The following is a 49,736-nucleotide window of genomic DNA, read 5'->3' as shown; positions in this document are numbered from 1 at the left end:
GGGGCCGGGGCCGGCCGCCCGCCCCGCGGCAAGGACGCGCAGGTGGCCTATGCCGACGTGCCCGCGTGGCGCGCGCGCACGCTGTCCTATGTGCCCGGACGCAATGCGCGCCTGCTGCTGGCGCCGGGCGCGGAACTGCCGCGCGCGCCGGGCTGCGCAGCCCGCTGAGACCGCCGCCCCGCGACAGCGGCGCTGACCGGTCAATTCGGTTGCAGGCCGATCTGCCGCACCACCTTGCCCAGCGCGTCCAGGTCCGCCCGCGCCCGTTCGCGCGCCTCCTCGGGCGTGCCCACCACCGGCACCCAGCCCGCATCGGTCAGGCGCTTGCGCGCCGCGGGTTCGCCCAGCCCCGCCACCAGCGCGGCGTTCAGCCGCTGGATGACCGCGTCGGGCGTGCCGCGCGGCGCGGCCAGGCCGAACCAGCCCACGGCCGAGAATCCGGGCAGGCCGGCCTCCTCGGCCGTGGGCACGTCCGGATAGGCGGCCACGCGGTACTTGCTGGTGACGAACAGGCCACGGACCTTGCCCGCCTGGATGTAGCCGGCCTGCGCGGCGGCGTTGTCGATCATCGAGTCCAGGTGTCCGCCCATCAGATCGTTGACGGCGGGCGCGCCGCCCTTGTAGGCGATCACGTTCAGATCGATGCCGGCGGCGTTCAGGAACAGCATCTGCGTCAGGTGCGCCTGCGTGCCGATGCCCGCGTTGGCCGAGGTCACGCCGCCAGGCGTGGCGCGGGCCTTGCGGATGAAGCTTTGCAGGTCGCGCTCGGGCGCATCGGCGCGGGTGACGAAGACAAAGGGAATCTCGACCAGCGTGGTGATGGGCGCGAGGTCTTCCGTGGGCTTGAAGCGCAGCTTGTAAAGATGCGGGCTCACCGCCATCGCGCCGCTGGCGGTGAAGGCCAGCGTGTGACCATCGGGCTGGGCGCGGGACACGTACTCGAGCGCGATGGTGCCGCCCGCGCCGGGCTTGTTCTCGACGATCACCGGCTGGCCCAGCGCCTTCTGCAATACCTCCCCGACCACGCGGCTGAGCGTGTCCGAGGCCGAACCGGGCGCGTAGGGATAGACGATGGTGATGGGTTTGGACGGATACCGCGCCTCGGCCTGCGCGCCGGCGGGCGACAGCCCGGCCAGCAAAAACGCGGCCAGCGCTCGCTTGATGTTCATGGTGTTTCCCCTGTGGTCGTGTGGTCATGTGATCGGTCCAGATGGATCTGCTGCAGCAGCGGCACCGCCATCGCGCCGTAGACGCGCAGGACGGGCAGCATGTCCTCGCCATACCAGCCCGCCTCGTGCAGCAGGTTCAGCGAGCCCAGCGTGCGCCCGTTCCAGCGCACCGGCACATTGACGGCCGATTCGCAGCCCAGCGACAGGATCAGCTCGTGGTCGGGAAAGGCGGCGCGGATGGCGTCGGCGTCGGCGCAGAAGCGCGGCTCGCCCGCCTCGATGACGCGGGCATGGAACTCGCCACCGGGCACGATGGGCTTGGCGCCGCCCGGCGGATAGGCCAGCGGCGCGCTGCTGTAGTGGCGCACGCTCAGGCCGCGCGCCCAGTCCAGCGCCAGCACGGTGAACAGGCGATGGCCCAGGTCCCGCGCCAGCGCCGCGTCCAGCTGCCGCAGGCCGGCCTGCGGCTGTGAGCCGCCGGCCAGCACCCGCGCCAAGGCCGGCGCGCACGTCAGTTCAAAGGACCGTGGCATAGTCGAGCGTCTTGGGCGTGGCGGTCAGGGTGCGCGGCTCGCGGCCCACGACCACGGTATCGTCGATGCGAAAACCGCCGATGCCGTAGACGTACAGGCCGGGCTCCACGGAATACACCTCGTTGTCTTCCAGCGGCCGATGGCAGAACGCCATGTTCTCCGGGTATTCGTGATGGATGATGCCGATGGCATGGCCGGTGCGGTGCCGGATGTGGGCGGCGTAGCCCGCGCGCTCGATCACCGCCTGCGCGGCGGCGTCGATGCCGCTGACGGGCTGGCCGCTGACCGCGGCCTCGATGCCGGCCAGGTTGGCGTCGCGCGCCGCCGTCCACAAGGCCGCCTGCTCGGCGCTGGGCCGGCCGCAGAACCAGGTGCGCTCGTTCTCGATGGCCAGCCCGTTCAGGCGTGGAATCAGGATGTTCACCAACACGTCGCCTTCGCGGATGCGCGCGCCGCAGGACGCGCCATCGCCATGCGGCGACGCGGACGCCGGGCCGCTCAGCGTCCAGGCCCGGATCACCTCGAACTGCTCGCCCGGAAAGCGCTCGGCGGCTTCCTGCACCCATAGCGCGGCCATCGCGCAATCCAGCTCCTGCACCAGCCGCCCCGGACGGATGTTCTCGCGGTAGCGTTCCTGCAACCAGTCGGCCAGCGAGCCGATCGCCGCCATCACCGCGAGTTCTTCCTCGTGCTTGCGCCAGCGCAGCGCGCGGCATTCGCGGGTGCAGGGCAGCAGGCGCAGGTCGGGCAGCTGCGCGGCCGCGGCGGTCAGCGCCAGACTGCCGCCCTCCACCCCGACGCGCGCCCGCGCCAGGCCCGCCCGCGCCAGGCGCTGCGCCAGCAGTTCGGGCAGCTCCGACGGCAGCGGCAGGCGCTCGACCACGCGCGGATGCTCGGCGTAGAAGCTGACGTCGGTGATCCAGACCTTGCCCTGTTCGCGCGAGAAGCGCATGTGGTTGGTCGAGAGCTCGTTCATCACCAGGAAACCATCGCCGTCGCGCGGCACCACGGCGTATATGGGCCGCTCCCAGGGCAGCACGTCGGTATGGAAATTGGTGGCGAACTGGAAGAAGTCGGCCGAGGTGAACACCAGCGCGTCCAGGCGCAGCGCGTCCATCAGGTCATTCATCTGCTGGCGGCGGTGCCGCCAGACGGCAGTAGTCAGTCTGGGCATGTCGGATACCGGAAGTGGTGGGGGCTACGGGTATTCTGGTATCGCCAACCATGGCCGACAAATGAATAATCCTGAGCTTTCCATTAGCGTTTACTCATACCTGGCGGAGCCACAGCATGGACTGGAACCTGGACCACATCGCCTGGGCGCGCCGCCTGAAGCTGCGGCACCTGGAGATTTTCCTGACGCTGGCGTCGGCCGGCAGCGTCACCGCCGCGGCCCGCCTGATGCACATGACGCAGCCGGCGGTATCGCACTGGCTGAGCGACATCGAAGACCTGGTCGGCACGCCGCTGTTCCTGCGCAACCGGGGACTGTGTTTGACCGAGGCCGGAGAAGTCCTGGCGCGGCATGCGCGCCGCATGCTGGGCGATCTGCGGCGCACCAGCGAGGAAATCGAGTCCGTGAAATCCGGCATCGCCGGCCGGCTGCACGTGGGCACCGTGCTGTCGGCCTCGCCGGTGCTGCTGCCGCGCGCCATCGCGGCCTTGCAGCGCGAGTTCCCCGGCATCTACGTGGAAGTGGTTGAGGGATTGGTCACGCCCCTGATCGAGCGCTTGCAGCGCCATGAACTCGACCTGATCGTCGGGCCGCTGGATGTGCGCGGCCATCAGGCCGGGCTGCGCATGGAACCGTTGATGCGCGACACCTTCAGCATCGTGACGCGCCCCGGCCATCCGCTGGCCCGGCTGCGGCGGCCCGGCTGGAAGGAGGCCGCCGCGCATCCGTGGATCATGCCGCCGGCGGGCACGGTATCGCGCGGCAGGCTGGAAGAGGCCTTCGCCCAGGCCGGCGTGGCCACGCCCTCGCCGCGCATCGAGACCGCCTCGCTGGTGGCGCTGCAGGCGCTGCTGCACGAAACCGGCTATGTGTCGACGCTGGCCAGTTCGGTGGCGCAGCTGTACAAGCGCCTGAAACTGGTGGACATCGTCAGGCTGCCCGAGCCGCTGGCCTTTGGCGCGGTGGGTATGATGTGGAGCGCCGACGCGCCCAGCCGCGTGCTGGCGCAGCTGCAGGACAGTCTGCGCGCCACCGCCGGCATGCAGCAGACGGCCGGCTGAACCGGCGCGCCCATTCACGAAGAGAGAGCCCGTGCAGATCGTTTCCGTACGCGACGAACCCGCCATCCGCCTGGATGCCATCCGCTACTTCCAGCAGCAATGGGCCAGCGCGAACACCATGATGATGTACGACGATGCCATCACCCGCTGCATCGGCGCCGAGAACCCCTTGCCGCAATGGTATGTGCTGCGCGACGGCGCGCGCCTCATCGGCTGCGCCGGCCTCATCACAAACGACTTCATCAGCCGCGGCGAGCTGTATCCGTGGCTGTGCGCGCTGCATGTGGAGCAAGATCTGCGCGGCTATTACGAGAAGTTCGGCTTCCAGCCCGACGGCGTCGGCTATCACCCGTGGGGCGAGACGGCCCAGGTGTACAGCCTGAGGCTGTAACGCTGGGCATCCGGCCTCAGGGCGCCGGGTTCGGATGACGCGCGTGGATCTGCGCGATGCCGTCCAGCGCTTCCTGCGGCAGCGTGACCTCCACGCTGTCGATGTTCTCCTTGAGCTGCGCCAGCGTGGTCGCGCCGATCAGGTTGCTGGTCACGAAGGGCTGCTGGTTGATGAAGGCCAGCGCCAGATGCGTCGGCGACAGGCCCAGCCGGCGCGCCAGGGCCACGTACTCGGCGGTGGCGGCCTCGGCCTGCGGATTGCTGTAGCGCGTGAAGCGCTCGTAGCGCGTCAGGCGCGCGCCCTCGGGCCGGGCGCCGTCCAGGTACTTGCCACAGAGCATGCCCATGGCCAGCGGCGAATAGGCCAGCAGGCCCACGTCTTCGTGGCGCGAGAATTCCGACAGGCCGCTCTCGAACACGCGGTTGAGCAGGCTGTAGGCATTCTGGATGGACACGATGCGCGGCAGCCCCTGGTTCTCGGCGTGCTTGAGGAACTGCGCCACGCCCCAGGGCGTTTCGTTGGACACGCCCACATGGCGCACCTTGCCCTCGCGCACGAAGTCCTGCAGCACGGACAGCGTTTCCTCGATGGCCACGGTCTGCTCGCCCTCGGTCCAGGGATAGGCCAGCTTGCCGAAGGTCGCCGTGGTCCGGTCCGGCCAGTGCAGCTGATACAGGTCCAGGTAGTCCGTCCGCAGGCGCTTCAGACTGGCATCCAGCGCGGCGGTGAGGTTCTTGCGGTCCAGGAAGGTCTTGCCGTCGCGGATGTGGCCGGGACGCTTGGGGTCGCGCACCGGGCCGGCGACCTTGCTGGCCAGCACCACGTCCTGGCGGCGCTTGCGGCTGGCCAGCCAGGTGCCGATATAGGTCTCGGTCAGGCCCTGGGTCTGCGCCAGCGGCGGCACCGGATACATCTCGGCCGTGTCGATCAGGTTGATGCCGCGCGCCAGCGCGTAGTCGAGCTGCTCGTGCGCCTCTGCCTCGGTGTTCTGCTCGCCCCAGGTCATGGTGCCCAGGCCGATCAGGCTGACGTCCAGGCCGCTGCGGCCGAGTTTGCGGTATTTCAAGTTCTGCTCCCTGCGGATGGATGGGGCCGGGCCTGGGACAGGCGCGCGGGTCCCGGAAAGGCGACACCATACCGCAGGTCGCTTGGCAATCCGCTGACGGGCTGCCCCCCCTGTCCGGCCCGCGATCCCTGGCCGGCCAGGCGCCAGGCCGATCCGCGCCCGGGCAAGGCGATACACTGCGTCATCGTCCCGCGCTTCACGCCATAAGCTCATGAAAAACAAATCCATAGGCGGCCTGGTCTATTCCACCGACGGCGGCCGCATGTGCCCCGCCTGCCGCCGCCCCGTCGCCGACTGCGCCTGCCAGGCCGCCGCGCCGGCCCCCGCCGGCGACGGCGTGGCCCGCATCTGGCGCGAGAGCAAGGGCCGCGGCGGCAAGAGCGTGACGCTGGTGCGCGGCCTGCCGATGGCCGGCCCGGCGCTGGAGCAGCTGGGCAAGCAGCTGCGCACGGCCTGCGGCAGCGGCGGCACCGTCAAGGACGGCGTGATCGAGATCCAGGGAGACCACCGCGAACGCGTCGCGCAGGCGCTGGCAAAGCTGGGCCATCGCGCCAAGCTGGCCGGCGGCTGAGACGCGCCCCCTACACCGCCGGCCGCGAGCGGCTGGCCCAGCCAGGCAAGAACATGAGCACGACTGATATCGACTTCGAGCCCGCCGCCGTGAGCGGCTGGCACGCCCACGTGTATTTCGACGCGGCCAGCCGGGACGCGGCCCACGCGTTGCGCGAACGCGTCATCGCGCGCTTCGGCGACAGGATGGAGATGGGCCGCTTCCACGAGAAGCTGGTGGGGCCGCACCCGTGCTGGAGCTACCAGATCGCTTTCCCGCCGGCGGAGTTCGCCGAGATCATGACCTGGCTGGCGCTGAACCATGGCGCGCTGGACGTGTTCGCGCATCCCAACACCGGCGACTCGCTGCGCGACCACCGCGACTGCGCGGTCTGGCTGGGCCGCAGCCATACGCTCAACCTGCGGGCGCTGGGCGGCTGACCTCCAACCAGCACGGCGCCGCCTTCAGGCGTGCATGTAGGCCGCGTAGATCTGCGCCAGCCGCGCCGCATCGATGCCCTGACGCTGTTCCCGCGCCAGCGGATGATCGGTGTGTTCCAGCTCGATGTAGGGCCGCACGCCGTCGTCGCGCAGATGGACGTGGGTCTTCAGGCTGCCTTCCGTTTCCGGATAGACCTTGAAGCTGGCGGACAGCCAGCCGAAGAACGGCCCCAGGTGCGCGCGCCGGGGTTCGTCGTAGCTGTCCAGGTACTGGCTGAAGCTGGCTTCGCTCAGCGACACCCAGACGCCCCAGACGAAGGGCTCGTCCGCCCCATGCACGGGGATTTCGATGCAGCCGCGCACGAAGAAATACTTGCCGTCGACGACGCAGACGTCGGACGACAGCTCGCAGCGCGCGGCGCGTTCATGCTCGGGAATCAGGTAGTAGAACAGCGGCGCTTCGGCGTCGAAGGCCGGCATGCCTTCATGCCATTGGCCACAGGCCTTGCATTCGAAACGGAACATGGCGGTTTGGGCCGGCGGGCGCCGGCGCGGCGTGGAAACGCCCTATTGTGCCGCAAGCCGGCGCGGCGGGACGTTCCGCCGCGCCGCCCGATCCCTCAGGCGTGGCTCAGGGCCAGCGCCGGCCCCGCCTGCCGCAGATCGCCGCGCAGCTTGAAGCGCGCCACGGTGCCGGCCAGAGCGCGCGCCTGGTCGTTCAGCAACGCGGCCGCGGCGGCCGACTGCTCGACCAGCGCGGCGTTCTGCTGCGTGGCCTGATCCATGTCGGACACGCTGCGGTCGATCTGGCTGATGCCCACGCTCTGCTCGGTCATGGCGCCGTGGATCTCGGTGACCAGCCGCTGCACGCGGTCGATGCCCTGCACGATCTCGGTCATGGTGACGCCGGCCGCCTGCACCCGCTCGGTGCCGCTCTTGACGTTCTGCACCGATGCCTCGATCAGGGCCTTGATCTCCTGCGCCGAGGCGGCGCTGCGCTGGGCCAGCGTGCGCACCTCGCCGGCCACCACCGCGAAGCCACGGCCCTGCTCGCCGGCGCGCGCGGCTTCCACGGCCGCGTTCAGCGCCAGGATGTTGGTCTGGAAAGCGATGCCGTCGATCACGCTGATGATCTCGGTGATGCGCTCGGACGACTGCGAGATCGCGCCCATGGTGTGGACCGCGTCGGACACCACCTGGCCGCCGCGCTCGGCGGCGGCGCTGGCCTCGGTGGCCAGGCGCGTGGCCTGCTCGGCGGTCTCGGCGGTCTGCTTCACGCTGGAGGTCAGCTGGGTCAGGGCCGCCGAGGTTTCCTCCAGCGAGCCGGCCGAGGTCTCGGTGCGCTGCGACAGGTCGCGGTTGCCCATGTCGATCTCGCTGGTCGCGGTGCTCATGGAGCCCACGCCGGCGCGCACGTCCAGCATCACGGTGCTGATCTTGTCGACGAAGGCGTTGAAGGACTTGGAGATCTGCGCCACTTCATCGTGGCCCACCACGTCCAGCCGGTGCGTCATGTCGCCATCGCCCGAGCCAATCGTGTCCATCGCGTCGCGCACGGCGGACAGGCGCTTGAAGGCGCGCGAGGTGATCAGGCTGGCGATGGCCAGCGCGGCCAGCGTCAGCACCACCAGCGCGATCAGCGTGGCGTTGAACACCTGCGTCAGTCCCACCGTGGCCTCGGCCTTGTCCAGCGCCACCACCAGATACCAGTCGGTGCCGGGAATGCGCTTGGCCTTGACCAGCTTCTCGGCGCCGGCCAGCGTGATCACCGCCGGCTCGCCGCCGTCGCGCGCCAGGCCCTTGAGCGCCTCGGGCTTGAGTTCGGGCGCCACCTCGGTGGCGGGCTTGAGCGCGAACTTGTCGTCCACGTGGGAGATCACCTGACCGTCGCTGCCCAGCACGAAGGCCAGGCTGGACGGCGTGGGATGGATGGCCTGGATGATGGCCTTGACGCCGTCCAGCGCGACCGCGCCGCTCAGCGCGCCGATGGTCTTGCCCTCGCGCACGATGGGCGTGGTGAAGGCCACGTAGGGCTTGCCCGTGCCGGAATCGCCGTAGGGCTTGGTCACGGTCAGCTTGCCCGATTCCACCGCGCTCTTGTACCAGGGGCGCGAGGTCGGATCGTAGTCGGCGGGCGTGTTGGCCGTGGAAAAGAAGGTCTTGTCCGACCAGCCGACGCTGGTGATGGGGAAATCGTTGGTCTGACCCATCAGGCGCGTCAATCCGCGCGGGTCCCCCTTTTCCACCACGGCGGCGGTGGCCGAGACCGCCTGGGCCTTGTCCGCCGACCAGCGCTCGATGGCGCTGGCGTTGCCGTTGGCCACCGCGTCCAGCGTGCCGGCGATGGCCGACATCATGTTGTCGCGCACGATCTTGTAGGTCGTAACGCCGGAAAGGGCCAGCGCCCCCACCACGGTCAGCCCCGTGATCAACAGGATCCGGTTGCGCAGCGAAGTAATTTTCATGCTCTCATCTCAATGCATCGGCCCGGGCCGGGCCCGGCCGGCGATGCCGGTTCCATCCGGAACGCCACATCGCCTCACCGAACTTACGGCAGCGGGGGCCGCGACTTTAGCCGCGCAACGGGATTAAATTGTCGACACGCCGGGCGGCAGGCTCGTCCCGCAGCGTGAACACCGCCATCATGCGGTTCATCGCCGCCGCCTGCGACAGCAGGTTTTCCGACGCGGCGGCCGCCTCTTCCACCAACGCGGCATTCTGCTGCGTGATGTCGTCCATCTGCGCGATGGCCTGGTTCACCTGCTCGATGCCCGCCGTCTGCTGGGCCACCGCCGCGCCAATGCCGCCGACGAGGCCCGAGACCTCGCGGATCTCGGTCACCAGGCCCTGGATCACGGCGCCCGCGCGCGAAACCTTGGCCGCGCCGCCCTCGATCTGCTCGACGGACAGCTGGATCAGGTCCTTGATCTCGCGCGCCGCCGTGGCGGACTTCTGCGCCAGGCTGCGGACCTCGCTGGCGACCACGGCGAAACCCTTGCCCTGCTCGCCCGCGCGCGCGGCCTCGACCGCCGCGTTCAGCGCCAGGATGTTGGTCTGGAAGGCGATGCCCTCGATCACGCCGATGATCTCCGAGATGCGGGCCGCGCTGCCCTGGACCGCGCCGATCGCCGCATTGGCCTCGCGCGCCGCCGCCCCGCCCTGGTCGGCCAGATCGGCCGCGCCCCGGGCGCGCTCGCCGGCGGCCAGCGCCTCGGCCGCGTTCTGGCGCGCCGTGGCCGTGAACTGCTCCATCGAGGCCGCGGTTTCCTCCAGGCTGGCTGCCTGTTCCTCGGTGCGACGCGACAGATCATGGTTGCCGGCGGCGATCTCGCCCGCCGCGCCTTCGATCGCGGCGGCCCCGGCTTGCACCTGACGCACCGTGCCGCTCAGTCCTTCGCTCATCCGGTTCAGCGACGCCAGCAGCCGGGCCGTCTCGTCGCGCCCCTGCGGCGCGGCGCGCGCGCTCAGGTCCGACTCGGCCACGCGCCGCGCCAGCGCCGCCGCCTCGACCAGCGGCCCGGCGATCGAGCGCGCGATCAGCACGCCCAGCGCGAGCGCGGCCAGCGCCAGGACAACCAGCACGCTCCACAGCGCGATCTGCTCGCGCCCGATCCGAGCCACCTCGCGCTCCAGCAGCCCGGTCGCCAGCGCCGTGGCGCCGTCGATCTCGCGGTACAGCGCCTCCAGCTGCGCGGTGGCCTTGCCGAAATAGCCGCGCCGCTCCTCGTCCGCCAGGCTCGCGGCGCGCGCCAGCGAAGCGCGCGTCAGTTCATCCATGCCGTCCAGCGCCTGCCGCACCCGCCCGGCGGCGGCATCGATCTGCGCCGCCAGCGCCGGCGCGCCGGTTCGCGCGCGTTCCAGGTTGCGCGCGATGTTCGCGCCCATGTCGCGCGCGCGCGCCAGCCCGGTGTCCACCGCCAGGCGCTGGGCCGCGCCCGGCTCGCTGGCCGCCAGCGCCGCCGCCGCGCGGGCGCGCACCTGGCCCAGCGTCTCGGCCGCCACGGGCAGGTCCTGATAGGCCGCCGCGATCAGCGCGGACGCGCCCAGGTCCGCATCGAGACTGAGCTTGAAATCATCCAGCAGCGTGTTCTTGAACAGCAGCAGCCGCGCGACCAGCGCGGTATGGCGCTCGAAGCTCGCTGGCGCGGCGATATCCGCGTCATCCACCTGCTTGCGCAGCGCGCGCCATTCCTGGGCCAGCGCATCGAGCGTGGCAAGCGCCGAGGCGGGCGCGGCCGCCTCGCGCAGCCGCGTGTCCAGCTCGCGCCATTGCGCATCGACGCCGGGCGCCAGCCGGCGTCGTTCCTCGCCCGCCTCGCGGCCCCCGTTCAGATGCAGGTTGGACAGCCCGCGATGCGCCTGCACCAGGCGCACGGCCTGCAGCAACGTGGCGACCGGGCGCGCGCCCGCGGCCTCCAGGCGCTTCTGCGCCGCGGTCTCCCACGACGCCTTGACGTACAGCAGCAACGGGACGGCGAACAGGATCAGGCTCAACCCACCCAGCAGCAGGAATTTCCGCTGTAGCGACAACATGCCGAGCAGACGTTTCATATTCGTACTTCCCTATAGTCTGGCCGGGCTTTCCACCATGTCTGGCGTGTCGTGACCGGCAAAACTCCTTCAACCCGCTTACGGCAGAGGGGTTGCAAACTATAGAGCTGCTTCATGGTCGGTTTGCCTTAAGTCAAACCGGCGCCGAATTTTCCGCGCCGCGCGGCCGGCGCGCGGGCGCGCCTGAGCTAAGCCTGCGCGCCGCCGAACACCATGCAGACCGGGCTGCCCGTGCGCGTTTCTCCCGGCATGCGCGCCAGCGCGCCGCTCGCGGCGTCGACACGGAAGGCGACGATGCTGTCGCTTTCCTCGTTCAAGGCATACAGCCAATCGCCGCCCGGCATCAGCGCCATGCTGCGCGGCGTGCGTCCGCCGGACGCCACGGCGCCGATCCAGGACAGGCGGCCGCTGGCCGCGTCGACCCGGAACGCGGCGATGCTGTCGTGCCCGCGATTCGACACATACACGCGTTCGCCCCGGGCATCGACCAGAATGGCGGCGGCGCGGTTGTTGCCCGTGTGCGTATCCGGCACGCTGGGCAGGATCTGCATGGGTTCGAGCGCGCCGCTGGCCGCGTCATACCGATAGACCGTCACGGTCGAATCCAGCTCATTGACGCAATAGGCGTGGGACGCCGCCGGGTGGAAGGCCAGATGCCTGGGCCCCGCGCCTTCGCGCGCCACGGCGACCGGCGACGCGGCGGCGGTCAACAAGCCATCCGTCCAGCGGAACGAGAAGATCCGGTCCAACCCCTTGTCCGGCACGATCACGTGGCGGCCATCGGGCGCGAAAGGATTGGCGTGCGGCTTGGCCTGCTTCTGCTCGATCCGATGCGGCCCCGGCGTCCCTTCCAGCGGCAGCAGCTGGCTGGCCGGCCCCAGCTCGCCATCGGCGCCGATCGGCAGCACGGCGACGCTGGCGCCGATATGGTTGGACACGATCACGTGCCGTCCCGTCGGATCGATGGCCAGATGCACGGGATTCAGGCCGCCCGTTTCCTGTCGATTCAGCGGGCGGATCCGCCCGTCGCCCTGATCGACCACGTAGGCGCTGATGCCGGTGGTGTCGCCGTGCACGGCATACAGCCGGTCGCCGCGCGCGTTCAGCGCCAGGTAGGAGGGGTTCACCAGCCCTTCCAGCACCTGCGCGAGTTCCAGCCGGGCGCTGGCCGGATCCACCTTGAACACCGAGATGCCCGCGCCGCGCGCATTGCGCTCGCGCGTGGTGCGACAGCCTAGGTATGCGTACATGTGCTCTCCCAGTCCTGGGCGACGTGGCCCGCCGGATCCGTGTTCATGGCCACTTCCTCACTTGTCCGCCGTGATGTCGGCGCGCTCGACGATGGCGGCGTACTGCTTGCTTTCGCTGGCGATGAAGGCGGCGAACTCGGCGGGCGGCAGCGGCGCCGGCTCGCCGCCCTGCTCGCGCAGGCGCTGCGCCAACGCCGGATCGGCCAGCGCGTCGCGCACCGCCTCGTACACCCGCTGCACCACCGCCGGCGGCGTGCGCGCGGGCGCGTACAGGCCGAACCAGTTTTCCAGCGCGTAGGCCGACAGGCCCGGGGTCTCGGCGATGGCGGGGATGTCCCTGGCGAAGCTGGCGCGCGTGGCCGACGTCACCGCCAGCGCCTTCACGCGTCCGCCCTGGATGAAGGGCGCGGCGCCCGCGTAGCTGACGAAGGTCATGTCGACATTGCCGCTGGCCACGTCGGCCAGCTGGCCGGACGCGCCCTTGTACGGCACATGGACCATGGTGATGCCGGCCAGCGACTGCAGCAGCTCGCCGTTCAGGTGCTGCGGATTGCCCACGCCGCTGGTGGCGTAGGTCAGCGCGCCGGGCTTGGCGCGCGCGCGCTCGACCAGCTCGGCCACGCTGGACGCCTGCAGGGACGGCCCCGCCACCAGCACGTTGGGCACGCGCGTCACCAGCGTCACCGGCGCCAGGTCCTTCTCGGGCGAGTACAGCATGCGGCCCTTGTAGACGTAGGGATTGATCGCCGTCTCGCCGGCCGAGCCCAGCAGCAGCGTGTAGCCGTCGGGCGCGGCCTTGGCCACGTATTGCGCGCCCAGCATGCCGCTGGCGCCGGGCTTGTTCTCCACCACGATGTTCTGCTTGAGCGTGTCGCGCAGCTTTTCCGCCAGCAGGCGCGCGATGGCGTCGACGCCGCCGCCGGCCGAAAAGGGCACGATCAGCGTGACCGGACGGCTGGGATAGTCCTGCGCGGCGGCGGGCGTGGCAGGGATGAAGGCCCCCGCCGCGAGCGGGGTCAGGGCGGCAAGCAGCCGTCGGGCAAATCGCATGGCAGTCTCCTGTGCCGGCATTGGGTTCGGGCTGGGACAGGTCCGCCCGCGCTGCGCGGTCCGGCCAGTCCTCTCTTTCTATATTGCATTTTTAAATCTTAAAATGCAATAATGCCCGCATGGATACTTTCCCCGATTTCACGCCCGCCACGCTGCGCGTGGGCGCGCGGGACTACCGCATCGTCGACCTGCCCGCGCTCGGCGCGGACTATCCGCGCCTGCCCGTGGTGCTGCGGCTGCTGCTGGAAAACGTCGTGCGCCACCAGCGCGGCGCGGAGCGCGCGGCCACGGTGGCGGCGCTGTTCGACTGGTTGCGCGACGGCGCCAGCGAAGCGGAAATCGCCTTCCAGCCCGGCCGCGTGCTGATGCACGACACCACCAGCACGCCGGCGCTAGTGGATATCGCCGCCATGCGCGACGCGCTGGCCGAGGCCGGCGCCGACCCGGCCCTGCTCAACCCCACGCTGCCGGTGGACGTGTCGGTCGACCACTCGCTGGCGGTGGAGGTCCATGCCCGCCCGGACGCGGCCCGCGTCAACATCGGCCACGAGATCCGCCGCAACGGCGAGCGCTACCGCTTCCTGCGCTGGGCCGCCGGCGCGCTGCGCGGCGTGCGCATCCATCCGCCCGGCACCGGCATCATGCATACGTTGAACCTGGAACAACTGGCCGTGCTGGTGCGCGAGCTGGACCTGGGCGGCGAACGCTGGGCCGCGCCCGACATGATGATCGGCACCGACAGCCACACGCCCATGATCAACGGCATCGGCGTGCTGGGCTGGGGCGTGGGCGGACTGGAAGCGCAGACGGTCATGTTCGGCATGCCCACCATGCTGCGCATTCCCGACGTGATCGGGGTGGAACTGACCGGCGCCCTGCCTCCCGGCGCACTGGCCACCGACCTGGCGCTGACGGTCACGCAGCGGCTGCGCCAGATCGGCGTGTCCGGCGAGTTCGTGGAATTCTTCGGCCCCGGCGTCGCCACGCTGTCCGCCGGCAGCCGGGCCGTGGTCGCCAACATGGCGCCGGAATACGGCGCCACCACCGGCTACTTCCCGCCCGACGAGCGCACGCTGGACTATCTGCGCCAGACCGGCAGACGCGCGGACGCACTGGACCTGGCGCGCGCCTACCTGCGGCGCAACGGCCTCTGGTTCGATCCGCAGGCCCGCCCGCGCTACACGCGCACCATCACCATCGCGCTGGACGGCATCGCCAGCCACGCGGCGGGCCCGCGCCGACCGCAAGACCTGCTGCCGCTGGCGGGCGTGCCCGCCGCGCTGGCCGCGAGCGGCCCGCGCGCCCCCGGCCCGGCGGACGGCCTGCCCGCCTATCCCGTGGCCATTGCCGCGATCACCAGCTGCACCAATACCTCGGACCCGGCGCTGCTGATCGCGGCCGGCCTGCTGGCGCGCAAGGCGCGCGCACGCGGACTGGCCGCCGCGCCCTGGGTCAAGACCTCGCTGGGGCCGGGCTCGCCCGCCGCCGCCAGCTACCTGCGCCGCGCCGGGCTGATGGACGATCTGTCCGCCATCGGCTTCGACATCGTGGGCTACGGCTGCACCACCTGCATCGGCAATTCCGGTCCGCTGCCCGAACGCGTGGCCCGGGCCGCGCAGGCTGGCCAGGTCCGACCCGTGGCCATCCTGTCGGGCAACCGGAACTTCCCCGGCCGCGTGCATCCGGATCTGGAGCTGGGGTTCCTGGTGTCGCCGCCACTGGTGATCGCCTATGCGCTGGCCGGCGACGCCGAGCGCAACCTGGACGCCGAGCCGCTGGGCGTCGACGCCGACGGCGCGCCGGTCCTGCTGCGCGACATCTGGCCCAGGGACGCGGAAATCCAGGCCTGTCTGGACGCCGGCCTGGACGCCGCCGATTTCGCGCGCGACTTCCAGGCGGCGCAGGCCAACCCCGACTGGCATGCGCTGGCGGCGCCCTCGGGCACGCGCTTTCCCTGGCGGCCGGACTCCACCATCCTGCGCCGTCCGCCCTTCGCGGCGCTGGACGCCGGCAGCCTGCTCGGCCATTACACGGCCCATCCGCTGCTGGTGCTGGGCGACGACGTCACCACCGACCACATCTCGCCAGCCAGCGCCATTCCGCCCGACAGCCTGGTGGCCGATTTCCTGGCGGCGCGCGGCGAAGACCGGCGCGACCTGAATGTGTTCGCGTCGCGTCGCGGCAACTGGGAAGTGATGCTGCGCGCCGCCTTCCACAGCCGCAGCCTGGTCAATCTGTACGCGCCCGTGGCGCCGGTGGCGCACACGCTGCACGCGCCCTCGGGCCAGACGCTGCCGCTATGGGAGGCCGCCGCGCGCTACCGCGACGCCGGGCTGCCGGTGGTGCTCGTCGCGGGCGAGCGCTACGGCACCGGATCGTCGCGCGACTGGGCCGCCAAGGGCCAGCGCCTGCTGGGCATCCGCGCCGTGCTGGCGCTGAGCTTCGAGCGCATCCACCGCAGCAACCTGATCGGCATGGGCATTCTGCCACTGCGCCTGCCGCCGCAGTGGGGCCCAAGCCGTCTCCAGCTCGCGCCCGGCGACCGCATCGACATCGACGCGCCGGCCAGCGCGCTGCGGCCGCGCGCCAAGGTGCCGGTGCGCGTGCTGCGCGCCGATGGCGGACAGCTCGCCTTCGAGGCGATCGCGGCCGTGGAAACGCAGCTGGAGACCACGCTGCTGGCCGCAGGCGGCGTGATGCCGCGCATCCTGCGGCAGGCGCTGGACACGGCCCCGGAGCGTCCGGACGCCGCATGAAACCGGGTTACAGTGGAGCGCATGAAATCGCAGAGCTCCATCGCCGCGCAGATCGTGGGCCTGATCCAGGCCGAGGCCATGCCGCCCGGTTCGCACCTGCCCGCGCAGATGCTGGCCGACCGGCTGCGCGTGTCGCGCTCGCCGGTCAACGAGGCGCTGCGCCAGCTGGCCGACAAGGGCCTGGTGGCGCGCATGCCGAACCGCGGCTATTTCGTGGCACGGGATGCGCCGGACGCGCGGTCGCTGTCATTGGACAACACGCCGGATCCGGCGCGCGAGGCCTACTTCCGAATCGCCGACGACCTGCTGGGCGGCGCGCTGCCGGAGGCCGTCACCGAATCGCTGCTGCGCCAGCGCTACGGCCTGACGGCCAGCCAGCTGAACGCCGTGCTGGACCGCATCGGCGCCGAAGGCTGGATCGAGCGGCGGCCCGGCTACGGCTGGGAATTCTCGGCCATGATGCGTACGCCCGATGCGCTGCTGCAATCCTACCGGCTGCGGCTGGCGCTGGAGCCGGCGGCGCTGCTGGAACCCGGCTACCGGCTCGACCCCGCCGTGCTGGCGCGCTGCCGCCAGGCCGAAATGCACCTGCTGGACGGCGGCATCGAGACCGACAGCGCGGACCAGCTGCACGATCGCGGCGTGCGCTTTCACGAATCGCTGGTCGAAGCGTCGGGCAACGCCTTCTTCATCGACGCCATCCGCCGCGTGAACCGCGTGCGCCGGCTGCTTTCGTACCGCTCGATGCGCGACCGCAAGCGCTACCGCGAACACTGCGAGCAGCACCTGCGCATCCTCGACCTGCTGGAACGCGAACGCAACCAGGAAGCCTCGGACGCCATGCGCGAGCACCTGTCGAGCACGCTGCGCAACATCGCCCTGATCACCCCCCTCCTGCGTTCGCCCGACGCCGGGCATCCGAACGCGCGCCCCTGATCCGCGGGCATCGACCCGCGCGCCCGCCATGAACCCATCCATCGCCCAGGCCTTCTGCCCCACCGGAAAACTGCGTGCCGCGATCAATCTCGGCAACCCCATCCTCGCCCGCCTGGACGCGGCCAGCGGCCAGCCCGCCGGCGTCTCGGTCGACCTGGCGCGGGCCTATGCCGGCGAACTCGGCGTCGAACTGGAGCTGGTTGTGGTGGATGCCGCCGGCAAGTCGGTCGACATCGTGACGCAGGCGCAGGCGGACATCGGCTTTTTCGCCGTCGATCCCGTGCGCGGCGCGGGCATCGCCTTCACCGAGCCCTATGTGCTGATCGAGGGCGCCTATCTGGTGCGGCAGGACTCGCCGCTGCGCGCCAACGAAGAAGTGGACCGCGCCGGCCTGCGCGTGGCCGTGGGCAAGGGCAGCGCCTATGACCTGTACCTGACGCGCGAGCTGAAGGCGGCCGAAATCGTGCGCGCGCCGACCTCGCCCGCCGTGGTCGACACCTTCCTGGAACAAAAGCTGGACGTGGCCGCCGGCGTGCGCCAGCAGCTCGAGGCCGACGCGGCCCGCCATGCCGGGCTGCGCCTGCTGCCGGGCCGCTTCATGGTGATCCGCCAGGCCATGGGCTGCCCCAAGGGCTATCCGGCCGAGGCCCAGCGCCACCTGGCTGATTTCGTCGAGCGCATGAAGGCCGGCGGCTTCGTCGCCGACGCGCTCGCGCGCCACGGCATCCAGGGCGCCTCGGTGGCGCCGGCGGCGGTCAGATCGGAATCGGCGGGCGCCTGACCTCGGGCTTCAGGCGCCTGGCCTCCTCGATGTGCCGGGCGGTGTTGCGCACGATGGCCTCCAGCACGCGCCGGCCCTTGTCCGCGTCGGCCACGGTGGCGTCGCCGCTGATGCCCGATTCATGCCCCCGCAGCATTTCCTCGGCGGTGATGCGCACCGAGATCACGTTCTGGTCGAACGGCGGCTGATAGGGCATGGGATTGGTCGGGAACGATCCGCCCGTCTGATGCGGCTTGCCCGGAGCGGCCTGCGACATGTCCACCAGGTCCGGCCGCCAGTGCAGCATGAACGAGGTCTCGCTGTCGCCGCCATGGCCGTTTTCCCCGGCCTGGCAGATCTCGCCGACTTCCCGGCGCGCGATCAGGCCGGCGTCGACCACGGACACATAGGCGCCGGTGGAAAAGCGCAGCTTGGCGGCAGCGATCTCCATCGGCGGCAGGTTGGCGATGCGGTTGCCGTTGACGAACACGATCTTCCTGAAGCCGTGGTGGATCAGCGATTCGCCGATATCCACCATCACGCTGATCAGCGTCTCGGGCCGGAAGGTCAGCGCGCCGCAATAGGCCAGGTGATGCGGCGACCAGCCCACGTGCTGCGGCGGCGCGACCAGCGTGCCGGTGGCCAGGGCCGCGCCCTCGGCCACGGCGATCGCCCAGCCGGTGTCGACCATGAGCGGCGTGTGGCGGCCGTGCTGCTCGGTGGCGCCGATCGGGACCAGGATCAGGTCGTCGTGCTTGAGATATTCCTGGACCGAAGTCCAGCTACGTTCGTGCAGCCAGGGGCTGGAGGTCAAGAGCATGATGATTCTCGCGGGATAAGGGATGGACTGCGGATAGGCAAGGCGGCGCGGCGTCCCGTCGGACGCCGCCGGCCTCACTGGAGCTTGATGCCGGCATCCTTGATGACCTGCTTCCATTTCACGTTCTCGTTGCGCATCAGCTGCGTGAAGTGCGCGACCGAACCGCCCTGCGGCAGGATGGACAGCTCGGCCAGCCTGGACCGCACCTGCGGATCCGCCAGCGCTTCATTGATGGCCTGGTTGAGCGTGTTGACGACGGCGCCGGGCGTGCCCGCCGGCGCCACGAAGCCCAGCCATTGATCGATCTCGAAGCCCTTGAGGTCGGGGTATTCGGTGACCGCGGGCACGTCGGGAAGGAAGGGAGACCGCGCGGCGCTGGTCACGGCCAGGGCCCTGAGCTTGCCCCCCTTGATGTAGGGCAGCGCCTCGGGCGCCAGCGCCACCATCACCGGCACATGACCGGCCATCACGTCCTGCAGGGCCGGCGCGCCGCCCTTGTACTGCACGCTTTCCGCGTCGACCTTGGCGTACTTCTTGTACATCTCCATGGCCAGGTGGCTGGGCGTGCCGGTGCCTGCGGTCGCGTAGCTCACGCGGTTGTTCCTGAGATAGTCGGTCAGCTGCGGCACGCTCTTGACCGGCGTCTGGGGATTGACCACGATGAAGCTCGGCATCTTGACCGCGGTCACGATGGGCGCGAAATCATGCAGCACGTCATAGGGCAGCTGGTACAGCCAGGGATTGACGGCCAGGCCGGCCATGGTCGCCAGCATGATGGTGTAGCCGTCGGCGGTGGACTTGGCCACGTAGGCCGACGCGATCTGCTCGCTGGCGCCGGGCCGGTTCTCGACCAGCACCGGCTGCCCGAACTTCGCGGCCAGCTTCTCGCCCAGCATGCGGGCCACCACGTCGGTCGAGCCGCCCGGGGCATAGGGCACGACGATCTTGAGCGGGCGCTCGGGAAAATCGGCGGCCGCCGCGCCAGGCGCGGCCACGGCCAGGACGGCCCCTCCCAGGATCGCGGCGCGCAACGTCGCGATCCAGCCGCCACAGGGGAATATGCGGTTCCTCATTGCGAACTCCTTGCGGATGGTCGCCGGCCCATCGTTCTCGGGCTTGCCGCCCGGCTACGACTTGTTGATATGGGTACTACCTGTGCAACGGAACAGCTTATGAATGCGCTTGCGCCCGCCCGGGAGGCAACGCCCCTCGCGTGGACAGGGCGCGGCTCAGGACGCCGCCGCCAGAATGGTCTTCAGCTGCGCGAGCAGCCCGGGCCTGGGAGCCGGGAAACGCTCGTCCAGCGCCGCCGTGCCCACCGTGAAACCCGCCGCGCCCGCGTCGCGCACGATCTGGATGCGGGCCGTGGTGTCGATGGAGCCGGCCATGATCACGGGCACGTCGGCCTGCCGACAGACCTCGGCCATCAGCATCGGCACGTCGACGCTGGCGCGATAGGCCAGCAGGTCGAGCCCGTGCACGCCCGGCAGCGCGCCGATGCGGCGGGCGCTGGCGACGATCTCCTCCAGCGTGCCGCCCAGGATGCTGGGATGGCCGTAGACCTCGCCCGGAAACGGGTAGTAGCGGATGCGCGAGCCGGCCAGCAGCGGCAGCACCTCGTCCACGTGCGTGCCGCCCAGCAGGTAATCCACGCCCAGATCCAGCGCCACCCGCACCGACGTCAATTCGCTGTCCAGGTCCTGAGACACCACTTCCAGATAGCTGGACGCGCCCGCCGCCTTGATGCGCTGGTTCAGCCGCGCCAGCTCTTCCACCGGCTGGCCGATGTCCTTGAAGCCAATGTGGCGCACACCGGCCTCCAGCGCGGTTTCCAGATACTCGGCGGCTCCCGCGACGGTGCGGTCGTTGCGCGTCAGCATGAAGATGAAATCGGGATGGCTCATGGCGTCTGGTCCTTGGAATGGGCGGCGAGGCGGAAGGCGTAGTCGATGGCGGTCTGCAGGCTGGCCGGGTCGGCCTTGCCCTGCCCGGCGATGTCGAACGCCGTGCCGTGGTCGGGACTGGTGCGCACGAAGGGCAGGCCCAGCGTGATGTTGACGCCCTGGTCCAGGCCCAGGTACTTGACCGGAATCAGGCCCTGGTCGTGGTACTGCGCCACCACCACGTCGAAGCGGCCCTGGCGCGCCTGCATGAAGACCGTATCGCCGGGCCAGGGGCCGCTGGCGTCGATGCCCTCGCGCCGCGCGGCCTCGATGGCCGGCAGGATGATGCGGGCTTCCTCGTCGCCGAACAGCCCGCCTTCGCCGGCGTGCGGATTCAGGCCCGCCACCGCCACGCGCGGCGCGGCCACGCCCAGCGCGCGCCCGCCCTGGTGCGCCAGCCGGATGGCCGACATCTGCGCGTCGAAATCGGCGCGCTCGATGGCCTGGCGCAGCGAACAGTGGATGGTCACGAGCACGGTGGCGATGACGTCATTGGCCAGCATCATGGCCACGCGGCCGGCGCCGCCGCGATCCGCCAGGATCTCGGTGTGCCCGGGATACGGCACGCCGGCGGCGGACAGCGCCTCCTTGTGGATGGGCGCGGTCACCATGCCGGCCACGCGCCCGTCGCGGGCCAGGTCGATGGCGTGGCAGATGGCCTGATAGGCGGCCTTACCGCTGGCCGGATCGACCCGCCCCAGCGGCGGCGGCGCCGCCATCTCGGACGACGGCAGCAGGCGGATGGCGTCCGGCTCGAAGGCCGCGGCGGACACGGCCTCGCCCACGTCGCTCACCACGCGCAGGCGATCGGCGGCGCCCAGCGAATCGAGCGCGCGCGCCATCACGGCGGCATCGCCCACCACCACGCAGCGCCGCGCGTAGTCGGGCTGCAACAGGGTCTTGGCGACGATCTCCGGGCCGATGCCGGAAGGGTCGCCCATGGTCACGGCCATGGGCAGAGCGGAAGCGGACATTGAGGGCTCCAGGAGAAAAGGGACGGTTATTGACCGAGCAGGCGCCAGGCGGCGGCGCGCAGTGTGTCGGGGCCGCCGAAGCCGCCCGCCTTCATCGCGAGCAGCAGCGAGCGGTCGCGGCCGGCCAGGCCGGTGACGCCCAGCGGAAAGCCGGGTTCCAGTTCGGACAGCAGCGTGAAGGCATGTATGCCCTGCGCGTCGAGCAGGGCGGCCATGGTATCGCCGCCGGTGGCGATCAGGGCGTCGAAGCTGTGCGCCATGAGCGCGCGGCGGGCCTGCCTGACCAGCCCGGCCAGCACCCTGGCCGAATCGCCGTCGGGTTGCGCGGGCGCCTGCAGGAACACGACGCAAGCGTCGGCGCGGATCTCGTCGGCGTCCTGGATGCGCTGCGCGCCGGCGGCCTGCAGCGCGGCGCATTGTTCATGACTGACGCGATTGGCGCTGCCCACCACGACCAGCACGCGCGACGCGCGGCGCGACGCCTGCGGCGCGGCGGCGCGCGCGCCGAGCTGGAAGGCGAGCGCCTGCGCCATGCCGGGCGACCCGGCCCACAGACAGGCGTGCAGGGACAGTTGCGCCACGCGGTCGTTCAACACCTGCTGGCTGCTGGCGTCCAGCACCAGCACGCGCGCCTTGTTGGCGGCGGCGCGCAGTTCGGCCACGCTCGCATCCTCGGGCACCACGATGGCCGGTCCCAGGGCCGGATCGACCAGATCCAGGATGCGCGAGGTGCGCGCCGGATGCACGGGGTCCTGGCCATAGGAACTGGCGGCCACCAGCTTGCCGTGCACGTACTGGTTGCCGCCCAGCGTCAGCCTGCCCGCGTCGGGAAAGGCCGGCGCCACCACCAGCAGCTGGCGGCGGCTGGCGCGGAACGCGGCCGACAATTCTTCGCGCACATGGCCGCGCAGCGTCGAGTCCATGGTCTTGTACAAGGTGCCGCAATCGGCCAGCGCCCGCGCGGCGCGCCCCACGACCTGGCCGGCCTCGGCCTCGCCGAGCGCGCGGCTGCCGGTGTCGACCGACAGCACCGGCGCGTCGGAACGCGTCAGGCCGCCCCGGCTGATATGCGCCACGCCGGCCCATTCCATGAAAGGGCCGGCGCCGTCTGCGGCGCTGGTCAGGTCGTCGGCGATGATGCCGACCTGTTTCGCGGGGTCTTTCTGCGTATTCATATTGGTGATTAAAATGCAGATCACCAGGCGGAAAAATCCATACTTTCTGACTTTTTGTGGTGATGGAAACTCACCAATGAAAACGACCCGACGCCCTTCCCTGAACGACATGCGCGCCTTCGAGGCCGTCGCCCGGCTGGGCTCCATGCGCGCGGCCGCCGACGCGCTGGCGCTCACCCACGGCGCGGTCAGCCGGCGCGTGGCCAAGCTGAGCGACGACCTGGGCCTGGAGCTGTTCGAGCCGGCCGGCCGCGGCCTGCGCCTGACGGCCGAAGGCCAGGCCCTGGCCTCGGCCATGGGCCGGGCGCTGGCCCTCATCAACGACACCATCGACTCGCTGCGCGATCGCGACGCCAAGCGTCCGGTGGTGCTGTCCTGCGAACGCTCGGTGGCGATGCGCTGGCTGATTCCTCGGCTATCCGCCTTCCAGGACAGCCATCCGGAGATCGAGCTGCACCTGTCGGTCGGCGGCGGGCCGCTGGATTTCTCGCGCGACCAAGTGTCACTGGCGCTGCGCCGGCTGGACTTCCCCGTGAATCCCGACTGGCGCGTCACGCCGCTGATGCGCGAAAGCATGGGACCGGTCATGACGCCAGCCCTGCTGCCCGGCTTCGAGGCCGGCGACTATGTGGCGCTGGCCTCGCGCACGCGCCCGGCGGCCTGGGACGACTGGCTGGGCCGGCAGCCCGGCCGCGCCGCGCCGCGCGCCACGCGCTACCTGGACCACCATTTCCTGATCGTCGAAGCCGCCGCCGCCGGCCTGGGCGTGGCGCTCTGTCCGCGCATCCTGGCGCTGGACGACCTGCGCAGCGGCCGGTTGGCCGCGCCGCTGGGCTTCACGCCCGACGGCTCGGAGTATGGCCTGATCGAGCCCAAGACCGTGCCGCCCGGCGCGGCGCCGGCCCTGGCGGCGCTGAAGGACTGGCTGACCGGCGCGGCGCGCGAAGCCGACGCCTGAAGACAGCGTGGCCAGGCTGGCGGCTCGCGGTTGACGCGCGCCGCCAGCCTGCATAGGCTGCGCATTCCCTCCACCCGCACAAGGCATGGCGCATTCCATGGTCACCTGCTATCTCCGCTACGTCATCGACCCGTCCAAGCTGGCCGAATTCGAACATTACGGGAAACTCTGGATCCCGCTGGTCGAGAAATTCGGCGGCCGCCACCACGGCTACTTCCTGCCCTCCGAAGGCGCCAACAACATCGCGCTGGCGCTGTTCACCTTCCCCAGCCTGGCCGCCTATGAAACGTACCGGAATCAGTCCAAGGACGATCCGGCATGCGCGGCGGCGTTCAAGTATGCCGAAGACACACGCTGCATCCTGAGCTACGAGCGCAGCTTCTTCCGGCCGGTGTTCGGCTGATCACGGACGGGGCCGGCGCGCGCCGGACCCACGTCCGCGTCGCGCTCAGGACAGCTCGCGTCCCTTGGTCTCGGGCAGCAGCAGCGCGGTCAGGATCACCATCACATAGGCCCCGGTGGCGAAGGCGCCGATGGCCCAGGCCAACCCATGCGTCTGGCTCAGGAAGCCCACCAGACTCGGGAACAGCGCACCGATGCCGCGCCCGAAGTTGTAGGCGAAGCCCTGCCCCGTGGCGCGCACCGAGGACGGGAACAGCTCGGTCAGGTAGGCGCCGATGCCGCTGAAGATGCCCGAGGCGGCGAAGCCCAGCGGAAAGCCCAGCACCAGCATCTGTTCATTGCTCAGCGGCACCTGCGTGTACAGGTAGACGCTGGCGGCCGACAGCACCGAGAAGATCAGCAGGTTGGCGCGCCGGCCCAGGCGGTCGGCCAGATAGGCGCCGACGATATAGCCGCAGAACGAGCCCAGGATGATGACCAGCAGATAGCCGCCCGTGTTCAGCACGGACAGGTTGCGCTCGGTCTTCAGGAAGGTCGGCAGCCAGGTCGTGATCGCGTAGTAGCCGCCCTGCACCGCCGTGCACAGCAAGGAGGTCACCACCGTGGTCTTGAGCAGCGCCGGCGAGAAGATCGCCCAGAAGGACGTGCGCTGCGCCGCGTCCTTCTGCCTGGCGAGGTTGCGCTGGAACACCTCGGGCTCGGGCACGTGCTTGCGGATGTACAGCACCAGGAAGGCCGGCAGCACGCCGATCCAGAACAGGCTGCGCCAGGCCCACTCAGGCGGCAGCAGCGAGAAGGCCAGCGTGTACAGGATCGCCGCCGCGCCCCAGCCCACCGCCCAGCCGCTCTGCACCGTGCCCACGGCCTTGCCGCGATGCTGGGCGCGGACGATCTCGCCCATCAGCACCGAGCCGACGGCCCACTCGCCGCCGAAGCCCAGGCCTTGCAGCGCGCGCAGCACGAACAGCTGTTCGAAGTTCTGCGCGAAGCCGATGGCCACCGTGCAGACCGAGAACCACAGGATGGTGTATTGCAGCACGCGCACGCGGCCGTAGCGGTCGGCCAGGATGCCCGCGAGCCAGCCGCCCAGCGCCGAGAACAACAGCGTGACGGTGCCCAGCATGCCGGCCTGCCCCTTGTCGATTCCCCACAAATTGATGAGCGTGGAGATCACGAAAGTGAAGACCATGAAGTCGAGCGCGTCGACGGCCCAGCCGCCGAAGGCGCCGACGAACGTGCGACGCTCGGTGACGCTGAGCTCTTTGTACCATTGCATGCGTATGCCTCTTTGATGTTGCAAGGGGAAGATGCGCGCGCGAATGCCGCCGCGGCGCGGATGAATAAGCGATGCGGGCTTGTCTGGCGCCCGCGCGGCCAGGGCGCTCAGACTGCCGGGAAGCCGTACAGCCGCTGCGGGTTGTCCACCAGGATGCGCTTGCGCACCTCCGGATCCGGCGCCCAGTCCGCCAGCTGGTTGCGCAGCCGGCCGGTGTCGACCATGCGCGTGATGTGCACATGTGGCCAGTCGCTGCCCCACACCAGCCGCTCGGGCGCGGCCTCGATCAGCGCCCGCGCCCAGGGCGTGACGTCGTCATGGCTGTCGTGGCGCTCGCTGATGCGATAGGCGCCGGACAGCTTGGCCCACCAGCCGTGTTCGCGCAGCAGATGGCGCATGGCCTGAAAGCCCGCGCTGTCCGTGCGCTGCGCCACCGGCATGTGGCCCATGTGATCGATCACGCCCGGCACCGGCAGCTTGCGCATGCGCGGCATCAGCTCGGGCAGCTGGCGCGCATCCATCAGGAACTGCATGTGCCAGCCCAGGCCGGCGATGCGCCGCGCCAGGGTCTCCATCGCGTCGAAACCGATGCCGCCGCCAAACAGCACGTTGATGCGCAGACCGCGCACGCCGGCGGCGTGCATGGCCTCCAGTTCGGCGTCCGTCACCGTGGGCGCCACCACGCCGATACCGCGCAGCCGGTCCGGATGGCGGCGCAGCACTTCCAGCATGTAGCGGTTGTCGGTGCCGTAGACGCTGATCTGCACCAGCACGCCGCGCGCCATGCCCTGCGCGTCCAGCATGGACAGATAGGACTGCTCGGTCGCGGGATGCGGCGTGTAGCTGCGCCCGGCCACCATCGGATAGGCCTGCGCGTCGGCCGCCACGACGTGCGCGTGCGTATCGCAGGCGCCCGGCGGAATCTCGAAGCTGGCTGCTTCGACCCGTTCCTGGGGCGGCAGGCAAAAGGGAACGTCCTGACCGGGACGCGTCGGACTGCTGCGCATGCTTTTCCTTCCTGAAGCTGACATACGGACGCCGGCGGATCGCGGCTGCGGGCCGGCGCAACGGGCGCAATACTAGGTCCAATCGCGCACGAATGACTCGGTGAAAACCCTCGTCAAAAAGTGAACGAAATCAGACATCTAGAAGAGTTACGCCCTCCCCTCGCGCGCAATATTTCCGCTCATGAAGCTGCAACCTGCGGCCTGAACAATCCCCGCGTGACAAGGCGAGGCCGCGTCGCCCGACGCGCGGCATGGAGGACGATCCGATGGACTATCTGGTGGCGTTCTGGAACCTGGAAAACCTGTTCGCGCCCGAGGGCTACCCCGAGCGCGAACCCTGGCTGGCCGACAGGCTGCGCAACGACCTGCGAGGCTGGACCCCGGAGCTGTTCGAGCGCAAGGTGGCGCAGCTGGCGTCCATCATCGCGCGAATGGGCGACGGCCAGGGCCCCGACCTGCTCGGCGTCTGCGAGGTCGAGAACCGTCATGCCCTGCAGGCCCTGGCCGAGCGGCTCAACGCGCTGCTGCCGGAGCGCGCCTACGACATCATTCACGTGGACGCCGAACGCGAGCAACGCGGCATCGACACCGCCTTCATCACGGACGGCAAGCGGCTCAAGCCCAGGCGCAAGGAACTGTTCTCGCACTGGGTCATGCGCCGCACCGGCACGCGCGACATCACGCAATGCACCTTCGTCACCGCCGCCGGCAACGAACTGATCGCGCTGGCCAACCACTGGCCGTCGCGCTCGGCGCCGGCCGGACGCGGGCCGCAGTACTCGGCGGGCTTTCGCGCCACGGCGGGCGAAACGCTGGGCTACTGGCACGAGCGCATCCGCGAGGTGAAAGGGCCCGACGCGGCCGTCCTGGCCATGGGCGATTTCAACGACGATCCGTTCGACGCCTCGCTCACGATCCATGCCGGCGCCACGCGCGAGCAGGGCGACGTGGCGCGCGCGCAGAGCGCCCGGTTCTACAACCTGAGCTGGCGCTACCTGACGCAGGCCGCGGTCGATCATCGTGGCAAGGCGCGCGATCTGGACGGCACGCTGTATTTCAGCGGCGACGGCAATGTGTTCGACCAGATCCTGGTCGCGCGAGGTCTGCTGGCCGGATCCGGCGCGCTGCGCGCGCGGGTGGAAAGCGCGCGCATCGAAGCCTATCCGGAGATGGTGGACCATCGCGTCGGCGAAGGGCCGATCCGCTTCGGCCTGCCCAAGGGCGACGCCGCGCGCAACGTGAATGTGGATGGCTACAGCGACCACTTCCCGGTATCCGTGCGCATCGACGAAGCGGACTGAGCCGACGGCGGAGCGAGCCCGGGGCGCCGCCGGGATCACGGCCATGGCCTGTGCGCTCCCCGGCTCCGGGCGCGAAAACAACAATCGTTGCATTCGCGGCAAAGAGTTCAATTTTCCGACTTCGAATTACGATATATTTCAACGCATAACGACGCACCATCCGGCGACCGCCCCCAGCTTCATGGCCTGGACCGGACCACAACAAGAGCTGTTGCCCGACGCTGCGCGACAAGCAGGGCGGGCGCCACCGGGAGAGGGACATCATGCGTTCGCGTTTCGTCGTGGCCGCGGCATTGTGCTTTGCCGCCCTTTTCACCTCCGCGCAAGCCGCGCCAGCAGCGCAGGGCAAGAACCCGCTGAGCCTGGCCTACAACATCAAGCCCTGGACCGGCGACCTGGACGGCATGAAGAAGCGGCAGCAGGTCCGCGTGCTGGTGCCGTACAACAAGACGCTCTACTTCCTGGACAAGGGCGGCACGCAGCGCGGCCTCATCGTCGATATGATGACGGAGTTCGAGAAGCGCCTGAACGCCGGCGTCAAGGCGCACTACGCGCGGATCCATGTGGTCTTCCTGCCCACGCCCCGCGACCGGCTGATCCCGGACCTGCTGGCCGGCAAGGGCGACCTCGTCGCCGCCAACCTGACCATCACGGACGAACGCCGCGCGCAGGTGGACTTTTCCCATCCGCTGGCATCCGGCGTGCGCGAGCTCATCGTCACCTCGGCGGGCGCCCCGCCGCTCGCGTCGCTGGACGACCTGGCCGGCAGGGAAGTGCTCGTCAACCCGACCAGCAGCTATTACAGCAGCCTCAAGACGCTCAGCGCCGCGCTGCAGGCGCGCGGCAAGCGTCCCATCGTGATCCGCGACGCGCCCGGCGTCTTCGAAACCGATGACATCCTGGAGATGGTCAACGCGGATCTGGTGAAGATCACCGTCGCCGACCGCTATCTGGCCAATTTCTGGAAGCAGATCTTTCCCGGCATCGTCGTGCGCGAGGACCTTACCGTGGACGCCGGCAATGACATCGCGTTCGCCTTCCGCAAGGACTCGCCGCAGCTCGCCGCCGCGCTCAATCCCTTCATGGACGCGCATCGCGGCGACACCACCTTCGGCAAGCAGCAGTTCAAGAAGTACCTGATGTCGACCAAATGGGTGAAGCACGCGGCCGATCCGGAGGACCTGGAACGCTTCCATCGCCTGACCACGCATTTCCAGCGCTATGGCCAGGAGTACAACATCGACTGGCTGCTCATGGTGGCCCAGGGATACCAGGAATCCCGGCTGAACCAGAACGCCAAGAGCGCGGTCGGCGCGATCGGCGTGATGCAGATCATGCCCGCCACCGGCAAGGAGCTTCAGGTCGGCAGCATCCACGTCGAGCAGAACAATATCCGCGGCGGCATCAAGTATGTACGGCAGACGATCGACCGCTACTACGCCAACGAACCCATGACCGAGCTGAACAAGGGCCTGTTCGCCTTCGCCGCCTATAACGCCGGTCCCGGCCGCGTGAACAAGCTGCGCAAGGAAGCCGCCAAGCTGGGGCTGGATCCCAACGTCTGGTTCAACAACGTCGAGCGCGTGGCGTCGCAACGCATCGGCCGTGAGACGGTCCAGTACGTCAGCAATATCTACAAGTACTACATCGCCTATTCGCTGATCCGCGCGCAAGGCGAAGCCAATGACGCCGAAGGCGCGGCCAGCGGCGGGGTGGCGACCCGCTGACGCCGGCCGCACCGCGCGCGCTCCGCGTCCCCCCCGGACGCGCGGCGCGCGCCGCCTTCTTCCCGTCTCTGCTATGGTCTGTCCTTCGCCGCCACGCCGTCCAGGACGCCATGCCCGCAACGCCCCCGCCAGACCTGCGCTTTCGCATCGCCGCCAAATCCGATTGCGACGTGATCCTGCGCGCGCTCCAGGAACTGGCGGCGTCGCTGGGCGTGCCCGAGCGCCTGCGCAGCACGCGCGCGGGCCTGGAGCGCCACGGTTTCGGTGAGCGGCCGGAATTCGAAGTGATGCTGGCCGAGGACGACGGCGGCTTCGCCGGCATGTGCCTGTACTTCCCCTTCTTCTCGACCTGGGTGGGCGAGCCCGGCATCTACGTGCAGGATCTTTATGTAGCCGCTGCCCGGCGCGGCGCGGGCATCGGCGAACGGCTGCTGCGCGAGGTCGCCCGGCGCGGGCAAGCCAATGGCTACACTCATCTCCGGCTGACCGTGGACGACGGCAATGCGGGCGGCGCCAAGTTCTACCATCGGCTGGGTTTCGAGAGATCCCCGGACGAGTATGTGCACAAGCTCGCCGGCGACGGCTTCCTGCGCTTCTGCCATCCCGACGCCGCCTCCGGCTGAGTCCCGCTTGATGGCGGCCGCAAGGCGCGCAGTCCGCATCGAATTCCACGGGCCTTGCGCACATGACGAACAACACACAGACCCAAGGAGCACGCTTGAACCCCGACGCCCTGAACGCCGCGATCCTCGCGCTGGACGCGCCCACGGCCCTGTGCATCGCCGGCGCCGGCGCGCCGCGTCCCTGGGGCATTGCCGCCGGCCTGGCCGACGTCGCCGCCGGCCGCGCGCTGACCGTGGACACGCCGTTCCGCACCGCCAGCAACACCAAGACCATGACCGCCGCCATCGCGCTGCGCCTGAAGGAGCGCGGCCTGCTGGACCTGGACGCGCCCATCGCCGGTCTGCTCTCGCCCGCGCACGTGGATCTGCTGCGATCGGCCGGCCACGCCTGCGACGCGATCACGCCGCGCCAGCTCATGCAGCACAGCGCCGGGCTGTCCGACCATGCCGACGATGCCTATGTCCGCGACGTGCTGGCCGACCCGGCGCACGCGTGGACGCGCGGCGAGCAGCTGCGCCGCTACACGTCCCACCCCCGCCCCATCGGTCCGCCAGGCGCGAAGTTCCAGTATTCCGACACCGGCTACGTGCTGCTGGGCGAGATCATCGAACGAGCCGCCGGCGACTCGCTGGCCGCCGTCGCGCGCCGTGAACTGGGCTTCGACCGGCTGGGCCTGGCCACGACCTGGTGGGAAATCGCAGAGCCCGCGCCGGCGGGCGCCGCGCCGCGCGCGCGCCAGTTCCTGGGCAAGCGGGACGTGACCGACGTCAGCGCCACGATGGATCTCTATGGCGGCGGCGGACTGGTCATGTCGGCGCGCGATCTGGCGCGCTGGACCGCAGATCTGTTCGAAGGCCGCGTCTACGAACGCCCCGCCACGCTGGCCGAGATGCTGGCGCCCGGCGCCCACGAGGGCGCCGACAGCTACCGCCTGGGCCTGTTCGCCAAGCGCATCGGCGGCGCCGAGGTGTATTTCCACCTGGGCTACTGGGGCACGGCGGCCTACTACTGCCCGGCGCTGCGGCTGGCGATGGCGGGCTTCACCGCGAGACGCGAGACGCGGACGGGAATGCTGGCCGTGATGGAAAGCGCGCTGGAAACCGCGCTGCTCGATCCCGATCCCTTCCTCAATACGCCGGCACCGCTCGCCTGATCTTCTCCAGCGAGTCCTCCAGCACCGCCATGTCCACCGAGCCCAGCGCCAGCCGGATCGCGTGCGGCACCTGGGACGTGGTGGCGAACGGCTCGGCGGTGGTGACCGCCACCTGCTGGCGCTGCAGCGACATGGCGATCTGGTCGGCGCGCGCCTCTTCCGCCAGCGGGATCCACAGGAAGTACGACGAGGGATGCGCGACCACCGGCAGGTCCGCCAGCACACGGCGCGCCAGCGCCTGGCGCACCCGCGCGTCCTCGCGCTTGGCCTGCTCCAGCGCCGCCACCGTGCCGTCCTCCATCCACATGCAGGCGATGGCGGACATGACGGCGGGCGTGTTCCAGGTGGAACTGCGGATCACCCGTTCCATGGCCGGCAGCCAGGCATCGGGCGCCGCGATGAAACCGACCCGCAGGCCGGCCGCCACGCTCTTGGACAGGCCGGACACATAGACCGTGCGCTCCGGCGCCAGGGCCGCCAGCGGCGCCGGCTGCGGATGCACCAGATAGCCGTAGACCTGATCCTCGATCACGATCAGGTCGTGGCGACGCGCGATGTCCACCAGCCGCCGCCGGCCCGCCAGATCCAGCACCCAGCCCAGCGGATTGTGCAGCGTCGGCATGCAATAGATGGCGCGCACGCGGCGCGCGCGGCACAGGCGTTCCAGCGCGTCCAGGTCCGGTCCCCCGGCGCTGACCGGGACCGGCGCCAGCTCCAGGCGCTGCGCCTCGGCCACGCCCTTGAAGCCGTAGTAGGTCAGCGCATCCACCGCCACCACGTCGCCCGGCCGCAGCAGGGCGGTCGCGGCGACGGCCAGCCCATGCTGGGCGCCACAGACGATCAGCACGCGCTCGGCTGGCGCCCGCAGTCCGTGCGTGGCCAGATGGCGCGCCGCGACGGCGCGTTCATGGGGCCGGCCGCCATGCGGCTGATAGCGCAGCAGCGCGTCCAGGTCGCCGGACTGCGCCAGCTGGCGCAAGGCGGCGCGCAGTTGCTCGGCCTGGCCCGGCAGCGACGGGTAGTTGAAGCTCAAGTCGGCCATGCTGGCGGCGGCAGTCTGCGTGTCCGTGCCCAGGAAGGCCGGCCATTCCGGTTCGCGCACGAAGGTGCCGCGGCCGGTCTCGCCGCTGACCAGGCCCATGGATTCCAGTTCCGCGTACACACGCGAGGCCGTGACCAGGGCCAGCCCCTGGCTGGCGGCGAGCTGTCGGTGGGTGGGCAGGCGCGTGCCCGGGGCCAGGCGGCCTTCGCGGATATCGGCGGCGTAGGCGTCAACCAGCTGCTTGTAGCGAGCCTGTGGCATGGGCAGATGTATCCATGACAATTGTTTGATTGTACTGATCCAGAAGCATAGCATTGCCTCGGCAGGGTCCGCGTTCCCCCGAACGGCTCCCCTGCCGGCAGCGGCAGCCGTCCTGACGGCTTGCCGCCGCCTTTTTCCAGCAACGCCATTTTGCGCAGGCAATCATGCAACAGACAGCTATCTTGCGGAACAAGCCGGACGACCGGACCGCGAGCGGATGGATCAACGGTTTTCTCGGCGTGCTGATCTTCAGCGGCTCGCTGCCCTCCACGCGGGTCGCGGTCCTGGAGTTCGACGCCCTCTTCCTGACGGTGGCGCGCGCCACCATCGCCGGCCTGCTGGCCGTCGCCGTGCTGTTCCTGTTCCGGCAGAAGCGGCCGGCGAGGCAGGACATCATCCCGCTCATCATCGTCTCGCTCGGCGTGGTGGTCGGCTTTCCGTTGCTGACGGCGCTGGCCCTGCGCCACGTGACCTCGGCGCACTCGATCGTCTTCGTCGGCCTGTTGCCGCTGGCCACCGCCATCTTCGGCGTGATCCGAGGCGGCGAGCGGCCGCGCCCGGCATTCTGGCTGTTCTCGATCCTGGGCAGCCTCTTCGTGGTCGGCTTCGCGTTGACCCAGGGCGTCAGCGCCTCGGTCGAGGGCGACCTGCTGATGCTGGCGTCCATCGTCGTCTGCGGGCTGGGCTATGCCGAAGGCGGCCGGCTGTCCCGCACGCTGGGCGGCTGGCAGGTGATCTCCTGGGCGCTGGTGCTGTCCTTGCCGGTGATGGCGGCGATGAGCTGGGCGCTGGCGCCGGCGTCCTTCGCCAACATCAGCGCGCCGGCCTGGATCAGCCTGGGCTATGTGGCGCTCTTCAGCATGTTCATCGGCTTCGTGTTCTGGTACCGGGGCCTGGCCCAGGGCGGCATCGCCGCCGTCGGCCAGCTGCAGCTGCTGCAGCCCTTCTTCGGGCTGGCGCTGGCGGCGGGCCTGCTGCACGAGCACGTCAGCGTGGCCATGCTGGGCGTCACGGTGGGCGTGATCCTGTGCGTGGCCGGCGCCAAGAAGTTCGCCAGGTAAGACCGCGCGCGGACGCGCCGGCCCGGCAGCCGGATGCGCTCCGCCCGCCCCGGTTCAGGGCAGCCCGTGCGCGATCTCCAGCACGCCGTTGATCACGAACTGCACGCCCATGCAGACCAGCAGGAAACCCATCACGCGCGAGATCGCTTCCACGCCCTCGTGGCCGATCAGCGCCACGATCTTGTCGGCCGAGGTCAGGCAGATCCAGAAGATCAGGCCCAGCAGCGCGAACACCACGATCGGCACCACCGCCAGCACCCAGGCCGGCACATGCGCCAGTTCATCGGAATTCATCGACGAGGCCGCGCTGATGATCATGGCGATGGTGCCCGGCCCCGCCGTGCCCGGCATGGCCAGCGGCACGAAGGCGATGTTGGGGGCGGCGCCGCGCCGGGCCGCCGCGTCCGTCTGCTCGACCTCGGGCGCGTCCTCGGGCTGCGCCTTGGGGAACAGCATGCTGAAGCCCAGCACCATGACGATCAAGCCGCCCGCGATGCGCAGCCCGGGTATCGAGATGCCGAAGGTGCTCATGATCCAGGCCCCGGCGTAGTAGGTCACCAGCATGATGCCCACCACATAGCACGCCGCCTGGCGGATCTGCCGCGCGCGCTCCTTGTACGGAATATGCTGCCCCAGCGACAGCAGCATGGTCATGGAAGTCAGGGGATTGGCCAGGGGCAGCAGGATCACCAGGCCCAGGCCGGTGAGCTTGCCGAGCAGGAACAGGTCATTGAACATGGCGGGATCCGAAAAGCGGGAAGCGGAAAAGCCGCGCGGCCATGCGCGGCGCCAGTCCCTATTGTGGCCCAAACCCGACATTGCTTTTCCGCTTGACCCTCACGTAACGTAACGCTCCAGAGTTCGGTCTGCGCCACTCACGGAGGGAAACGATGCAGCTGAAAGTAGGTGAACTGGCCAAGCGCAGCGGACTGACGGTCCGCGCGCTGCACCACTATCACGCGATCGGTCTGCTCAGTCCCTCGGCGCGCGCCGAGAACGGCTACCGGCTGTACGGCCGCGACGACATCGCCCGGCTCCACCAGATCCAGGCGCTGCGCCGCTTCGGACTGTCGCTGGCCGAGATCGGCGCCTTCCTGGACCAGCCCGGCGTCCCGCTGGCCGGCATCGTGGCGCGGCAGATCGCCGCCCTTGACCGGCAGATCGAGCAGGCCGCGCAACTGCGCGCGAGACTGGCGCAATTGCACGGCCAGCTGCTAGGCGGCGCGGAACCGGAGCTGGCCGATTGGCTCAACACTCTGGAACTGATGACCATGTACGACAAGTACTTCTCGCAAGACGAACTCGACCGCCTGCCCATGTACCGCAGCAGCCAGAGCGGCTCGCCGGACGCCGACTGGCTGGCGCTGATCGCCGAGGTGCGCGCGCAGATGGACGCCGGCGTCGCGCCCGAGGCGCGACGGCCGCGCGAGCTGGCGACGCGCTGGATGACGCTGCTGGTCCGCGACACCGGCGGCGATCCGCGCCTGCTGGTCAAGCTGAACCTCATGCATGAACGCGAACCGTCGATGCAGGAACATGTCGGCATCTCGCCGGCCATGCGCGACTACGTGCTGCGCGCCTTCTCGGAAAGCAAGCTGCTGATCTATGAGAAGTACCTGACGCCCGAAGAGATCCGCCATCTGCGCGCGCACTACGACGACCGCGCCGCCGAGTGGCCGCAACTCATGGCCGACGCGCGCGACGCCATCGACGCTGGCCACGCGCCGGGCTCTCCCGCCGGCCTGGCCCTGGCCCACCGCTGGATGACGCTGTTCAGCAGCTACGCCGGCAAGGACCCCGCCACCCACGCCAAGTTCCGGCAGGCCACGATGAGCGAGCCCGAACTCACCGCCGGCACCTGGGCAAGCGATGAGCTGCTCGGTTTCATGCGCCAGTCGATGGCCACGCTCGCGCAGGCGCGCTGAATGCCGTCCCGCCGCCCGGGCGGCGGGACGCTCAGTCCGCTTGACCTCGCCCCAGGGGCAAGCCCCACACTCTCGCCCATGACCAACACCCATCTGCTCGCGGGCCGTTTCGGCGCCCTGACCCAGCTGTCGCCGAAGGCATTGCGGCTCTACGCGGATCAGGGTCTGCTGGTGCCCGATCGCATCGACCCGGCCACGGGCTATCGCTATTACGCGATCAGCCAGGCCGCCACGGCCCGGCTGATCGCCCGGCTACGCCGGTTGGGCCTGCCGATGGCCCGCATCGCGCGCCTGCTCGCGCTGGACGAGATGACGCGCGCGGCCGAGCTGCGCGCCTGGCTGGAGGCGCAGGCGGACCGGCTGGCCGAACAGAGTGAGCTGGTGGACGCCATCGTCCGCCGGTCCGCCGACAGCGATGCCGGACTGGCTGGCGCCGTGCGCGTGCGCGACGTGCCCGCTGCCAAGCTGGCGTACCTGCAAACCCATGTCGATATCGACGGCCTGGAACCCTTCGCCGAACACGCCGACGCGACGCTGCGCGACGCCCTGGCCCAAGCCGGCCTGGCCGCCGAAGGCCCGCTGATGCTGCATTTCCACGAAGCCGTGGGCCATGATGGCGCCGGCCGGATCGAAGCCGCCATCGCCTATGCCGGCCACCTGGAACCCTCGGGCGAATTGAGCCTGCGGCTGCGACCCGCCGGACGCGAAGCCTATCTGCCCGCGCCGGCCGCGCTGCAAACCTATCCACAGGTGCTGCGCCTATACGACGCGATCGAGCGCTGGCTGGAAGGCCAGGCCGGTTCCTGCTGCGCCGGCAGTCCCTACGAAATCCACCCGGGCACCGGCGGCGCCCGCTTCGATGTCGCCTACCCCATCGCACCCTGAGGCTCCATGCGGCACCTGCCCTACATCGGCTCCGGCCCTTACTGCTATGCCAACAGCTTCGCCATGATGTTCGGCGAACACGCCCCGTCCACCGCCGTCATCGAATTCGCCACGGGCAGTCCGTTCGGCATGCAGATGCTCGGGGGCGCGCTGCCGCTGTTCGATCCCCATGGCTGGAATCCGGACGCTGGCTTCGACGGCGCGCTGGCGGCGCTGGGTTGGCGTTCGGACCGCAGTTGCGGCGGCAGCGCGGGCGAGGCGCTGGAACGACTGCACGACGCGCTGGCGCATGGTCCTGCCTGGATCGGTCCGGTCGAGATGGGATACTTCAGGCATCAGCCTGGCATGACGGGGCCGATCCAGGCCGATCACTATGTCGTCGCGCTGGCGATCGAGGACGGCTGCGTGCTGATGCACGACCCGCAAGGTTTCCCCTATGCCACGTTGCCGCTGGCCGACTTCATGGCCGCCTGGGCGGCGGATACCGTGGACTACGGCGCGCCCTACACCTTGCGCACGGGCTTCACGCGCGTCTCGGCGGTCTCGGAGACCGAGGCCATCCGCGCCGCGCTGCCGGCCGCCGCGCGCTGGCTCGCCATGGATCCGCAACGTCCCGTTCCCGCCGGCACGCTGGGCAACGCCGACGCCGCCGAAGCGCTGGCGGACAGGCTGCTCGACGGCTGCGACGACGCGCTCCGGATGCATCTGATCCATTTCGCGGTCCGCGTCGGCGCGCGTCGCGCCAGCGACGCGGCGGCCTGCCTGGCCCGCGCCGGCTGCCCGCAGGCCGCCGCCGTGGCCGCCGAGCAGGCGCGATACATCGGCGCCCTGCAACATCCGCTGGTGACGCGGCGCGACGCCAGCGCGGCCCAGTGCCTGCGCCGGCTGGCGCCGACCTACTCGCGACTGCTCGCGGCCCTGCGCGCGGAGTCCTGAGACAATCCGCCGGGGACGGGCGCGGGACTGACACGATACGGCCCGGCGCTGTAGCATGGGCGCCTGCTTCAACTCCCAAGGATCAGGCATGGATTCCCTTCAATGGATCACATCCGGGCGCGCCCGGCTGGCGGCCAGCGTCTCGGGCCAGGGCGCCCCCATCGTTTTCCTGCACGCCGGCGTGTGCGACCGCCGCATGTGGCATGCCGTCGCGCCCCGCTACGCCGCGCGCGGCCGGACCATCGCCTACGACCGGCGCGGCTATGGACTGACCCGCGCCGATCCCGAAGACCATGCCCAGGTCGCGGACCTGCTGGCGGTGCTGGAAGCGCTGACGGACGGCGAACCGGCGATCCTGGTGGGCGCATCGGCGGGCGGCCGCGTCGCGCTGGACATGGCGCTGCTGCATCCGGCGCGCGTGCGCGCCCTGGTGCTGGTCGCGCCGAACATCGCGGGCGCGCCCGCGCCCGTCTATGACCCGCCGGTGCAAGCGCAGATGGACGAGCTGCGCCAGGCAGAGGCCGCCGGCGATATGGAACGCGTCAACCGCTGCAAGGCGCGCCAGCTGCTGGACGGCGTGCTCGCCGCCGAGGGCCGCGTGACGGGCGAAACACGGACCTTGTTCCTGGACATGAACGGCATCGCGCTGCGCGCGTCCCCTGGCGGACAGGCGCTGGAGCCCGCCCCCGCCTATCCGCGCCTGGCGGACGTCGCCGCGCCGACGCTGGTGGCCTGGGGCGACCTGGATTTTCCGCATGTGCAGGAACGCTCGCGCCATGCGGCGCGGACGATCCCCGGCGCCGAAGCGCGCGAATTCGTCGGCGCCGGCCATCTACCCAGCCTGGAAGACCCGGCCGGCTTTGCCGCGCTGCTCGACGACTTCATCCTGCGCCGCGCCGCCGTGGGCTGACGTCGGGCAAACGCGCTACGCCTGCCCGTCCCCACCGGCCAGCCCTTCTGCGCCAGCTGGCGCAGCGTCGTCGGCCAGCAGGGCCCAACGCTCGTGGTCGCGCCACTGCCCGTCAATCCGCAGATAGCGCGGCGAAAACCCTTCCTTGCGGAATCCGGCGCGCCGCAGCAGCGCGAGGGATGCCGTATTGGCGGGCTGCACGTTCGCTTCCAGGCGATGCAGCCCGAGTTCGCCGAACGCCAGCTCGACGGTGGCGCGCAGGGCCTCGCCCATCATGCCGCTGCCACGGAATTCGGACATGCCGTAATAGCCGAGATAGGCGCTGAGAAAAGCGCCGGCGACGATCTCGTTGATGTTGACCACGCCAACCAGGCGGCCCGACGCGCGTTCGCGCGCGAGCAGGCCCACGTTCGGTCCGGTGAGTGTGCGCGCGAACCAGGCGTCGAAACCCGCCTGGTCCGTCAATGACGCGACCCAGGGCCGATGGTAGTGCTGGTTGGCCTGATTCGCGGCGATCAGGTCGGCGGCGTCGCCGCTACGGACGCGACGCAGTTCTATCCTGCTCATGGCATGCTCCGGGCGAGCCCGGTGCCCGCGCCAATGGGCTGGCATTATGCCTCAAGGCCAGGCTCCGTCTGAACGCTGCAAACAAGGCGAATGCGCGGGCGCCGGGCGTCAAGGCTTTACCGTGCGTAACCGCGGCTGGACCTGTCACGGCAAGACCGCTATAACTGACGCAGCCCCGCCCGCGCCGCGACGCGCGGACGCGGATTCCGTCTCCTTTACCCCATCCAGAACCCTCCACGACATGGCCTCTTCCGCCACCCCCACTCCCCGCGTCAGCCCGGGCAATCCGGGCGACATCTCCACCTTCGCGATCAACTTCGAAAAAGGCGAGGAAAGCTGGGACGAGCAGATCGACCTGACCGAGCTGCTGCTCGCCGCCCTGCAGGAACGCGACATCCCCGCCACGCGCGACGAGGCCTGGCTGCGCACCGGCGACGGCTTCTGGCTGCTGCCGCAACTGGTGAGCGCGCAGCTGTCCGAGGACGGCAACATGCGGACGTCCACCACCATCCAGGCCTGGCACCCCGAGCTGGCGCCGGAAGGCGTGTTCGAATACCAGCACTCGATCAGCAACGAAGACGCCGTCAGCGCGTTCCGCCGGGGCTTCTCGCAATGGGCCGCGACGGACGCGGTGGCGCTGCGCGACAGCGCCAGCGACGAACCCGACTGTCCCTGCATGATCATGGAATTCCCGGCCGATGACGGCGGCGCCAGCCTGCGCCGCCGCGTGGTGCTCGGCCCGGTCGCGCACTATGCCGAATCGCCCGCGCCGGCGCAGGACGAAGAGCATCCATTCTGCCCCTGCTGCCTGTTCACGAATTCGCTCGACGCCTTCCACGGCATCCTGCGCGACGGCGGCTATGCCGCGATCCGCCTGTATGCCGCGCGCGACGCCAACGGCGAGATCAGCGCGGACTGCCGCGTCAACGGCGAGGATTATCCGGCCGGGCAGCAGGCCCTGGCCGAATACGTCGGCACCTGGCCGCAGCGCGGCTTCGAGTTCCGCAAGCAGTTGGTGATCGCCCATCTGTACGATGGCGAGCCCGACTGAGCGTCGCCGAGCCGCGACGCCCGGCGCGCCTAGCGCCGGGCGATCGCCCTGAACACGTCGTAGGTGCCGCGCTCGTCCTGCTCGGCGCCATGATCGCTGAGCTTGACGATGACCACACGCCGGCCGGGATGCACGTAGGTGTACTGGCCGTAGATGCCCATGGCGGAATAATCCTCGCCGTCATCGGGGCCGCGATGCCACCACTGCGCGGAATAGCCCCAGCCGTCCAGCGGCGTCGTCACCGGCGCCGCGATGCGCGCCACCCAGGCGCCCGGCACCACCTGCCGCCCCGCCACGTATCCCTGGTCCGCCAGCATCTGGCCGACGCGCGCGAAATCGCGCGCGGTGGCGTTGACGCAGCAGAACGCCTTTTCCGTGCCGCCGGCCCGGTCCAGGTTCCAGGAGGCCGGCCGCTCGGCGCCGATGGGCTGCCAGATGTCGCGGGCCAGCAGGTCCGCCAGATTGCTGCCCGTGGCCCGCGTCAGCGCCATCCCGAGCAGCTGCGTGTCGACGCTGCGATAGGCCGTTGCGCTGCCCGGCGTGAATTCCATCTCGCGGTTGCGCGCGATGAAGCCCGGCAGGTCGCGCGTCAGGTACATGCGCGCCGCGCCGGTGAAGGGCCAGTAGGGCCGATAGTTCTCGGCCACGAACACGCCGGAGCGCATGTCCAGCAGGTCGCGCACCGTGACCTTGTCGTAGTCGCCGCCCGTCTTCAGCTCCGGCAGCAGATCCACCAGCCGGTCGCTTTCACGCAGCTTGCCTCGGGCGATGGCCTGCCCGACCAGCAGCGAGACCAGCGACTTGGACATGGACCATGACGACATCGGCGTGCGCGCATCGACCCCGGGCCGGTACCACTCATAGGCCAGCTTGCCATCGCGCAGGATCACGAAGGCATTGGTGTGCGTCAGTTCCAGGAAACGGTCGAAGGCGATCTGGCCGCCCTTCCAGGGCACCGTCGCGGGCGGCGGCTCGGGCTGCGCGGGCAAGGCCCAGGGCACGGCCGGCGCAGCCACCTCGCGCACCGGGAACAGCTCGCCCCGGCGCGACGGTTCCGCCACTTCCAGCTGGTACAGCCTGTAGGGCGGCGGGATGTCCATGACCGTCGTGGCGGCATAGGCGACGGCGGCCAGGGCCGCGACGCCGACCAGCAGCCGCCAGGCCAGGCGGCGCTGGCGCGAGGCCGGCGCGGGCGCGCCGCCAGCCGGAAAGCGATTGCGGGAATTCATCGGGTAGCGGACATCCGGAACAGGCCACGGCAGCCAGGACGCGATCTTCGCACATCCACGCGCAACCGGGCAGGCCGGTTATGAGGTCATGCCGCATTTAGTCATGCGGCATGACCTCATGCGTCATTTGGTCATGACGCAGTAAGAAACAACCAATCCGTCGTTTGCGCCTTCCGGGGCCTCACTTAATGTGGTCAACCCAGGGTGGTGAACCCACGGTGATGAACCGCCCCGCCGGCGGGCCGAACCCGCCACCGCCGCCCGCCCGAACCACGGAGCCCCCCATGAACGACCGCCTGCACCCCGCCAAAGCGTCCCGATCCGCCGCCGTGAAAGCGCGGCTGGACCATCCCGTCATCGACACCGACGTGCACGTCAACGACTACGCGCCGGTGCTGGAAGACTATATCCAGCACTACGGCGGCTCCAAGCTGGTGGACGCGCTGCGCAAGGCGCTGGGCTCGCGCTACCCCACACGGCGCGACGGCAAGGACTGGTACCAGCAGACGCCAGCAGAGCGCCATGACAACCGCACGCTGCGCTCGCCGTGGTGGGCGCGGGTCACGCGCAACACGCTGGACCTGGCCACCTACACCCTGCCCGAGCTGCTGTACGAGCGCCTGGCCGAACAGGGCGCCGACTATTCCATCCTGTTCCCGAACGACGTGCTGGCGCCGCTGGGCGCGGGCGACGAGGCGCGCCAGCCGCTGCACCGCGCCATCAACCACTTCCACGCCGACCAGTACCGCAAGTACGCCGACCGCCTCACCCCCGTGGCCGGCATCCCCCTGAACACGCCGCAGGAAGGCATCGAGGAACTGGAGTTCGCGGTCAAGACGCTGGGCCTGAAGGTGATCAACATCGCCGGCGGCGTGAAGCGGCCCATCAAGGCCATCGCCCGCAAGTATCCGGCCGATCAGTACCCGGAGATCGCCCGCCACGCCAGCTATGTCGACTTCTACGGCATCGACAGCGAATACGACTACGACCCGTTCTGGGCCAAGGTGGTCGAGCTGGGCGTGCCCGTCACCACGCACTACGGCAGCCAGGGCTGGACCGGCCGGCAATCCACCAGCAACTACATGTTCAATCACATCGGCCACTTCGCCGACGGCTCGCAGGCCTTCGCCAAGGCGCTGTTCTTCGGCGGCGTGACGCGCCGCTTCCCGAACCTGCGCGTGGCCTTGCTGGAAGGCGGCGCCGACTGGGGCTCGCACGTCTACACGCATCTGGTCGACCGCTGGGAAAAGCGCAACCGCAAGGCGGTGCAGAACTACAACCCGGCCCACGCCGACCTCGCGCTGCTGCAGGATCTGTTCTCGCGCTATGGCGCGGATTTCATCCGTGGCCGCGAACTGGACCCGGCGCAGCTGCTGCGCGACAGCCTGGGCATCTCCGCCCTGCCGCACAGCCGCGAGCCGCACGAGGACGAGCTGGACGATTTCGCCGCCGCCGGCATCGAGTCGGCCGAGGACATCCGCAAGCGCTGGGTGGACAGCTTCTACTTCGGCTCCGAGGCCGACGACCGCACCGTGGCGGCCGCCTTCAACGACCGCGTCCATCCGCTGGGCGCGAAGATCAACGCGATCTGGTCCTCCGACATCGGCCACTGGGACGTGCCCGACCTGACCGAGCCGCTGGCCGAAAGCTGGGACCTGGTCGAACAGGGCGTCATCAGCGAGCAGGACTTCAAGGCCCTGGTGTTCGGCAATCCCTACCGCCTCTACACCGAGGCCAATCCCGATTTCTTCCGGGGCACGGAGATCGAGCGCAAGCTCGCCGCCCGCCCCGCCGCCACCGACACCAAGACCCGCGCCGCCTGACGCCACGCCCTGTATGAGTCCCGCCATGAAGCCCTTGCAGTTCCTTCGCAGATCCCTGGCCGCGCTGGCCCTCCTGGCGGCCGCCGCCGCGCCGGCCGGCCCGGCGCGGGCGGCCGACATCATCCGCATCGGCGTGGCCACCGCCGGCGGCGGCGACCCCATCACCTGGGGCGGCTCGCCCGGCGGCGTGGTGCGCGCCAACAACTGGCTGGAACAGGCCTTCGCGGCCGACGGGGTCAAGGTCGAATGGCTGTTCTTCAAGGGCGCGGGGCCGGCGGTCAACGAGGCGCTGTCCAACAAGCAGATCGACTTCGCCTACCAGGGCGACCTGCCGCAGGTGGTGGGCCGCGCCAACGGCCTGAAGACCAAGCTGCTGGTGGCCAGCGGCGTGCGCAACAACCTCTATCTGGTGGCGCCGGCCGCCTCGCCGCTGTCGTCCATCAAGGACATCCGCGACCACAAGGTATCCATCTTCCGGGGCACCAACGGCCATCTGGTCGCCATCAACGTGCTGGCCGCCCACGGCCTGGCCGAGCGCGACATCAAGGGCGTCAACCTGGACGCGGGCAGCGCCCAGGCCGCGCTGGTGTCCAACGGCGTGGACGCGGCCTTTGGCGGCTATGAATGGTTCAAGGTGCGCGACCAGGGCCTGGCCAAGGTCATCTACAGCACCCAGGGCCAGGATCCCGCGTATACGCGCCAGGCCTCGCTGCTGGTGCGCGAGGAGTTCGAGCGCGACAACCCGGCGCAGGTGCAGAAGGTGGTCGATGTCTTCGTGCGCGCCTCGCGCTGGGCCTCGGACGAGGCCAATCGCGACGCGCTGTTCAAGCTCTGGGAAAAGAGCGGCGTGCCCTACGCGTCCTGGGCCGCCGAGTTCGACAAGCAGGACCTGGCCGCGCGCAACTCGCCGCTGATCGACGACTTCATCATCGCCCGCTACAAGGCGGTGGTGGCCGACGCGCTCAAGCTCAAGCTGATCCGCCGCGAAGTATCGGTGGACGGCTGGTTCGACGACCGCTACCTGAAGCAGGCGCTCAGGACGCAGGGCCTGGAACACTACTGGACCCGCTACGACGCCGCCGGCAAGGCCGTCGCGGGCGAGCGCCAGGCCTCGGCGCGCTGATCGGAGACGCACATGGCCGTCCTGTCCTCTTCCGGCGCCTGGCGCGCCGCGCCGCTGCCGCCCTGGGCGCGCCAGGCCGCCTGGACCGCCGCGCCCTGGCTGCTGCCCGTGCTGCTGCTGGCGCTATGGCACGCGGGCGCCAGCCAGGGCTGGATCTCGCCGCAGGTGCTGCCGCCGCCGGCCTATGTCTGGGAAACGCTGCGCGACCTGGCCGTCAATGGCGACCTGTGGCTCAACACCGCCGCCAGCCTGCGGCGCGTGCTGGCCGGCTTCGCCGCCGGCAGCCTGCTGGGCCTGCTGCTGGGCGTGGCCATGGGCCTGTCGCGCCGGCTCGAAGCCTATCTGCTGCCCACGTTCAACGCGCTGGTGCAGATCCCGGTGCTGGCCTGGCTGCCCTTCGTGCTGCTGCTGGTGGGCATCGGCGAAGCGCTCAAGATCATCCTCATCGCCAAGGCGGCGCTGGTGCCCGTGACCCTCAACACGCTGCAGGGCTTTCGCCAGGCCAGCCCGGCGCTGCGCGAGGTGGGTCGCGTCTATGGCTACACGCGTCGTCAGGAAGTGCTGGAGATCGTGCTGCCGCTGGCCACGCCCACGCTGTTCACCGGCCTGCGGCTGGGCTTCACCAAGGCCTGGCTGTCGCTGGTGGTGGTGGAGCTGGTGGCCTCCAGCGAAGGCCTGGGCTACCTGATCGTGTACGGCCGCCAGCTGTTCCAGCTGGATCTGGTCATGGCCGCCGTGATCGTGGTGGGCGCGATCGGCTACGCCATCGACCGCGCGCTGGACTGGACCGAGACGAAGCTGATCCGCGGCCCGGCCGCCCAGGCGGCGGGAGCGCCGCGATGAGCGCCGCCCCCGCCCTGTCGCGCGACGCCGCCGAAGCGGCCGCCGCGCAGCCGCTGCCCGTCTCGGCCGCCGGTCGCTGGCGCGGGCTGGTCCTGCCCGTGGCCGCCGTGCTGCTGTGGTGGCTGCTGTCCCATGCCGGCCTGGTGAATTCGGCGCTGCTGGTGCCGCCCGAGAAAGTGCTGGCCACCGCCGTCGAGCAGATCTCCGGCGGCAAACTGTGGCGCGCGCTCGGCGCCAGCCTGGCGCGGGAATTCACCGGCTTCGCCATCGGCACCCTCGCCGGCCTGCTGCTGGGCGCGGCGCTGGGCGTGTCGCGCATCTTCAACCGCCTGGCCGGGCCCAGCTTCAACACCTTCAAGCAGATCTCGCTGTTCGCCTGGATCCCGCTGATCTCGGTCTGGTTCGGCCTGGGCGACACCGCCAAGGTGGCGTTCCTGTCGCTGGCCGCGCTGGTGCCGGTGGTGGTCAACACCTGCGACGGCATCAGCCAGACGCCGCCCGCGCTGCTCGAAGTGGCGCGGGTCTATGGCTACACGCGCTGGCAGACCTTCCGCCAGGTGGTGCTGCCGGCCGCCGCGCCGGCCATCTTCACCGGCATCTACCTGGCGCTGATCTATTCCTGGCTCGCCACCATTGGCGCCGAATACCTGCTGGTGGCGGGCGTAGGCATCGGCAACCTGCTGATCGAGGGCAGCGAGCACTTCCAGATGGACCTGGTGATCTTCGGCATGTTCGTGGTGGGCACGATCGGCTGGCTCACCAACGCCTCGGCCCGCCTGGCCGAGCGCCGGCTCGCGCGGCTGCGCGGCCGGACACTATGAACGCGGGAGCAACACGCATGGCACAACCCCACACCCTGGACCTGGAACTCAAGGCCGTCGGCAAGCGCTACGCCAGCGCGCAGGCCGAAGGCGGCGCGCTGCAGGTGCTGTCCGGCATCGACCTGCGCATACCGGCCGGCCAGTTCGTGGCCGTGGTCGGCGCCAGCGGCTGCGGCAAGTCCACGCTGCTGCGGCTGATCCTGGGCCTGGACGACGCCCATGACGGCAGCATCACGCTGGGCGGCGCGCCGGTGCTGGGCACCAGCCCGGACCGCGGCATCGTGTTCCAGGACCATCGCCTGTTCCCTTGGCTGAACGTGGCGCAGAACATCGCCGTCGGCCTGCGCAACGCGCCGCGCAGCGCCTCGGAAAAGCGCGAGCTGGTGGCCGAGCACATCGCCCTGGTCGGTCTGGAAGGCTTCGAGCAGTCCTATCCGCACCAGATCTCCGGCGGCATGGCGCAGCGCGTGGCGATCGCGCGCGGCCTGGTCAACCGCCCGCGCGTTCTGCTGCTGGACGAGCCCTTCGGCGCGCTGGACGCGCTGACGCGCGCCCGGCTGCAAACCGAGCTGCAACGCATCTGGCAGAAGGAACGCATCACCATGATCCTGGTGACGCACGATGTCGAGGAAGCGGTCTACCTGGGCGACCGCGTGGTCATCATGCAGCCGCGTCCGGGCCGCATCCGCCGCATCGTCGACGTGCCGCTGCCGCATGCGCGCAACCGCAGCGACCCGCGCTTCATCCGCCTGCGCGACGACGTGCTGTCCGATTTCCTGGAGCCGGACGGCGCCCCCGCCGACGACAGCGCGCCGCTGGGCAGCGCCGCCGGCGCGCTGGCGTCGCCGTCGCTGGCCTCGCTGCGCATGGCCTGGTAGGCCGCCCCAACGATTCCCCCCTCTCATCCGACTAGGAACTCCACGCCATGACCCGCCCTCCGCGCCAGATCAAGCTCGGCGCCTTCCTGATGCAGACCGGCCACCACATCGCCGCCTGGCGCCACCCCGGCGCGCAGGCCGACGCGGCCGTGAACTTCCGCCACTACGTGGATCTGGCCCGGCGCGCCGAGGCCGCCAAGTTCGACGCCATCTTCCTGGCCGACGCGGTCGGCGTGCGCAACACCGACCTGCCTTCCCTGTCGCGCACCGCGCGCAGCGACCACTTCGAGCCGCTCACGCTGCTGTCGGCGCTGGCCGCCGTCACCGAGAAGATCGGCCTGATCGCCACCGTCTCCACCACCTACAACGAGCCCTATCACGTGGCGCGCAAGTTCGCCTCGCTGGACCAGATCAGCGGCGGCCGCTCGGGCTGGAACCTGGTCACCTCCAGCGGTCAGGGCGAGGCCCAGAACTTCAACCTGGACGAACACGTGGAGCACGCGCAGCGCTATGCGCGCGCGGCTGAATTCCATGACGTGGTGCTGGGGCTGTGGGACAGCTGGGAGGACGATGCCTTCCTGCGCGACGCCGACAGCGGCCAGTACTTCGACCCCGCCAAGCTGCATCCGCTGCATCATCGCGGCGAGCACTTCAAGGTGCGCGGCCCGCTCAACGTGGCGCGCTCGCCGCAAGGCCGCCCGGTGGTGGTGCAGGCCGGCGCCTCGCCCGCCGGCCGCGACCTGGCCGCGCGCAGCGCCGAAGTCATCTTCGTGGCCCATCAGACCTTCGACGAGGCCCAGTCCTTCTATCGCGACATCAAGCGCCGCGCCGCCGGCTACGGCCGCGACCCCGACTCCATCAAGGTCATGCCCGGCATCTTCCCCGTGGTCGGCCACAGCCAGGCGGAGGCCGACGAGAAGTTCGCCCGCCTGCAGGACCTGATCCACCCCGTGGTCGGAGTGCAGTTGCTGTCGAACATGATCGGCGTCGACCTGTCGGGCCATCCGGTGGACGGACCGCTGCCCGAGCTGCCCGAGACCAACGGCGGCCGCAGCCGCCAGCTGCTGCTGGCCGATCTGGCCCGCCGCGACGGCCTGACCATCCGCCAGCTGTATCTGAAGATCGCCGGCGCGCGCGGCCATCAGCAAGTGGTGGGCACGCCCGCGCGCATCGCCGACCAGTTGCAGCAATGGTTCGAGGAAGAAGGTGCGGACGGCTTCAACATCATGTCGCCCTGGCTGCCCGGCGGCCTGGACGATTTCATCGAACTGGTGCTGCCGGAACTGCGCCGGCGCGGCCTGTTCCGGCGCGAGTACGCCGGCAGCACATTGCGCGAGCACCTGGGCCTGGCCCGGCCGGCGCACGTGCCGGCCAGCGCCCGCGCGCAGCGTCCCGCCATCGCCGCCTGAGGCCGCCCCCATGCCGGCCCCCGTCACTCAACCAGAACGCATCCGTCCCATGCCCAGCGATTCCACTCCCCATATCGCCATCATCGGCGGCGGCTTCGCCGGCGCCGTCACCGCGCTCAAGCTGGCCCGCGCCGCGCCCCGGCCCCTGGCCATCACCATCGTCGAAAGCCGCCCCGAGCTGGGGCGCGGCATCGCCTACAGCACACGTAACCCGGCGCACCTGATGAACGGGCCGGCAAAGAACTTCACGCTCTATCCGGACCAGCCCGAACACCTGGCCTACTGGCTGCGCAACCAGGCCGAGCGCGACGGCTGGCGCCCGCCCGCCGGCGTGGCCTACGCCGACAGCTTCGCGCCGCGTCATCTGTATGGCGACTACGTGCAGGCGGAACTGGAGAACGCGCTGGCGCAGGCGCCGCATCCGATCGCGTTCAAGCACCTGGCCGGACGCGCGCGGGATCTGGACGGCGACGGCGCGGCGCGCTGGGCCGTGCGGCTGGAGGATAGACGCCAGCTGCGCGCCGACTACGTGGTGCTGGCCACGGGCCTGTTTCCGCGCACGCTTCATGAAACGGGCCTGGAGCTGGACCCCGAACTGGTCCGGCGCGGCGCGGTGATCGACGACCTGTGGTCCGAGCCGCCGCCCAAGGCGCTGGCGCGGGACCGCGACGTGCTCGTCATCGGCAGCAACCTGTCGGCGCTGGACGCCATGATCCATGCCGACAGCCATGGCTTTCGCGGCGAGTTCCACAGCGTCTCGCGGCGCGGGCTGCTGGTGGCGCCCCGGCGCGATGTGCAGCCCTGGCCCTCCTTCCTGGATCCGCAGGCCCTGCCCGCGACCCTGCGCGACCTGCTGCGCGCCGTGCAGGCCGCGCGCCGCGACATCGCCAGCGCCGGCGAGGACTGGCAGCGGCTGGCCGGCGCGGTGCGGCCACACCTGCCCGCGTTATGGACGGCGGCCAGCGCCGACGAACGACTGCGCTTCATCCGCCATCTGCGCCCGTACTGGGAACTGGGACTGCACCGCGCCGCCCCCGAGTCCAACGCCTGGCTGCAGGATGCGCGCCGCGCCGGCCGCTTCCGCCATCACGCAGGCCGCGTGCTGCGCCTGTCGTCCGCCGCCGGTGGCCGCGTCGCGGTCAGCTGGCGCGCGCGCGGCGAATCGCGTCCGCAGACCCTGCTGGTGGACCGCGTATTCAACACGCGCGGTTTCGAGTTCGACTGGACCCGCATCGACGACGCGCTGCTGCGCAATCTGCTGGGCAAGGGCCTGGCCGTGCCGCACGAAACCGGTTTCGGCATCGCCGCCGACCCCGCCACCGGCGAGGTCGCGCAACGCCATGGCCAGCGTCCGGGACTGTATGCCGTGGGTCATCCCTTGCGCGGCGTGTCCTGGGAATCCAACGCCATCGGCGAGCAGATCGCCGGCGCCACCGCGACCGTGACGGCCTTGGCGGAACAGTTGCGGAGCGCGGCGGAAACCGGCTTCTTCCCGTCGGCCGGAACGGGCCTGGGCCGTCAGGCCGTCAGGGCCGCCTGACGTGCTCGCCCAGCAGGCGGTAGAACCAGAACGCTTCGTCCTGCGCGATGCGCGCCTCCAGGCGCGCGGGCGACAGCCCCGTCACGCGGCGCACTTCGCGGCCCAGGTGCGACTGGTCGGCGAAGCCCGCGCCGCCGGCCAGCCCGGCCCAGTCGATTCCGCCGTCCCGGCGATGCGCGGACATCCGCGTCATCGCATCCTCGACCCGCGAATACCGTTGCAGATCGCGATGACTCTGGCCGGTCCAGGCCTTGATGCGCCGCTGGACCTGCCGCAGGCCCTGGCCAGCGCCTGACAGCACCGCCCTGCCCGCCAGTCCGCGCAGCCAGTCACCGAGGAAGGGCGCGGGGGGGGGGGGGGGGGGGGGGGGGGGGGGCGGGGGGGG

General features: G+C 70.2%; 47 protein-coding genes. 26 read left to right on the top strand and 21 right to left on the bottom strand.

All coding sequences use genetic code 11. The annotated features are described in order from the left end of the window. Nucleotides 1-200: 200 nt before the first annotated feature. From ACEU5R_RS18550 to ACEU5R_RS18540, 3 genes are read right to left on the bottom strand one after another with little or no spacing between them, the layout of a single operon-like run. Nucleotides 201-1,169, bottom strand: a complete 969-nt coding sequence (locus ACEU5R_RS18550; RefSeq protein ID WP_392411188.1) for a Bug family tripartite tricarboxylate transporter substrate binding protein — start codon at nt 1,167-1,169, stop codon at nt 201-203. Further along, nucleotides 1,166-1,702, bottom strand: coding sequence for a GAF domain-containing protein (locus ACEU5R_RS18545; protein ID WP_392411187.1), 537 nt, complete (start codon nt 1,700-1,702; stop codon nt 1,166-1,168). The genes ACEU5R_RS18550 and ACEU5R_RS18545 overlap by 4 nt, the downstream gene beginning before the upstream one ends. Next, on the bottom strand, nt 1,686-2,876 hold the full coding sequence (locus ACEU5R_RS18540; protein WP_392411186.1) for a M24 family metallopeptidase: 1,191 nt from the start codon (nt 2,874-2,876) through the stop codon (nt 1,686-1,688). Before ACEU5R_RS18540 ends, ACEU5R_RS18545 begins: the two co-directional genes overlap by 17 nt. 116 nt (nt 2,877-2,992) lie before the next feature. On the opposite strand from ACEU5R_RS18540, the gene ACEU5R_RS18535 reads away from it, so the two are divergent. After that, nucleotides 2,993-3,937 (top strand): LysR family transcriptional regulator, encoded by a 945-nt coding sequence (locus ACEU5R_RS18535; protein WP_392411185.1) that lies wholly within the window; start codon nt 2,993-2,995, stop codon nt 3,935-3,937. Nucleotides 3,938-3,968: 31 nt separating this feature from the next. Continuing rightward, a complete protein-coding gene (locus ACEU5R_RS18530) occupies nt 3,969-4,328 on the top strand; it encodes a hypothetical protein (RefSeq protein WP_392411183.1) in 360 nt (119 codons plus the stop codon). 16 nt (nt 4,329-4,344) lie between these two features. Here the strand turns inward: ACEU5R_RS18530 and ACEU5R_RS18525 are convergent, their stop codons facing one another. Next, complete coding sequence (locus tag ACEU5R_RS18525) at nt 4,345-5,394, bottom strand: NADP(H)-dependent aldo-keto reductase (RefSeq protein WP_103276063.1); 1,050 nt, start codon at nt 5,392-5,394, stop codon at nt 4,345-4,347. A gap of 211 nt (nt 5,395-5,605) precedes the next feature. On the opposite strand from ACEU5R_RS18525, the gene ACEU5R_RS18520 reads away from it, so the two are divergent. Both ACEU5R_RS18520 and ACEU5R_RS18515 read left to right on the top strand, forming a co-directional pair. Continuing rightward, on the top strand, nt 5,606-5,965 hold the full coding sequence (locus ACEU5R_RS18520; protein WP_103276064.1) for a translation initiation factor Sui1: 360 nt from the start codon (nt 5,606-5,608) through the stop codon (nt 5,963-5,965). Between the two features lie 53 nt (nt 5,966-6,018). Next, complete coding sequence (locus ACEU5R_RS18515) at nt 6,019-6,384, top strand: DOPA 4,5-dioxygenase family protein (RefSeq protein WP_392411180.1); 366 nt, start codon at nt 6,019-6,021, stop codon at nt 6,382-6,384. Between the two features lie 24 nt (nt 6,385-6,408). Here ACEU5R_RS18515 and ACEU5R_RS18510 read toward each other — a convergent pair whose 3' ends face one another. The 5 genes from ACEU5R_RS18510 to ACEU5R_RS18490 form a co-directional block, all read right to left on the bottom strand. Beyond that, nucleotides 6,409-6,909 (bottom strand): DUF2199 domain-containing protein, encoded by a 501-nt coding sequence (locus ACEU5R_RS18510; protein ID WP_392411179.1) that lies wholly within the window; start codon nt 6,907-6,909, stop codon nt 6,409-6,411. A 95-nt stretch (nt 6,910-7,004) separates the two neighbouring features. Further along, nucleotides 7,005-8,849: a methyl-accepting chemotaxis protein gene (locus tag ACEU5R_RS18505; RefSeq protein WP_103276067.1), complete on the bottom strand. Its 1,845-nt coding sequence runs from the start codon at nt 8,847-8,849 to the stop codon at nt 7,005-7,007. Between the two features lie 106 nt (nt 8,850-8,955). Continuing rightward, complete coding sequence (locus ACEU5R_RS18500; RefSeq protein WP_392411178.1) at nt 8,956-10,935, bottom strand: methyl-accepting chemotaxis protein; 1,980 nt, start codon at nt 10,933-10,935, stop codon at nt 8,956-8,958. A 188-nt stretch (nt 10,936-11,123) separates the two neighbouring features. Next, a complete protein-coding gene (locus tag ACEU5R_RS18495) occupies nt 11,124-12,185 on the bottom strand; it encodes a lactonase family protein (protein WP_392411177.1) in 1,062 nt (353 codons plus the stop codon). Between the two features lie 57 nt (nt 12,186-12,242). Then, nucleotides 12,243-13,235 carry a Bug family tripartite tricarboxylate transporter substrate binding protein gene (locus ACEU5R_RS18490; RefSeq protein ID WP_392411176.1) on the bottom strand — a complete coding sequence of 331 codons (993 nt, stop codon included), beginning with the start codon at nt 13,233-13,235 and terminating at the stop codon, nt 12,243-12,245. A gap of 119 nt (nt 13,236-13,354) precedes the next feature. Here ACEU5R_RS18490 and acnA point away from each other — a divergent pair, with 119 nt between their 5' ends. The 3 genes from acnA to ACEU5R_RS18475 are packed head-to-tail and all read left to right on the top strand — an operon-like array spanning nt 13,355 to nt 17,708. Next, nucleotides 13,355-15,991 (top strand): aconitate hydratase AcnA, encoded by a 2,637-nt coding sequence (gene acnA / locus ACEU5R_RS18485; RefSeq protein WP_392411175.1) that lies wholly within the window; start codon nt 13,355-13,357, stop codon nt 15,989-15,991. A gap of 21 nt (nt 15,992-16,012) precedes the next feature. Next, the gene (locus ACEU5R_RS18480) at nt 16,013-16,927 is read left to right on the top strand and encodes a GntR family transcriptional regulator (protein ID WP_103276072.1); all 915 of its coding nucleotides are present in this window, start codon (nt 16,013-16,015) and stop codon (nt 16,925-16,927) included. Between the two features lie 28 nt (nt 16,928-16,955). Next, entirely contained in the window at nt 16,956-17,708 is a 753-nt protein-coding gene (locus ACEU5R_RS18475; protein WP_392411174.1) for an ABC transporter substrate-binding protein, read from the top strand. Here the strand turns inward: ACEU5R_RS18475 and ACEU5R_RS18470 are convergent. From ACEU5R_RS18470 to ACEU5R_RS18450, 5 genes are all read right to left on the bottom strand, one after another. After that, nucleotides 17,683-18,507, bottom strand: a complete 825-nt coding sequence (locus ACEU5R_RS18470; RefSeq protein WP_392411173.1) for a creatininase family protein — start codon at nt 18,505-18,507, stop codon at nt 17,683-17,685. The genes ACEU5R_RS18475 and ACEU5R_RS18470 overlap by 26 nt on opposite strands. Before the next feature lie 74 nt (nt 18,508-18,581). Then, entirely contained in the window at nt 18,582-19,580 is a 999-nt protein-coding gene (locus ACEU5R_RS18465; RefSeq protein ID WP_392411171.1) for a Bug family tripartite tricarboxylate transporter substrate binding protein, read from the bottom strand. A gap of 156 nt (nt 19,581-19,736) precedes the next feature. Next, nucleotides 19,737-20,411 carry a 4-hydroxythreonine-4-phosphate dehydrogenase gene (locus ACEU5R_RS18460; protein ID WP_103276076.1) on the bottom strand — a complete coding sequence of 225 codons (675 nt, stop codon included), beginning with the start codon at nt 20,409-20,411 and terminating at the stop codon, nt 19,737-19,739. Continuing rightward, nucleotides 20,408-21,424 (bottom strand): 4-hydroxythreonine-4-phosphate dehydrogenase PdxA, encoded by a 1,017-nt coding sequence (gene pdxA, locus ACEU5R_RS18455; RefSeq protein ID WP_392411170.1) that lies wholly within the window; start codon nt 21,422-21,424, stop codon nt 20,408-20,410. The genes ACEU5R_RS18460 and pdxA overlap by 4 nt, the downstream gene beginning before the upstream one ends. Before the next feature lie 26 nt (nt 21,425-21,450). Next, complete coding sequence (locus tag ACEU5R_RS18450) at nt 21,451-22,599, bottom strand: four-carbon acid sugar kinase family protein (protein WP_392411168.1); 1,149 nt, start codon at nt 22,597-22,599, stop codon at nt 21,451-21,453. Nucleotides 22,600-22,675: 76 nt separating this feature from the next. On the opposite strand from ACEU5R_RS18450, the gene ACEU5R_RS18445 reads away from it, so the two are divergent. Together ACEU5R_RS18445 and ACEU5R_RS18440 are read left to right on the top strand one after the other, a co-directional pair. Then, a complete protein-coding gene (locus ACEU5R_RS18445; RefSeq protein WP_392411167.1) occupies nt 22,676-23,557 on the top strand; it encodes a LysR substrate-binding domain-containing protein in 882 nt (293 codons plus the stop codon). A 97-nt stretch (nt 23,558-23,654) separates the two neighbouring features. After that, a complete protein-coding gene (locus ACEU5R_RS18440) occupies nt 23,655-23,960 on the top strand; it encodes an NIPSNAP family protein (RefSeq protein WP_103276647.1) in 306 nt (101 codons plus the stop codon). A gap of 45 nt (nt 23,961-24,005) precedes the next feature. Here the strand turns inward: ACEU5R_RS18440 and ACEU5R_RS18435 are convergent, their stop codons facing one another. Beyond that, nucleotides 24,006-25,235: an MFS transporter gene (locus ACEU5R_RS18435; RefSeq protein ID WP_103276080.1), complete on the bottom strand. Its 1,230-nt coding sequence runs from the start codon at nt 25,233-25,235 to the stop codon at nt 24,006-24,008. Between the two features lie 107 nt (nt 25,236-25,342). Next, nucleotides 25,343-26,242, bottom strand: coding sequence for an amidohydrolase family protein (locus ACEU5R_RS18430; RefSeq protein WP_392411166.1), 900 nt, complete (start codon nt 26,240-26,242; stop codon nt 25,343-25,345). Nucleotides 26,243-26,493: 251 nt separating this feature from the next. On the opposite strand from ACEU5R_RS18430, the gene ACEU5R_RS18425 reads away from it, so the two are divergent. The 4 genes from ACEU5R_RS18425 to ACEU5R_RS18410 all read left to right on the top strand — a co-directional run bounded on the left by ACEU5R_RS18425 (nt 26,494) and on the right by ACEU5R_RS18410 (nt 31,047). Further along, a complete protein-coding gene (locus tag ACEU5R_RS18425; protein ID WP_233772555.1) occupies nt 26,494-27,543 on the top strand; it encodes an endonuclease in 1,050 nt (349 codons plus the stop codon). A 263-nt stretch (nt 27,544-27,806) separates the two neighbouring features. Continuing rightward, nucleotides 27,807-29,270, top strand: coding sequence for a transporter substrate-binding domain-containing protein (locus ACEU5R_RS18420; protein ID WP_103276082.1), 1,464 nt, complete (start codon nt 27,807-27,809; stop codon nt 29,268-29,270). Nucleotides 29,271-29,380: 110 nt separating this feature from the next. Next, nucleotides 29,381-29,893 (top strand): GNAT family N-acetyltransferase, encoded by a 513-nt coding sequence (locus ACEU5R_RS18415; protein ID WP_392411165.1) that lies wholly within the window; start codon nt 29,381-29,383, stop codon nt 29,891-29,893. A 95-nt stretch (nt 29,894-29,988) separates the two neighbouring features. Then, on the top strand, nt 29,989-31,047 hold the full coding sequence (locus ACEU5R_RS18410) for a serine hydrolase domain-containing protein (protein ID WP_392411164.1): 1,059 nt from the start codon (nt 29,989-29,991) through the stop codon (nt 31,045-31,047). On the opposite strand, the gene ACEU5R_RS18405 is transcribed toward ACEU5R_RS18410, so the two are convergent. Further along, on the bottom strand, nt 31,022-32,350 hold the full coding sequence (locus tag ACEU5R_RS18405) for a PLP-dependent aminotransferase family protein (RefSeq protein ID WP_103276083.1): 1,329 nt from the start codon (nt 32,348-32,350) through the stop codon (nt 31,022-31,024). The two genes, ACEU5R_RS18410 and ACEU5R_RS18405, sit on opposite strands and share 26 nt — an antisense overlap. Nucleotides 32,351-32,514: 164 nt before the next feature. Here ACEU5R_RS18405 and ACEU5R_RS18400 point away from each other — a divergent pair, with 164 nt between their 5' ends. Next, nucleotides 32,515-33,411, top strand: coding sequence for a DMT family transporter (locus tag ACEU5R_RS18400; RefSeq protein ID WP_103276084.1), 897 nt, complete (start codon nt 32,515-32,517; stop codon nt 33,409-33,411). Nucleotides 33,412-33,465: 54 nt separating this feature from the next. On the opposite strand, the gene ACEU5R_RS18395 is transcribed toward ACEU5R_RS18400, so the two are convergent. Beyond that, a complete protein-coding gene (locus ACEU5R_RS18395) occupies nt 33,466-34,149 on the bottom strand; it encodes a MarC family NAAT transporter (RefSeq protein ID WP_392411161.1) in 684 nt (227 codons plus the stop codon). A 152-nt stretch (nt 34,150-34,301) separates the two neighbouring features. Between ACEU5R_RS18395 and ACEU5R_RS18390 the strand changes: the two genes are divergently transcribed. The 4 genes from ACEU5R_RS18390 (at nt 34,302) to ACEU5R_RS18375 (ending at nt 38,067) form a co-directional block, all read left to right on the top strand. Then, the gene (locus tag ACEU5R_RS18390) at nt 34,302-35,336 is read left to right on the top strand and encodes a MerR family transcriptional regulator (RefSeq protein ID WP_392411160.1); all 1,035 of its coding nucleotides are present in this window, start codon (nt 34,302-34,304) and stop codon (nt 35,334-35,336) included. 78 nt (nt 35,337-35,414) lie between these two features. Beyond that, nucleotides 35,415-36,221, top strand: a complete 807-nt coding sequence (locus ACEU5R_RS18385; protein ID WP_392411158.1) for a MerR family transcriptional regulator — start codon at nt 35,415-35,417, stop codon at nt 36,219-36,221. 6 nt (nt 36,222-36,227) lie between these two features. Further along, nucleotides 36,228-37,157, top strand: a complete 930-nt coding sequence (locus tag ACEU5R_RS18380; RefSeq protein ID WP_392411156.1) for a hypothetical protein — start codon at nt 36,228-36,230, stop codon at nt 37,155-37,157. Between the two features lie 88 nt (nt 37,158-37,245). Then, a complete protein-coding gene (locus tag ACEU5R_RS18375; RefSeq protein ID WP_392411155.1) occupies nt 37,246-38,067 on the top strand; it encodes an alpha/beta fold hydrolase in 822 nt (273 codons plus the stop codon). A 15-nt stretch (nt 38,068-38,082) separates the two neighbouring features. Here the strand turns inward: ACEU5R_RS18375 and ACEU5R_RS18370 are convergent, their stop codons facing one another. After that, complete coding sequence (locus tag ACEU5R_RS18370) at nt 38,083-38,634, bottom strand: GNAT family N-acetyltransferase (RefSeq protein ID WP_103276089.1); 552 nt, start codon at nt 38,632-38,634, stop codon at nt 38,083-38,085. A gap of 241 nt (nt 38,635-38,875) precedes the next feature. On the opposite strand from ACEU5R_RS18370, the gene ACEU5R_RS18365 reads away from it, so the two are divergent. Beyond that, a complete protein-coding gene (locus tag ACEU5R_RS18365) occupies nt 38,876-39,685 on the top strand; it encodes a DUF6348 family protein (RefSeq protein ID WP_392411154.1) in 810 nt (269 codons plus the stop codon). Nucleotides 39,686-39,714: 29 nt separating this feature from the next. Here the strand turns inward: ACEU5R_RS18365 and ACEU5R_RS18360 are convergent, their stop codons facing one another. Then, nucleotides 39,715-40,914 (bottom strand): serine hydrolase domain-containing protein, encoded by a 1,200-nt coding sequence (locus ACEU5R_RS18360; RefSeq protein WP_392411153.1) that lies wholly within the window; start codon nt 40,912-40,914, stop codon nt 39,715-39,717. A 284-nt stretch (nt 40,915-41,198) separates the two neighbouring features. On the opposite strand from ACEU5R_RS18360, the gene ACEU5R_RS18355 reads away from it, so the two are divergent. The 7 genes from ACEU5R_RS18355 to ACEU5R_RS18325 are packed head-to-tail and all read left to right on the top strand — an operon-like array spanning nt 41,199 to nt 49,351. Beyond that, nucleotides 41,199-42,737, top strand: a complete 1,539-nt coding sequence (locus tag ACEU5R_RS18355; protein WP_103276092.1) for an amidohydrolase family protein — start codon at nt 41,199-41,201, stop codon at nt 42,735-42,737. Nucleotides 42,738-42,762: 25 nt separating this feature from the next. After that, nucleotides 42,763-43,860, top strand: a complete 1,098-nt coding sequence (locus tag ACEU5R_RS18350) for an ABC transporter substrate-binding protein (protein ID WP_392411152.1) — start codon at nt 42,763-42,765, stop codon at nt 43,858-43,860. A gap of 12 nt (nt 43,861-43,872) precedes the next feature. Then, a complete protein-coding gene (locus ACEU5R_RS18345) occupies nt 43,873-44,703 on the top strand; it encodes an ABC transporter permease (protein WP_392411151.1) in 831 nt (276 codons plus the stop codon). Then, complete coding sequence (locus tag ACEU5R_RS18340) at nt 44,700-45,524, top strand: ABC transporter permease (RefSeq protein WP_392411150.1); 825 nt, start codon at nt 44,700-44,702, stop codon at nt 45,522-45,524. The genes ACEU5R_RS18345 and ACEU5R_RS18340 overlap by 4 nt, the downstream gene beginning before the upstream one ends. Nucleotides 45,525-45,541: 17 nt before the next feature. Further along, nucleotides 45,542-46,402: an ABC transporter ATP-binding protein gene (locus ACEU5R_RS18335; protein ID WP_392411149.1), complete on the top strand. Its 861-nt coding sequence runs from the start codon at nt 45,542-45,544 to the stop codon at nt 46,400-46,402. A gap of 47 nt (nt 46,403-46,449) precedes the next feature. After that, nucleotides 46,450-47,811 (top strand): LLM class flavin-dependent oxidoreductase, encoded by a 1,362-nt coding sequence (locus ACEU5R_RS18330; protein WP_103276097.1) that lies wholly within the window; start codon nt 46,450-46,452, stop codon nt 47,809-47,811. Nucleotides 47,812-47,860: 49 nt separating this feature from the next. Next, complete coding sequence (locus ACEU5R_RS18325; RefSeq protein ID WP_392411147.1) at nt 47,861-49,351, top strand: FAD/NAD(P)-binding protein; 1,491 nt, start codon at nt 47,861-47,863, stop codon at nt 49,349-49,351. Here ACEU5R_RS18325 and ACEU5R_RS18320 read toward each other — a convergent pair. Next, nucleotides 49,338-49,736: helix-turn-helix domain-containing protein (locus tag ACEU5R_RS18320; RefSeq protein ID WP_392411146.1), on the bottom strand; the 399-nt coding region annotated here is incomplete at its 5' end. The genes ACEU5R_RS18325 and ACEU5R_RS18320 overlap by 14 nt on opposite strands.

This window comes from Achromobacter sp. 413638, from assembly GCF_043119405.1.
GTDB lineage: Bacteria > Pseudomonadota > Gammaproteobacteria > Burkholderiales > Burkholderiaceae_B > Achromobacter.
This window is presented reverse-complemented; position numbering and strand designations above follow the sequence as displayed.

Excerpts from the sequence above, each read along its gene's own strand:
- ACEU5R_RS18550 (WP_392411188.1), bottom strand. The coding sequence starts at position 1,169 with ATGAACATCAAGCGAGCGCTGGCCGCGTTTTTGCTGGCCGGGCTGTCG.
- ACEU5R_RS18545 (WP_392411187.1), bottom strand. The coding sequence starts at position 1,702 with ATGCCACGGTCCTTTGAACTGACGTGCGCGCCGGCCTTGGCGCGGGTG.
- ACEU5R_RS18540 (WP_392411186.1), bottom strand. The coding sequence starts at position 2,876 with ATGCCCAGACTGACTACTGCCGTCTGGCGGCACCGCCGCCAGCAGATG.
- ACEU5R_RS18535 (WP_392411185.1), top strand. The coding sequence starts at position 2,993 with ATGGACTGGAACCTGGACCACATCGCCTGGGCGCGCCGCCTGAAGCTG.
- ACEU5R_RS18520 (WP_103276064.1), top strand. The coding sequence starts at position 5,606 with ATGAAAAACAAATCCATAGGCGGCCTGGTCTATTCCACCGACGGCGGC.
- ACEU5R_RS18515 (WP_392411180.1), top strand. The coding sequence starts at position 6,019 with ATGAGCACGACTGATATCGACTTCGAGCCCGCCGCCGTGAGCGGCTGG.
- ACEU5R_RS18510 (WP_392411179.1), bottom strand. The coding sequence starts at position 6,909 with ATGTTCCGTTTCGAATGCAAGGCCTGTGGCCAATGGCATGAAGGCATG.
- ACEU5R_RS18505 (WP_103276067.1), bottom strand. The coding sequence starts at position 8,849 with ATGAAAATTACTTCGCTGCGCAACCGGATCCTGTTGATCACGGGGCTG.
- ACEU5R_RS18500 (WP_392411178.1), bottom strand. The coding sequence starts at position 10,935 with ATGAAACGTCTGCTCGGCATGTTGTCGCTACAGCGGAAATTCCTGCTG.
- ACEU5R_RS18495 (WP_392411177.1), bottom strand. The coding sequence starts at position 12,185 with ATGTACGCATACCTAGGCTGTCGCACCACGCGCGAGCGCAATGCGCGC.
- ACEU5R_RS18490 (WP_392411176.1), bottom strand. The coding sequence starts at position 13,235 with ATGCGATTTGCCCGACGGCTGCTTGCCGCCCTGACCCCGCTCGCGGCG.
- acnA (WP_392411175.1), top strand. The coding sequence starts at position 13,355 with ATGGATACTTTCCCCGATTTCACGCCCGCCACGCTGCGCGTGGGCGCG.
- ACEU5R_RS18480 (WP_103276072.1), top strand. The coding sequence starts at position 16,013 with ATGAAATCGCAGAGCTCCATCGCCGCGCAGATCGTGGGCCTGATCCAG.
- ACEU5R_RS18475 (WP_392411174.1), top strand. The coding sequence starts at position 16,956 with ATGAACCCATCCATCGCCCAGGCCTTCTGCCCCACCGGAAAACTGCGT.
- ACEU5R_RS18470 (WP_392411173.1), bottom strand. The coding sequence starts at position 18,507 with ATGCTCTTGACCTCCAGCCCCTGGCTGCACGAACGTAGCTGGACTTCG.
- ACEU5R_RS18465 (WP_392411171.1), bottom strand. The coding sequence starts at position 19,580 with ATGAGGAACCGCATATTCCCCTGTGGCGGCTGGATCGCGACGTTGCGC.
- ACEU5R_RS18460 (WP_103276076.1), bottom strand. The coding sequence starts at position 20,411 with ATGAGCCATCCCGATTTCATCTTCATGCTGACGCGCAACGACCGCACC.
- pdxA (WP_392411170.1), bottom strand. The coding sequence starts at position 21,424 with ATGTCCGCTTCCGCTCTGCCCATGGCCGTGACCATGGGCGACCCTTCC.
- ACEU5R_RS18450 (WP_392411168.1), bottom strand. The coding sequence starts at position 22,599 with ATGAATACGCAGAAAGACCCCGCGAAACAGGTCGGCATCATCGCCGAC.
- ACEU5R_RS18445 (WP_392411167.1), top strand. The coding sequence starts at position 22,676 with ATGAAAACGACCCGACGCCCTTCCCTGAACGACATGCGCGCCTTCGAG.
- ACEU5R_RS18440 (WP_103276647.1), top strand. The coding sequence starts at position 23,655 with ATGGTCACCTGCTATCTCCGCTACGTCATCGACCCGTCCAAGCTGGCC.
- ACEU5R_RS18435 (WP_103276080.1), bottom strand. The coding sequence starts at position 25,235 with ATGCAATGGTACAAAGAGCTCAGCGTCACCGAGCGTCGCACGTTCGTC.
- ACEU5R_RS18430 (WP_392411166.1), bottom strand. The coding sequence starts at position 26,242 with ATGCGCAGCAGTCCGACGCGTCCCGGTCAGGACGTTCCCTTTTGCCTG.
- ACEU5R_RS18425 (WP_233772555.1), top strand. The coding sequence starts at position 26,494 with ATGGAGGACGATCCGATGGACTATCTGGTGGCGTTCTGGAACCTGGAA.
- ACEU5R_RS18420 (WP_103276082.1), top strand. The coding sequence starts at position 27,807 with ATGCGTTCGCGTTTCGTCGTGGCCGCGGCATTGTGCTTTGCCGCCCTT.
- ACEU5R_RS18415 (WP_392411165.1), top strand. The coding sequence starts at position 29,381 with ATGCCCGCAACGCCCCCGCCAGACCTGCGCTTTCGCATCGCCGCCAAA.
- ACEU5R_RS18405 (WP_103276083.1), bottom strand. The coding sequence starts at position 32,350 with ATGCCACAGGCTCGCTACAAGCAGCTGGTTGACGCCTACGCCGCCGAT.
- ACEU5R_RS18400 (WP_103276084.1), top strand. The coding sequence starts at position 32,515 with ATGCAACAGACAGCTATCTTGCGGAACAAGCCGGACGACCGGACCGCG.
- ACEU5R_RS18395 (WP_392411161.1), bottom strand. The coding sequence starts at position 34,149 with ATGTTCAATGACCTGTTCCTGCTCGGCAAGCTCACCGGCCTGGGCCTG.
- ACEU5R_RS18390 (WP_392411160.1), top strand. The coding sequence starts at position 34,302 with ATGCAGCTGAAAGTAGGTGAACTGGCCAAGCGCAGCGGACTGACGGTC.
- ACEU5R_RS18385 (WP_392411158.1), top strand. The coding sequence starts at position 35,415 with ATGACCAACACCCATCTGCTCGCGGGCCGTTTCGGCGCCCTGACCCAG.
- ACEU5R_RS18380 (WP_392411156.1), top strand. The coding sequence starts at position 36,228 with ATGCGGCACCTGCCCTACATCGGCTCCGGCCCTTACTGCTATGCCAAC.
- ACEU5R_RS18375 (WP_392411155.1), top strand. The coding sequence starts at position 37,246 with ATGGATTCCCTTCAATGGATCACATCCGGGCGCGCCCGGCTGGCGGCC.
- ACEU5R_RS18370 (WP_103276089.1), bottom strand. The coding sequence starts at position 38,634 with ATGAGCAGGATAGAACTGCGTCGCGTCCGTAGCGGCGACGCCGCCGAC.
- ACEU5R_RS18365 (WP_392411154.1), top strand. The coding sequence starts at position 38,876 with ATGGCCTCTTCCGCCACCCCCACTCCCCGCGTCAGCCCGGGCAATCCG.
- ACEU5R_RS18360 (WP_392411153.1), bottom strand. The coding sequence starts at position 40,914 with ATGAATTCCCGCAATCGCTTTCCGGCTGGCGGCGCGCCCGCGCCGGCC.
- ACEU5R_RS18355 (WP_103276092.1), top strand. The coding sequence starts at position 41,199 with ATGAACGACCGCCTGCACCCCGCCAAAGCGTCCCGATCCGCCGCCGTG.
- ACEU5R_RS18350 (WP_392411152.1), top strand. The coding sequence starts at position 42,763 with ATGAAGCCCTTGCAGTTCCTTCGCAGATCCCTGGCCGCGCTGGCCCTC.
- ACEU5R_RS18345 (WP_392411151.1), top strand. The coding sequence starts at position 43,873 with ATGGCCGTCCTGTCCTCTTCCGGCGCCTGGCGCGCCGCGCCGCTGCCG.
- ACEU5R_RS18340 (WP_392411150.1), top strand. The coding sequence starts at position 44,700 with ATGAGCGCCGCCCCCGCCCTGTCGCGCGACGCCGCCGAAGCGGCCGCC.
- ACEU5R_RS18335 (WP_392411149.1), top strand. The coding sequence starts at position 45,542 with ATGGCACAACCCCACACCCTGGACCTGGAACTCAAGGCCGTCGGCAAG.
- ACEU5R_RS18330 (WP_103276097.1), top strand. The coding sequence starts at position 46,450 with ATGACCCGCCCTCCGCGCCAGATCAAGCTCGGCGCCTTCCTGATGCAG.
- ACEU5R_RS18325 (WP_392411147.1), top strand. The coding sequence starts at position 47,861 with ATGCCCAGCGATTCCACTCCCCATATCGCCATCATCGGCGGCGGCTTC.